At 64.8% G+C, this 56,882-nt stretch carries 54 protein-coding genes and 1 riboswitch (2 of these 55 only partly in view); of the genes, 34 read left to right on the top strand and 20 right to left on the bottom strand.

Translation table 11 applies throughout. The features are described from left to right. The 4 genes from glp to XH96_RS18835 all read right to left on the bottom strand — a co-directional run. Window positions 1–777: the 5' portion of a gephyrin-like molybdotransferase Glp gene (gene glp, locus XH96_RS18820; protein ID WP_194393754.1), read on the bottom strand. The gene continues 435 nt to the left of window position 1, outside the view; 777 of the gene's 1,212 nt are visible here — the first part of the coding sequence; the start codon lies at window positions 775–777; the stop codon falls past the left edge of the window. Between the two features lie 208 nt (window positions 778–985). Further along, entirely contained in the window at window positions 986–1,192 is a 207-nt protein-coding gene (locus XH96_RS18825) for a hypothetical protein (protein ID WP_194393755.1), read from the bottom strand. A 157-nt stretch (window positions 1,193–1,349) separates the two neighbouring features. Then, entirely contained in the window at window positions 1,350–1,973 is a 624-nt protein-coding gene (locus tag XH96_RS18830) for an HAD-IA family hydrolase (RefSeq protein ID WP_194393756.1), read from the bottom strand. 30 nt (window positions 1,974–2,003) lie between these two features. After that, entirely contained in the window at window positions 2,004–3,137 is a 1,134-nt protein-coding gene (locus XH96_RS18835) for an alpha-hydroxy acid oxidase (protein WP_194393757.1), read from the bottom strand. 308 nt (window positions 3,138–3,445) lie between these two features. On the opposite strand from XH96_RS18835, the gene XH96_RS18840 reads away from it, so the two are divergent. Continuing rightward, entirely contained in the window at window positions 3,446–4,786 is a 1,341-nt protein-coding gene (locus tag XH96_RS18840) for a S41 family peptidase (RefSeq protein WP_194393758.1), read from the top strand. A 106-nt stretch (window positions 4,787–4,892) separates the two neighbouring features. Here XH96_RS18840 and XH96_RS18845 read toward each other — a convergent pair whose 3' ends face one another. From XH96_RS18845 to XH96_RS18870, 6 genes are all read right to left on the bottom strand, one after another. Beyond that, complete coding sequence (locus tag XH96_RS18845; RefSeq protein WP_194393759.1) at window positions 4,893–7,625, bottom strand: EAL domain-containing protein; 2,733 nt, start codon at window positions 7,623–7,625, stop codon at window positions 4,893–4,895. A 176-nt stretch (window positions 7,626–7,801) separates the two neighbouring features. After that, a complete protein-coding gene (gene moaC / locus XH96_RS18850; RefSeq protein ID WP_194393760.1) occupies window positions 7,802–8,335 on the bottom strand; it encodes a cyclic pyranopterin monophosphate synthase MoaC in 534 nt (177 codons plus the stop codon). A gap of 1 nt (window position 8,336) precedes the next feature. Further along, a complete protein-coding gene (trpC, locus tag XH96_RS18855; RefSeq protein WP_194393761.1) occupies window positions 8,337–9,146 on the bottom strand; it encodes an indole-3-glycerol phosphate synthase TrpC in 810 nt (269 codons plus the stop codon). A 7-nt stretch (window positions 9,147–9,153) separates the two neighbouring features. Further along, a complete protein-coding gene (gene trpD / locus XH96_RS18860; protein WP_194393762.1) occupies window positions 9,154–10,167 on the bottom strand; it encodes an anthranilate phosphoribosyltransferase in 1,014 nt (337 codons plus the stop codon). A 14-nt stretch (window positions 10,168–10,181) separates the two neighbouring features. Next, window positions 10,182–12,080 (bottom strand): SurA N-terminal domain-containing protein, encoded by a 1,899-nt coding sequence (locus XH96_RS18865; protein WP_194393763.1) that lies wholly within the window; start codon window positions 12,078–12,080, stop codon window positions 10,182–10,184. A 41-nt stretch (window positions 12,081–12,121) separates the two neighbouring features. Continuing rightward, a complete protein-coding gene (locus tag XH96_RS18870) occupies window positions 12,122–12,340 on the bottom strand; it encodes a hypothetical protein (RefSeq protein WP_194393764.1) in 219 nt (72 codons plus the stop codon). Window positions 12,341–12,356: 16 nt separating this feature from the next. Between XH96_RS18870 and tpiA the strand changes: the two genes are divergently transcribed. The 3 genes from tpiA (at window position 12,357) to XH96_RS18885 (ending at window position 15,447) form a co-directional block, all read left to right on the top strand. Further along, complete coding sequence (tpiA, locus tag XH96_RS18875; RefSeq protein WP_194393765.1) at window positions 12,357–13,115, top strand: triose-phosphate isomerase; 759 nt, start codon at window positions 12,357–12,359, stop codon at window positions 13,113–13,115. Window positions 13,116–13,265: 150 nt separating this feature from the next. Beyond that, window positions 13,266–13,649, top strand: a complete 384-nt coding sequence (gene secG / locus XH96_RS18880; protein WP_028177609.1) for a preprotein translocase subunit SecG — start codon at window positions 13,266–13,268, stop codon at window positions 13,647–13,649. A gap of 166 nt (window positions 13,650–13,815) precedes the next feature. After that, complete coding sequence (locus XH96_RS18885) at window positions 13,816–15,447, top strand: CTP synthase (RefSeq protein ID WP_194393766.1); 1,632 nt, start codon at window positions 13,816–13,818, stop codon at window positions 15,445–15,447. Window positions 15,448–15,451: 4 nt separating this feature from the next. On the opposite strand, the gene XH96_RS18890 is transcribed toward XH96_RS18885, so the two are convergent. The 3 genes from XH96_RS18890 to XH96_RS18900 form a co-directional block, all read right to left on the bottom strand. Next, complete coding sequence (locus XH96_RS18890) at window positions 15,452–16,114, bottom strand: class I SAM-dependent methyltransferase (RefSeq protein WP_194393767.1); 663 nt, start codon at window positions 16,112–16,114, stop codon at window positions 15,452–15,454. A 109-nt stretch (window positions 16,115–16,223) separates the two neighbouring features. Further along, window positions 16,224–17,600: a HAMP domain-containing sensor histidine kinase gene (locus tag XH96_RS18895; RefSeq protein WP_194393768.1), complete on the bottom strand. Its 1,377-nt coding sequence runs from the start codon at window positions 17,598–17,600 to the stop codon at window positions 16,224–16,226. Continuing rightward, on the bottom strand, window positions 17,597–18,271 hold the full coding sequence (locus tag XH96_RS18900; protein WP_028177605.1) for a response regulator transcription factor: 675 nt from the start codon (window positions 18,269–18,271) through the stop codon (window positions 17,597–17,599). The genes XH96_RS18895 and XH96_RS18900 overlap by 4 nt, the downstream gene beginning before the upstream one ends. 195 nt (window positions 18,272–18,466) lie before the next feature. Here XH96_RS18900 and XH96_RS18905 point away from each other — a divergent pair, with 195 nt between their 5' ends. From XH96_RS18905 to glsA, 4 genes are all read left to right on the top strand, one after another. Beyond that, window positions 18,467–18,793, top strand: a complete 327-nt coding sequence (locus tag XH96_RS18905) for an NIPSNAP family protein (RefSeq protein WP_194393769.1) — start codon at window positions 18,467–18,469, stop codon at window positions 18,791–18,793. A gap of 117 nt (window positions 18,794–18,910) precedes the next feature. Then, window positions 18,911–19,759, top strand: a complete 849-nt coding sequence (gene kdsA, locus XH96_RS18910) for a 3-deoxy-8-phosphooctulonate synthase (protein ID WP_194393770.1) — start codon at window positions 18,911–18,913, stop codon at window positions 19,757–19,759. Continuing rightward, complete coding sequence (locus XH96_RS18915) at window positions 19,759–20,964, top strand: MFS transporter (RefSeq protein WP_194393771.1); 1,206 nt, start codon at window positions 19,759–19,761, stop codon at window positions 20,962–20,964. Before kdsA ends, XH96_RS18915 begins: the two co-directional genes overlap by 1 nt. A gap of 108 nt (window positions 20,965–21,072) precedes the next feature. After that, entirely contained in the window at window positions 21,073–22,947 is a 1,875-nt protein-coding gene (glsA, locus tag XH96_RS18920; protein WP_194393772.1) for a glutaminase A, read from the top strand. Here glsA and XH96_RS18925 read toward each other — a convergent pair. Beyond that, window positions 22,944–23,738 carry an extracellular solute-binding protein gene (locus tag XH96_RS18925; protein ID WP_194393773.1) on the bottom strand — a complete coding sequence of 265 codons (795 nt, stop codon included), beginning with the start codon at window positions 23,736–23,738 and terminating at the stop codon, window positions 22,944–22,946. The genes glsA and XH96_RS18925 overlap by 4 nt on opposite strands. Before the next feature lie 15 nt (window positions 23,739–23,753). Continuing rightward, window positions 23,754–24,242: a preQ(1) synthase gene (queF, locus tag XH96_RS18930; protein WP_194393774.1), complete on the bottom strand. Its 489-nt coding sequence runs from the start codon at window positions 24,240–24,242 to the stop codon at window positions 23,754–23,756. A 126-nt stretch (window positions 24,243–24,368) separates the two neighbouring features. On the opposite strand from queF, the gene eno reads away from it, so the two are divergent. Both eno and XH96_RS18940 read left to right on the top strand, forming a co-directional pair. Beyond that, complete coding sequence (gene eno, locus XH96_RS18935; protein WP_194393775.1) at window positions 24,369–25,652, top strand: phosphopyruvate hydratase; 1,284 nt, start codon at window positions 24,369–24,371, stop codon at window positions 25,650–25,652. Between the two features lie 37 nt (window positions 25,653–25,689). Continuing rightward, window positions 25,690–26,823 (top strand): zinc-binding dehydrogenase, encoded by a 1,134-nt coding sequence (locus tag XH96_RS18940; protein ID WP_194393776.1) that lies wholly within the window; start codon window positions 25,690–25,692, stop codon window positions 26,821–26,823. A gap of 76 nt (window positions 26,824–26,899) precedes the next feature. Here XH96_RS18940 and XH96_RS18945 read toward each other — a convergent pair whose 3' ends face one another. Next, entirely contained in the window at window positions 26,900–27,637 is a 738-nt protein-coding gene (locus tag XH96_RS18945; protein ID WP_194393777.1) for an SDR family oxidoreductase, read from the bottom strand. Between the two features lie 98 nt (window positions 27,638–27,735). Here XH96_RS18945 and XH96_RS18950 point away from each other — a divergent pair, with 98 nt between their 5' ends. The 15 genes from XH96_RS18950 (at window position 27,736) to XH96_RS19020 (ending at window position 43,158) form a co-directional block, all read left to right on the top strand. Beyond that, window positions 27,736–28,725, top strand: a complete 990-nt coding sequence (locus XH96_RS18950) for an AraC family transcriptional regulator (RefSeq protein WP_194393778.1) — start codon at window positions 27,736–27,738, stop codon at window positions 28,723–28,725. Between the two features lie 120 nt (window positions 28,726–28,845). Beyond that, window positions 28,846–29,844, top strand: coding sequence for an MBL fold metallo-hydrolase (locus tag XH96_RS18955; RefSeq protein WP_194393779.1), 999 nt, complete (start codon window positions 28,846–28,848; stop codon window positions 29,842–29,844). 176 nt (window positions 29,845–30,020) lie between these two features. Then, the gene (locus XH96_RS18960) at window positions 30,021–30,572 is read left to right on the top strand and encodes an NADPH-dependent FMN reductase (protein WP_194393780.1); all 552 of its coding nucleotides are present in this window, start codon (window positions 30,021–30,023) and stop codon (window positions 30,570–30,572) included. A gap of 164 nt (window positions 30,573–30,736) precedes the next feature. Continuing rightward, entirely contained in the window at window positions 30,737–31,054 is a 318-nt protein-coding gene (locus XH96_RS18965) for a septum formation initiator family protein (protein ID WP_028177591.1), read from the top strand. 208 nt (window positions 31,055–31,262) lie between these two features. Then, window positions 31,263–32,222, top strand: a complete 960-nt coding sequence (locus XH96_RS18970) for a GAF domain-containing protein (RefSeq protein WP_194393781.1) — start codon at window positions 31,263–31,265, stop codon at window positions 32,220–32,222. 267 nt (window positions 32,223–32,489) lie between these two features. Then, on the top strand, window positions 32,490–34,007 hold the full coding sequence (gene adh, locus XH96_RS18975) for an aldehyde dehydrogenase (protein WP_194393782.1): 1,518 nt from the start codon (window positions 32,490–32,492) through the stop codon (window positions 34,005–34,007). Window positions 34,008–34,312: 305 nt separating this feature from the next. Then, complete coding sequence (gene pdhA, locus XH96_RS18980) at window positions 34,313–35,335, top strand: pyruvate dehydrogenase (acetyl-transferring) E1 component subunit alpha (RefSeq protein ID WP_061881821.1); 1,023 nt, start codon at window positions 34,313–34,315, stop codon at window positions 35,333–35,335. A gap of 29 nt (window positions 35,336–35,364) precedes the next feature. Continuing rightward, on the top strand, window positions 35,365–36,756 hold the full coding sequence (locus XH96_RS18985) for a pyruvate dehydrogenase complex E1 component subunit beta (RefSeq protein ID WP_194393783.1): 1,392 nt from the start codon (window positions 35,365–35,367) through the stop codon (window positions 36,754–36,756). Between the two features lie 3 nt (window positions 36,757–36,759). Continuing rightward, window positions 36,760–37,062: a DUF5076 domain-containing protein gene (locus XH96_RS18990; protein WP_035702462.1), complete on the top strand. Its 303-nt coding sequence runs from the start codon at window positions 36,760–36,762 to the stop codon at window positions 37,060–37,062. A gap of 2 nt (window positions 37,063–37,064) precedes the next feature. Further along, window positions 37,065–37,517, top strand: coding sequence for a nucleoside deaminase (locus XH96_RS18995; RefSeq protein ID WP_194393784.1), 453 nt, complete (start codon window positions 37,065–37,067; stop codon window positions 37,515–37,517). Between the two features lie 64 nt (window positions 37,518–37,581). Then, window positions 37,582–38,919, top strand: coding sequence for a pyruvate dehydrogenase complex dihydrolipoamide acetyltransferase (locus XH96_RS19000; protein WP_194393785.1), 1,338 nt, complete (start codon window positions 37,582–37,584; stop codon window positions 38,917–38,919). Between the two features lie 22 nt (window positions 38,920–38,941). Further along, entirely contained in the window at window positions 38,942–39,175 is a 234-nt protein-coding gene (locus XH96_RS19005; protein WP_194393786.1) for a hypothetical protein, read from the top strand. Window positions 39,176–39,192: 17 nt separating this feature from the next. Beyond that, the gene (lpdA, locus tag XH96_RS19010; RefSeq protein ID WP_194393787.1) at window positions 39,193–40,614 is read left to right on the top strand and encodes a dihydrolipoyl dehydrogenase; all 1,422 of its coding nucleotides are present in this window, start codon (window positions 39,193–39,195) and stop codon (window positions 40,612–40,614) included. 144 nt (window positions 40,615–40,758) lie between these two features. Then, window positions 40,759–42,000, top strand: a complete 1,242-nt coding sequence (locus tag XH96_RS19015; protein WP_194393788.1) for a threonine synthase — start codon at window positions 40,759–40,761, stop codon at window positions 41,998–42,000. A 186-nt stretch (window positions 42,001–42,186) separates the two neighbouring features. Beyond that, window positions 42,187–43,158 (top strand): tripartite tricarboxylate transporter substrate binding protein BugD, encoded by a 972-nt coding sequence (locus XH96_RS19020; protein WP_194393789.1) that lies wholly within the window; start codon window positions 42,187–42,189, stop codon window positions 43,156–43,158. Between the two features lie 114 nt (window positions 43,159–43,272). Here the strand turns inward: XH96_RS19020 and XH96_RS19025 are convergent, their stop codons facing one another. The 3 genes from XH96_RS19025 to XH96_RS19035 all read right to left on the bottom strand — a co-directional run bounded on the left by XH96_RS19025 (window position 43,273) and on the right by XH96_RS19035 (window position 46,426). Then, entirely contained in the window at window positions 43,273–43,674 is a 402-nt protein-coding gene (locus XH96_RS19025) for a response regulator transcription factor (RefSeq protein WP_194393790.1), read from the bottom strand. Window positions 43,675–43,769: 95 nt separating this feature from the next. Next, on the bottom strand, window positions 43,770–44,444 hold the full coding sequence (locus tag XH96_RS19030; protein ID WP_246790123.1) for a response regulator transcription factor: 675 nt from the start codon (window positions 44,442–44,444) through the stop codon (window positions 43,770–43,772). Next, window positions 44,441–46,426 carry a PAS domain S-box protein gene (locus XH96_RS19035; RefSeq protein ID WP_194393791.1) on the bottom strand — a complete coding sequence of 662 codons (1,986 nt, stop codon included), beginning with the start codon at window positions 46,424–46,426 and terminating at the stop codon, window positions 44,441–44,443. Before XH96_RS19035 ends, XH96_RS19030 begins: the two co-directional genes overlap by 4 nt. 433 nt (window positions 46,427–46,859) lie before the next feature. Between XH96_RS19035 and XH96_RS19040 the strand changes: the two genes are divergently transcribed. From XH96_RS19040 to XH96_RS19050, 3 genes are all read left to right on the top strand, one after another. After that, window positions 46,860–47,156: a hypothetical protein gene (locus XH96_RS19040; protein ID WP_246790124.1), complete on the top strand. Its 297-nt coding sequence runs from the start codon at window positions 46,860–46,862 to the stop codon at window positions 47,154–47,156. Between the two features lie 442 nt (window positions 47,157–47,598). Further along, window positions 47,599–47,787: a hypothetical protein gene (locus tag XH96_RS19045; protein ID WP_194394435.1), complete on the top strand. Its 189-nt coding sequence runs from the start codon at window positions 47,599–47,601 to the stop codon at window positions 47,785–47,787. Further along, window positions 47,784–48,146 carry a hypothetical protein gene (locus tag XH96_RS19050; protein WP_194393792.1) on the top strand — a complete coding sequence of 121 codons (363 nt, stop codon included), beginning with the start codon at window positions 47,784–47,786 and terminating at the stop codon, window positions 48,144–48,146. The genes XH96_RS19045 and XH96_RS19050 overlap by 4 nt, the downstream gene beginning before the upstream one ends. A gap of 75 nt (window positions 48,147–48,221) precedes the next feature. Here the strand turns inward: XH96_RS19050 and XH96_RS19055 are convergent, their stop codons facing one another. Further along, a complete protein-coding gene (locus XH96_RS19055; RefSeq protein WP_194393793.1) occupies window positions 48,222–50,411 on the bottom strand; it encodes a transglycosylase SLT domain-containing protein in 2,190 nt (729 codons plus the stop codon). Between the two features lie 317 nt (window positions 50,412–50,728). Between XH96_RS19055 and XH96_RS19060 the strand changes: the two genes are divergently transcribed. The 6 genes from XH96_RS19060 to XH96_RS19085 all read left to right on the top strand — a co-directional run. Then, window positions 50,729–52,465, top strand: coding sequence for an adenylate/guanylate cyclase domain-containing protein (locus tag XH96_RS19060; RefSeq protein WP_194393794.1), 1,737 nt, complete (start codon window positions 50,729–50,731; stop codon window positions 52,463–52,465). Window positions 52,466–52,567: 102 nt separating this feature from the next. Then, window positions 52,568–52,744, top strand: a complete 177-nt coding sequence (locus tag XH96_RS19065; protein ID WP_162832022.1) for a hypothetical protein — start codon at window positions 52,568–52,570, stop codon at window positions 52,742–52,744. A gap of 154 nt (window positions 52,745–52,898) precedes the next feature. Beyond that, entirely contained in the window at window positions 52,899–53,111 is a 213-nt protein-coding gene (locus tag XH96_RS19070; RefSeq protein WP_194393795.1) for a hypothetical protein, read from the top strand. A 268-nt stretch (window positions 53,112–53,379) separates the two neighbouring features. Continuing rightward, complete coding sequence (locus XH96_RS19075) at window positions 53,380–53,637, top strand: hypothetical protein (protein WP_061881804.1); 258 nt, start codon at window positions 53,380–53,382, stop codon at window positions 53,635–53,637. 94 nt (window positions 53,638–53,731) lie between these two features. Next, window positions 53,732–53,945: riboswitch (cobalamin riboswitch) on the top strand. Window positions 53,946–54,059: 114 nt separating this feature from the next. Next, window positions 54,060–56,288 carry a TonB-dependent receptor gene (locus XH96_RS19080; RefSeq protein WP_194393796.1) on the top strand — a complete coding sequence of 743 codons (2,229 nt, stop codon included), beginning with the start codon at window positions 54,060–54,062 and terminating at the stop codon, window positions 56,286–56,288. 61 nt (window positions 56,289–56,349) lie between these two features. Beyond that, window positions 56,350–56,882, top strand: the 5' portion of a protein-coding gene (locus XH96_RS19085) for a hypothetical protein (protein WP_194393797.1). Its footprint extends 49 nt past the window's final position; 533 of the gene's 582 nt are visible here — the first part of the coding sequence; its start codon is at window positions 56,350–56,352; its stop codon lies off the right edge, out of view.

Raw genomic sequence — 56,882 nt, forward strand, 5'->3', positions numbered from 1 at the left:
CTGGACCAGGTCGTGGTCGCCGACCGAGGCACCACCGGTCGTGATCAGGATGTCGGCGCCGCTCTCCCGGGCGCGACGGATGCCGGCGGAAGTGGCCTCCAGCGTATCGGCGGCGACGCCGAGGTCGATGGTCTCGGCGCCCTCGCTGCGGGCGAGCGCCTGCAGGGCATAGCCATTGGAATAGACGATCTGGCCGTGTCCGGGCGTGGTGCCGGGCATCACCAACTCGTCGCCGGTGGCGAGGATCGCGACCCTCGGACGGCGGCAGACGGCAAGCTGCGGGTGATTCATTCCGGCAGCCAGCGCGAGATCGCGCTCGGTGAGACGGCTTCCCTTGCGGAGCAGCACGTCTCCCTCGCGGAAGTCGACGCCGGCGGGGCGGATGTGCCGACCGGGAATCGCGGCTTCCTTGATCGTGATCTGCCTGCCGTCGGCAACCGTGTCCTCCTGGATCACGACCGCGTCGGCGCCATCGGGAACGACGCCGCCGGTGAAGATCCGCGCGGCTTCGCCAGGGCCGACCCTTCCCGCGAACGGACGACCGGCCGCGACCTCACCGACGACCGTCAGCCGGGAATCGATCGTTGGCGCGTCAGCCGCGCGCACGGCATAGCCGTCCATGGCCGACATGGCCTGCGGCGGTTGCGTGCGCCGCGCCGCGACGTCGCGCGCAAGGACGCGATGGTAGGCCTCATCGAGGGAGACCATCTCTTCAGCCAGCGGCTCTGCATCCGCCAGCACCGCGGCAAGCGCGTCAGAAACCGGCATCAGGGCCACGGGCGGAAACTCCTGCAAATCGTTGGCGAGAGTTCTAGCCGACTGCAGGCGCGAGGCAAAGCAGCACGCGGGATGATTTATCCGGCGTGATTTCCGTCGCGGAGGAGGGAGCTCAAGTCCGCCGCGGCATGATGCGGAAGGCGAGACAGGCCGGAACGAGGATAGCCATGGCGAGGACGAGAATGACGAGCGCTGCGGCCAACATCGGTCAACGTCCTGTCGGATCGCTCGGACCGATGTCCAGTGTGACGTCGGGAGCTTGGGGACCTTGATCCTTGTCGGGTAGCGGATCAGCCAGAGATTTCAGGTCGGCCGCTTTGCTGATCAGCTTGGCGGAAAGGTCAGAATCCGAGGTGGTTCTTGCGAATTCGAGCAGGAGAGATGCCTGCTTGGTGAGATAGGTTTTGCCCAGCACGTCGATCCGTCCGATGTAGAAATCCCAACGGAGTCATGAGTCCGAAGGGAGGTATTCCGTTCCCGGAACTCCGTACAAAAATGCACAGAGCGGCTCCGGTTCCTCCTCCCTGCAAATTTGGCCCAGAGCGTGACCTGTCGCGGCGACTGCCTGGCATTCAGATGCCAAGCGCCCTCAACGCGTTCCCGACGTCGCCCGGCGACGTGACATGCACGGCGTTCAGACCGCGCGCCCGCGCGCCCTCGATGTTCTCGGCGAGGTCATCGAAGAATACGATGCGCTCCGCCGGCACGCCGATCGCGGCGACGACGTGGTCGAACGCCTCCGCGTCCGGTTTGCGCAGGCCGATGCTGGACGACAGATACAGCTCGCGGAAATGGCCGAGCACGCCGGCATATTCCTTCGAGAAATAGTCCACATGCGGCCGATTGGTGTTGGAGAAGGCATAGAGCGGCATCTGCTTCGCCGCGCGCGGCAACAGCTCGGCGATGTCGGGCATCTCGCCTGCGAAGATCGCGTTCCAGCCTTCCAGGAACTGCGCGTCCGAGATGCCGATTCCGAGCGACGCGCGCAGCGAGGCGAAATAGTCCTCGTCGCTGATCTTGCCCATCTCGTGCAGCCGGTAGGCCTCGTCACGCACATAGCGCGCGACGATGGCCTCGGGCTCGCAGCCGGCATGTCCCGCCCAGCAGGTGATCGCCTTGGAGAAGTCGATGTCGAGCACCACGCGCCCGAGATCGAACAGAAGCGCATCCGCGCTGCCGGGAGAGAGCGATGTCATTGCGTCCTTTTTCACTTCAGTATCGGCAAGTCAGTAGCGATAGGGCTCGTGGTCGAACAGCGGGAATGCGCTGAACACGCTGGGCGCGCTGGTGGCGGTCGCCGGATGCAGGCAGGATTTATCGACCTCGGCGAATGAGGTGGCGCCCAGGAGGCCAAGGCAGCGCAGCACCTCGTCCTCGAGCAGCTCCAGCATCCGGGCGACACCGGCTTCGCCCGCCGCCGCCAGCGCCCAGCATTGCAGCCGCCCGATGCCGACGAGGTCCGCGCCCGCCGCGATCGCCTTGACGATGTCGGTGCCGCGGCCGAAGCCGCCGTCGACCATGATCTTGGCGCGGCCCTTCACGGCATCGACAATCTCGGGCAGCACATGCATGGCGCCGCGGCCGTGGTCGAGCTGGCGGCCGCCATGGTTGGAGACGTAGATCCACTCGACTCCGTGATCGAGCGCGATCAGCGCGTCCTCTGCCGTGGCAATGCCCTTGAGGATCAGCGGTATTTTGAACTTGTCCTTGATCATCTTCACGGTCCGCCATTCCAGGCCCTTCTGGAAATCGCCGCCGGTGGCGCGCAGACGACTCTCGCGAACGTAGCGCTTGGCGATGTCGCGTTCACGACGGCTGTAATGGGCGGTGTCGACGGTCAGGCAGAAGGCGGCATAGGCGTTCTTCTCGGCCCGGCTGACGACATCGGCGACGAAGGCATCGTCGCCGCGGACATAAAGCTGATAGAGGCGCAGCGCGTCGGGTGCGGCTTCGGCGGTCTTCTCCAGTCCTGGCTCGGACACCGAGCTCAGCATGTGCGCCGCACCGAAAGTGCCGGCGGCGCGTGCCACGCTTGCCGCGCCATCCGGATCGAAGATCTCAAGGGCGCCGACCGGGGCGAGCACCACCGGCAGGCGCATCCTGCGGCCGAATTGATCAATCCCTCCGTCGACCTTGCGGACATCGCGCAGCACGCGCGGGCGGAAGGCGATCTCGTCCAGCGCCATGCGGTTGCGGCGCATCGTGGTCTCGGTCTCGGCCGCGCCGACGATGTAGTCCCAGGCGTTCTGGTTCAGGTTGGCGCGCGCTTTCCGGATGAACTCGTGCAGGTTCTGGAACGGCTCGTTGCTGGCGCCGAGTTCGACGTTCCTTTCAGTCCGGATGCGGGGCGCTTCGTTCATTGTTGTCCTCCCGAGAAATTGAAGTCTTATCGTCATCGCCTATCGCGTCCGGCCCTCCAAAACCATCCTAAAATCGCATAGCTGCGAGGCGGGGGCGGACCGACCGGTTTCCGCTTCGCGCGAAGCAGTTTCGGAACGTTGCCAAAAGTTTAGGCCAAGGCGAAGGGATTTCTTCGTATACCCGCCAGCGTGGCATCCCGGCCTTGAAGAAACCGGAATGGTATTGTGAGAAGTGGGCTGGATCGCCATTTGCTGTGCATGGCGCTCCCAACCCGAAGAGAACCGCCAAGCAAAAGGCTACGTGATCCATGCGGAAAACCCTGCTGTTCCCCCTCGGCGCGCTCACCGGAGCGTGTCTGACTCTTCTGGTAGCCGGCCCGCACAGCGGAGTATGGGCGGCGCGTGCAGCAGCGACCGCGGACGATGCCTATTCCCAGCTCAATTTGTTCGGCGCGGTGTTCGAGCGGGTCAAGGCCAGCTATGTCGAGAAGCCCGACAACGCCAAGCTGATCGAGGGCGCGATCACCGGCATGGTGACCTCGCTCGATCCGCACTCGCGCTACATGAACGCCAAGGCCTGGACCGAGATGCAGGAAACCACGTCCGGCGAGTTCGGGGGGCTCGGCATCGAGGTCACCATGGAGGATGGCCTCGTCAAGGTGGTCTCGCCGATCGACGACACGCCGGCCTCGAAGGCCGGCATCATGTCCGGCGATCTCATCAGCAAGATCGACGGCGAGGCGGTGCAGGGCATGACGCTCGAGCAGGCCGTCAACAAGATGAAGGGCCCGGTCGACACCAAGACCAAGCTCACCATCGTGCGCAAGGGCGCGGACGCCCCGCTCGACGTTTCGATCACGCGCGAAATCATCCATGTGCGCCCGGTGCGCTTCCACGTCGAGAACGGCGACATCGGCTATATCCGCGTCACCTCTTTCAACGAGCAGACCACCGACGGACTGAAGAAGGCGATCGCGTCGATCTCCCGGCAGGTCCCGGCGGAGAAGCTCGCAGGCTACGTGATGGATCTGCGCAACAATCCGGGCGGACTGCTCGATCAGGCCGTGTCGGTGTCGAGCGCCTTCCTGCAGCGGGGCGAGGTCGTCTCGACCCGCGGCCGCAATCCGGAAGAGACTCAGCGTTTCACCGCGCATGGTGGCGATCTCACCAAGGGCAAGCCGCTCGTGGTCCTGATCAACGGCGGATCGGCCTCGGCCTCGGAGATCGTGGCCGGCGCGCTGCACGACCACAAGCGCGCGACACTGATCGGCACGCGCTCGTTCGGCAAGGGCTCGGTGCAGACCATCATTCCGCTCGGCTCCGGCAACGGCGCGCTGGCGCTGACCACGGCGCGCTACTACACGCCATCGGGCCGCTCGATCCAGGCCCAGGGCATCGCGCCGGACATCGAGATCCTGCAGGACGTGCCGCCCGAGTTGAAGGGCCGGATGGACACCATGGCGGAATCCCAGATGCGCGGCCATCTGTCGGCTGCCGACGGCACCGAGCAGACCGGATCGCAGTCCTATGTCCCGCCGGAAGAGAAGGACGACAAGGCCCTGCATGCGGCTTACGACTTCCTCCACGGCGTGACCGCGAATGATGCTGTCGCTTCGAAACCCGCATCGAAGGCTGCGGTTCCGAACTAGATCTGACGACCTCCAGATACGGACCGCCCGGGAGTGGATGACCACTTCCGGGCAGTTCTTTTTGGGGGCATCCTCGGAGTCATCCCGTCCATCCGCGGCGGAAGATCTAACCGGCCTCGCGGCGGCGGCCCTCGCTGCCTTCGCGCCGGGCAAGCCGGCTGCGATGCAGCGCGAACAGCTCCAGCATCTTGTCAGCAGGCTTGGCGGCGCTGAACAGATAGCCCTGCATCTCGGAGCAGCCGAGCGTCCGAAGCAGGCGCCGCTGCTCCTCGGTCTCGACGCCTTCGGCTGTGGTGGTCATGCGGCGGGAGGTCGCCAGGTTGACGACGGCCTGGACGATGCTGGCGGAGCCGTCGGGGCGGGCGATGTCGTCGACGAAGCAGCGGTCGATCTTGATCTTGTCGAAGGGGAAACGGTGCAGATAGCTCAGGGATGAGTAGCCGGTGCCGAAATCGTCGAGCGCGATGCGTACGCCGATGGCACGGAGCTGGTGCAGGATCGCGAGCGCGGCGTCGTCGTCGCGGATCAGGACTGCTTCGGTGATCTCGAGCTCGAGCCGGCTCGCCGGCAGGTTCGACGCAGCGAGCGCCGCCATGATCTTCAGCGCCAGCGTGCCGCTCTTGAACTGCACCGGCGAGACGTTGACGGCGAGGCGGATGTCGTCGGGCCAGGTGGCCGCATCCCGGCAGGCGGTCGCCAGCACCCATTCGCCGATCTCGTTGATCAGGCCGGTGTCCTCGGCGATCGGGATGAATTCGGCCGGCGAGACCATGCCGCGCTCGGGATGACGCCAGCGCACCAATGCCTCGCAGCCGGTGATGCGGTCATCCTTCAGGCTGAGGCAGGGCTGGTAATGAACCTCGAGCCCGCCTTCGACCCCCCCTTGGGCGATGGCGTGGCGCAGGTCGCTCTCGAGCTGGCGGCGCTCGCGGACCCTGGCGTCCATGTCCGGCTCGAAGAAGCGGTAGGTGCGGCGTCCGGCGGACTTCGCCGCGTACATCGCCATGTCCGCATTCTTGAGGATCTGGTCCAGCACCGTTCCGTGTTCCGGCGCAAGCGCAATGCCGATGCTGGCGTCGGTGGTGAGATGATGGCCCATGCAGTCGAACGGCGTGCGGATGGCTTCGAAGACCCGCGCGACGAGTTCGTCGACCTGGTCCGGCGACATCACCGCGCTCTGCACGATCGCGAATTCGTCGCCACCGAGTCGCGCCACGAAGTCCGCCGGGCCTGTACAGCGCTGGAGGCTCGCGGCTACCGATTTCAACAGCTCGTCGCCGACGAGATGGCCGAGCGCGTCGTTGACGCCCTTGAACTCGTCGATGTCGATGTAATGCACCGCGATCTGCTCGCCGTCGCGGACCGCGGCCAGCGTTTCGCGCAGATGCTCGTGGAACATGGTGCGGTTGGGCAGGTCCGTCAGCGCGTCGTAATGGGCGAGGTGGGTGATGCGCTCCTCGATGCGACGGCGCTCCGTGATGTCCTCATGGGTCGCGACCCAGCCGCCATCCGCGAGCGGTTCGTTGAGGATGTGGATCGAGCGGCCGTCGGAAGTATCGACCACCATGGAATTGCGGACATGGATGTCCTTCAGCACGAGCGCGACATAAGCGTCGACGTCGCCGGTGAACGAGCCGGTTGCCCTGCGATGGGCGATGATGTCGTGGAAGCTGGAACCGGGCTTCACGATCTCGGCCGACAATCCGTACATCTCGATATAGCGCTGGTTGCAGACCACGAGCCGCTGCTCGGCGTCGAACAGCAGGAGGCCCTGCGTCATGTTGTTGACGGCGCGGTCGAGCCGCTGCTTCTCCAGAGTCAGCCGTTCGCGCGAAAGGCGGTGCTGCTCCAGCAGCTTGCGCACAATCGCAATCAGCACGCCTGCGATGGCGAGCGCGGAAGAGGCGGCGACCGAGATCAGGATGCCGATCTGCTCGCGCCAGTCAGCCAGGGCCGCCGCCCGCGTCGTGCTGGCCATCATCAGGATCGGGAAGTGCGGCAGGGCACGCGCCGAGATCAGCCGGTCCTCGCCGTCGACGGGGCTCGTGAAACGGCCGGCGAAGTGATCGAGGCCGAAAATCCTCTGATGGGCGAACGGACCGGTCTTGAAATTACGTCCCGTCAGTTCGCTGGAATGGGGATAACGGGCGAGCAGCGTGCCGTCGCGATGCAGCATCGAGATCGTCGCGCCTGCGCCGAGCACGACCGAGGCGAAGAATTTTTCAAAGTTGGCTGGTTCGATCCCGCGTCCGACGACACCGAGGAACTCGCCGCTTGGCCCGACGATCTTGCGGGCCACCAGGATGGTCCATGCGCCCGAGACGCGGCTATGCAGCGGCTCGATCAGGACATCAGGCGAAAAGGGATCGTATTTGAACGTGCGGAAGTAGGCGCGATCGGCCACGTTCACCTTGGGAGCCGGCCATGTCGTCGACGAATTGATCAGATTGCCTTCGGCATCGGTGACGTTGACGCCGCCGATGTCGGGCAGCGCCTCGATCTTCGACCGCAGCATCCGGTGGACGTCCTTGCCCGAAAGGCGCTTGCGATAGTCTTCCCCGGTCGTGATTCCGCTCGAGCGGACGTGGTCGACGAAATCCTTCTGGATGACCGCGAAATCCTGCAACTGCTGATCGAAATGATGAGTGAGCAGCAGCACGGTGTTTTCCAGCTCGCGGCCGGAGTTGCGCAGCGCCCGCTCGCGGAAATTCTGCGCCATCAGGACAGAGCCGATGGCGATGGCCGCGATCAGCAGCGTGCCGCCCACCACCAGCCAGCGGATCGGTCCGCCGCGCACGAAGGCTTGGTCAAAGAGGCGACTGCCGAATTTCGTCATCATGCTGGATCATTGCCGGGCACACGTCAGGATCAATTCTTGGCCCTGGAAACATCCGTTGGTTTACGGGAACGGTGTGGAGGCAAAGTTAGGAAGCGCGGTTAACGCAACATGAAAGGCCGCGCTCAAAAGCAATCGATGTGCGTCGCGCGAGAGGCGGTTCGCCGCAGCAAGCGGTTTCAGGCGCGGTAGTGGCCGGACTTGCCGCCGAGCTTCTCGACCAGGTGGATGTCTTCGATGCGCACGCCGCGCTCGACCGCCTTGATCATGTCGTAGATGGTGAGGCAGGCGACCGAGACGGCCGTGAGGGCCTCCATCTCGACGCCGGTCGGGCCCGTCACCTTGACGCTGGCCCGAACGAGGCAGCCCGGCAATGTCACGTCGGGCTCGATGTCGACCGTCACTTTCGACAGCGCGAGCGGATGGCAGAGCGGGATCAGCTCCGACGTGCGCTTGGCGGCCAAGATGCCGGCGATGCGCGCGGTGCCGAGCACGTCGCCTTTCTTGGCGTTGCCGGATACGATCAGGTCGAGCGTCGCCCTGGTCATGATGACGCGGCCTTCCGCGACAGCAAGTCGCTCGGTCGCGGGCTTGTCCGAGACGTCGACCATCCGCGCCTCGCCGGAGGCGCCGATATGGGTGAGGGCAGGGCCGGCCTTGGATTTGGCCGGATTCGTCCTGGCCGGATTCGTCTTCGCTGGCTTGCGCGCCATATCAGCGTGTGCCCGTCGTGTTGCGCGCGAGCAGCGCGCGCGTCGCCGCAGTGACGTCGGCCTGCCGCATCAGGCTTTCACCGACCAGGAATGTCGATATGCCGGCGCGCTCGAGCCGGGCGAGATCATCTGGCGTGAAGATGCCGCTTTCGCCGACCATCAGCCGGTCCCGAGGGATCAGCGGCGCCAGCGCCTCGCTGGTCGCAAGCGTCGTCTCGAAGGTGCGGAGGTTGCGGTTGTTGACGCCGATCATCGGCGACCGCAGCTTCAGCGCCCGCTCGAGCTCGGCGCGGTCATGGATCTCGATCAGGACGTCCATGCCATAGGCGACGGCGGCGTCTTCGATATCCCTCGCGGCGGCATCATCGAGCGCGGCCATGATGATCAGAATGCAGTCGGCACCGTGCGCGCGCGCCTCGACGACCTGATAGGTGTCGAACATGAAATCCTTGCGCAGCACCGGCAGCGACGTTGCCGCGCGCGCCGCCACCAGGAAGTCGAGATGGCCCTGGAACGAGGGCGTATCCGTCAGCACCGACAGACAGGCCGCGCCGCCCGCCTCATAGGCTCTTGCGAGTGCCGGCGGGTCGAAATCGGCGCGGATGAGACCCTTGGAGGGCGAGGCCTTCTTGATCTCGGCGATCAGCGCGTAGTCGCCGTTGGCAACCTTGCTCTTGATCGCGCGGAGGAAACCACGCGGCGCGGATGCGGCCCTGGCTTGGGCCTCCACGGCGGAGAGCGGACGTGTCCGCTTCGCTGCCGCGATCTCCTCGCGCTTATAGGTCTCGATCTTGGTCAGGATGTCGGGCATGCGCGGTTCAGCTGTTGGAGACTGCGACCAGGTGCTTCAGCTTCGCGTTGGCCGCGCCGCTGTCGATTGAGCGGGCGCCGATCGCGACGCCCTCCTTGAGGTCCTTGGCGCGGCCGGCCACGACCAGCGCGGCCGCGGCATTGATCAGCGCGACGTCGCGATAGGGGCTCGGCTTGCCGTCGAGCACGCTTTGCAGCGCGATCGCATTGGCATCGGCGTCACCGCCCCTGAGCGCACCGGCCTCGCAGCGCGACAGTCCGGCCTCCTCGGGCGTCACCTCGAAATTCCGGATCTCGCCATTGTGGAGTGCGGAGACGAAGGTCGGGCCGGTGAGGGTGATCTCGTCGAGGCCGTCGGAGCCATGCACGACCCAGGCGGATTCCGAGCCGAGGTTCTTCAGCACCTGCGCCAGCGGCTGCACCCATTGCCTGGAGAACACGCCGACCATCTGCCGCTTCACGCCGGCCGGATTGGACAGAGGGCCGAGCAGGTTGAAGATCGTGCGCGTGGCAAGCTCGACCCGGGTCGGGCCGACGTTCTTCATCGCGGGGTGGTGGGCGGGAGCGAACATGAAGCCGATGCCGCATTCGCGCACGCAGCGTCCGACCTGCCCCGGCTTCAGGTCGATCTTCACCCCGAGCGAGGCCAGCACGTCTGCGGCGCCCGAGCGCGACGACAGCGCGCGGTTGCCGTGCTTGGCGACCGGCACGCCGGCGCCCGAGACGATGAAGGAGGCGCAGGTCGAGACGTTGACCGAGCCGGAGCCGTCGCCGCCGGTGCCGACGATGTCGACGGCATCGGGCGGCGCCGTCACGGTCAGCATCTTGGAGCGCATGGCGGAGACGGCGCCCGTGATCTCGTCCACGGTCTCACCGCGCACGCGGAGCGCCATCAACAGGCCGCCCATCTGCGACGGCGTGGCCTCGCCCGACATCATGGCGTCGAAGGCGGAAGCGGCTTCGTCACGCGACAGGCTGGCGCCGGTCGCCACTTTTCCAATGATCGATTTCAGGTCGTCCATCGCGTGCTTTCAACTCACTGGTTCGCGCCGGTCACCTGCGCGAAGGCGGCCTGATTGATGGTGGTTCCGATGTCGGTCTCGAGCTTGTTGACGTAGGAGGCGACCTGCTCCTCGGTCAGGGCCCGGTCGAGGCTCTCCTTCAGCTTCTTGACCGCGTCGGAGGCAACATCGACCGCGGGATCGACGATGTCGGTGACGCGGAAGACGATGACCTCGCTGCCGCCGCTCACGGCCGTCTGTCCGACGCCGTCCTTGGCGGTGCGGAACGCAGCCGACACGACGGTGGCGGGCACGCCGGCGGGCGAGTCGTCGCGCTTGAAGCCGGTCGCGGTCTCGACCTTGGCGCCAACAGCGGCGGCCTCGTCAGCGAGCTTGCCGCCTGCTTCGAGCTTCTGCACCATTTCCGTCGCCTTGGCCTTCAGCCTGGCCGCGATCTGGTCCTGGCGCCAGCGCGCCTCGACCTGGTCGCGGACCTCGTCGAGATTGCGGTCGCGCGAGGGCGTGATGGCGAGCACGTCATACCAGACATAGCCGCCCTTGAACGAGATTGCGTCGTTGTCGACACCGACGTCGGTGTTGAAGGCTTGCGACACCACGTCGAGACCCTGCGGGATGCTGGCGACCGGCTGGCCGTTCGGGGCGCGGCCGGAACGGTCGACGGCGTCGATGGTCACGGCGGTGAGGCCGAGCTTCTGCGCCGCGTCGATCACGCTGGAGCCGCCGCCACGCTCGTCTTCCATCTTGTCGCGGAGATCTGCGACCTTGACGCGGGCCCGTTCGGTGGCGATCTCGCGTTTGATTTCGCCGGCAACGCTGGCGTAGTCCGCCTCCTTGCCCGGCTCGATCTTGTCGACCTTGACGATCGCAACGCCAAGTCCGCTCTGGATCGGCTGGCTGATTTCGCCGGCAGGAAGCGAGAAGGCGGCATCGCCGACCGCGGGAGTGAGCGAAGACTTGGTCACGAGCCCGAGGTCGATGTCGGAGGCGCTCAGCCCTCGCTCCTTGCCGAGGTCTTCGAACGAGAGCCCGCCGACGAGACGTTCGCGTGCGGCTTGCGCTTCGGCGACGCTCGGAAACACGATCTGCTGGATTTGTCGCTTCTCCGGGGTGCCAAGCTGGTCCTTGCGCTGCTCGAACACCTTCTTGGCGTCGTCGTCGGAGACCTCGGTCCATTTGCCGATGTCTTCCGGCGAGATCACGACGAAGGCGATCTTGCGGTATTCGGGCGCGCGGAACTGGACCTTGTGATCCTCGAAATAGGTGGCGAGGGCTTCGGGCGAGGGCGCGTCGATGGTGCCCGCCTGCGCGGCGTCGAGCTTGACGAATTCAATGGCGCGCTGCTCGTTCTGGAAGCGCGTCAGCACGTCGATCATGGCCTTCGACGGCTCAAGGCCGGCGCCGATCGTGCCGGTGATCTGGCGGCGCAGCGACACCTTGCGTTGCTCGGTGACGTAGCGCTGCTCGGTATAGCCGAAATTGCGGATCACGGCCTGGAAGCGGTTCGCATCGAAATTGCCGCCGACGCCTTTGAAGTTGGGATCGTTCATGATGACCTGGCGGATCTGGTCGTCGGTCTGGCCGAGCCCGAGCCGGCGCGCCTCTTCGTCGAGGGCGGCTTCCGCGATGGTCTGCTGCAGCACCTGGCGATCGAGGCCGAAGGCGCGGGCCTGGTCGGGCGTCAACGGCCGGCCGAACTGGCGGCTGATCTGCTGCAGGCGGTCGGTGTAGATCTGGCGGAACTCGTTGAGCGAAATCTCCGTGCTGCCGACCTTGGCCACCGTGGACTGCCCGAAGCCTTTGAAGATGTCGGCGATGCCCCAAACGCCGAAACTGATGATCAACACGCCCATCACGATGGCCATGATGGTCTTGCCGAGCCAGTTTGATGAGGCCTTGCGCATTCCTCGAAGCATTTGGTCCAACTTGTTTGGTCAGGAGGGGAACGGAGCGCGTCTTAATGCAGATTCCGCAAAAGCGCGTCACCAAATTGATAGTTCATCATAAAGTGGCGGCTTTCCCCCCGCAACCTCGCCTCACGCGGCTGCTCGAGACTGCGGTTAAAGGCCCCAAAGCGTTTTTCAGCGAAGTCGACCCGGTCCGCTTCAAGAAAACGCGTCAAAACAAGAATCTGGAACTGCCGCGACAGCTCTGCTAGCGCATCGACAAACCTCATTTCGCTGGACCCTGACATGACCGACGCCATCCGACCGCTGATTACCGGCAACTGGAAAATGAACGGGCTGAAAGCCCAGGCTGCCGAATTCGACGCCATGCTCAACGGTGCGGCAGACGTAGCTGGCAAGGCCGACCTGATGGTTTGCCCGCCGGCGACCCTGGTCGCCGCCTTCGCCGACAAGGCGCGCGGCAAAAAGGTCGCGGTGGGGGCCCAAGACTGCCATCCCAAGGCCTCCGGCGCCCATACCGGTGATGTCGCCGCCGAAATGCTGGTGGATGCCGGCGCAACCGCCATCATCGTCGGCCATTCCGAGCGCCGCGCCGATCACGGCGAGGGCGACGCTCTGGTCCGCCAGAAGGCCGAAGCCGCCTGGCGCGCTGGGGCGACGGCGATCGTCTGTATCGGCGAGACGCAAGGCCAGCGCGATGCCGGCCAAACCCTGGACATCCTGCGTGGCCAGCTCGACGGCTCACTGCCAGACGGTTCCACCGCAGCCAATCTGGTTGTGGCCTACGAACCGGTCTGGGCGATCGGCACCGGGCTGACGCCGACAGCCAAGGATGTCGAGCAGATTCATGGCTTTATCCGGGAATTCCTGATCTCCCGGTTCAAAGCCGAAGGTGCCGGAATGCGCATCCTCTACGGCGGATCGGTCAAGCCCTCGAATGCGGCCGAACTGATGGCGGTGAAAAACGTCAACGGCGCGCTGGTCGGCGGCGCCAGCCTGAAAGCAGCCGACTTCCTTGCGATCGCCAAAGGCTGTCCTAACTAAGCGCTGCCCGGCTCGTTCAAACCGTTGGGTTCGGATCCGATCGGGGGTGGCAATACCCCTCCCGATCGTGTAACACCGCGCAACTTCAGGAAAACCGCGAAGCGCGATCGGCCGCCGTCAGGCGCCGTCCGCTTGTGACGGAAGGATATTATGCAGACCGTTGTCATCGTCATCCACCTCATGATCGTCGCCGTCATGATCGGCACCGTCCTGCTCCAGAAGTCGGAAGGCGGCGGGCTCGGCATGGGCGGAGGCGCCGGCTTCATGTCGAGCCGCGGCACTGCGAACCTTTTGACGCGGACCACCGCGATCCTGGCCGTCGGCTTCTTTCTCACCAGTCTGTTCCTGTCCTGGTACGCCGGCTACGACCGCAAGCCGTCATCGATCATTGGCGCGCCTGCGTCGCAGACCCAGCCGGCCGGCGGATCGCCGATCGCGCCGCCGACCTCGGGCGGCATCCTGGATTCGCTGAAGAAGGCCGACGAGCAGCAGAACCAGGCGCCGTCTGGTCCGCAGGTGCCGCGTTCGCAATAAAGCAGGGGGGCCATGCAGGCCGGCTGCTACCGTCCTGCATCAAAAATCCCCATCAAGGCACTGTCACCACTGTTAGTTCTGGCTCACCCACAGCCCGCAAAATCTTTTGGGGCGGAATACGAATCGCTTTGGCGAATCGAATTTAGGGGATTAGAGGTTAAGTCCCATGGCGCGGTACATATTCATCACCGGCGGCGTGGTTTCTTCGCTCGGCAAGGGTTTGGCTTCAGCGGCACTCGGTGCCCTGCTGCAGGCCCGGGGCTACAAGGTCCGCCTCCGCAAGCTCGACCCCTATCTCAACCTCGATCCCGGAACGATGTCGCCGTACCAGCACGGCGAAGTATTCGTGACCGACGACGGCGCGGAGACCGATCTCGATCTCGGTCACTACGAGCGCTTCACCGGGCGGCCGGCGACCAAGGCCGACAACATCACGACGGGGCGCATCTACCAGGACATCATCTCCAAGGAGCGCCGCGGCGACTATCTCGGCGCGACCATCCAGGTGGTTCCGCACGTCACCAACGCCATCAAGGAATTCGTCCTCGACGGCAATGACGATTACGACTTCGTGCTGGTCGAGATCGGCGGCACCGTCGGCGACATCGAGGGCCTGCCGTTCTTCGAGGCGATCCGCCAGCTCAAGAACGAGCTGCCGCGCGATCATGCCGTCTACATCCACCTCACGCTGCTGCCCTATATCCCGAGCGCCGGTGAGCTCAAGACCAAGCCGACGCAGCACTCGGTGAAGGAGCTGCGCTCGATCGGCATCCAGCCGGACATCCTGCTCTGCCGCACCGACCGCGAGATCCCGAAGGAGGAGCGGCGCAAGCTCGGGCTGTTCTGCAACGTGCGCGAAAGCGCCGTGATCGAGGCGCGCGACGTCGACAACATCTACGCCGTGCCTGAGGCCTATCACAATGCGGGTCTCGACGACGAAGTGCTCGCGGCCTTCGGCATCGCCTCGCGCATTCCGCCGGAGCTGCGCAGCTGGCAGGAGATCAACGAGCGCATCCGCAACCCCGAAGGCAACGTCACCATCGCCATCGTCGGCAAGTATACCGGCATGAAGGATGCGTATAAGTCGCTGATCGAGGCGCTCTCGCATGGCGGCATTGCCAACAAGGTGAAGGTCAATCTCGACTGGATCGAGAGCGAGATCTTCGAGAAGGAGGATCCGGCGCCGTTCCTCGAGCACGTCAACGGCATCCTTGTGCCCGGCGGTTTCGGCCAGCGTGGCGCGGAAGGAAAGATCAGGGCGGCGCAGTTCGCACGCGAGCGCGACGTTCCGTATTTCGGCATCTGCTTCGGCATGCAGATGGCGGTGATCGAGGCCGCGCGAAACCTCGTCGGCATCGAGGACGCCAACTCCACCGAGTTCGGTCCCACCAAGGAGCCGCTGGTTGGCCTGATGACGGAATGGCTGCGCGGCAACGAGCTCGAGAAGCGCTCGCAGGCCGGCGACCTCGGCGGCACGATGCGGCTGGGCGCCTATCCCGCCGCGCTCAATCGCGGCAGCCGGGTTTCGCAGGTCTATGGCGGCGCGACCGAGATCTCCGAGCGTCACCGCCATCGCTACGAGGTCAACACCGCCTACAAGGATCGCCTCGAGCAGCACGGCCTGAAATTCTCGGGGCTTTCGCCCGACGGCGTGCTGCCTGAAATCGTCGAGTACGAGGATCATCCCTGGTTCATCGGTGTCCAGTTCCACCCCGAGCTGAAGTCGCGGCCGTTCGAGCCGCATCCGCTGTTCGCGTCGTTCATTCAGGCGGCGATGGTGCAGAGCCGGCTGGTCTGACCGCTCAGCGCGCGGCGGAGTGGTCGCGCGCGTGATGCATCGGCGCCAAGGCGACCCGCGCTGACGGTTCAGGCGCAAGCGATCCCGTGATCAGCTTCATCTGTGGTCGCCGCGTCAGCCTGTAGACGGCGGCAGGTGGCACGTTCAGCAAGGCGCGATCCACGAGCTTTGCGCGCAGGCCCAGCCGGTCGAGCAGGGGCCGCGGCACCGGGCAGCTCATGCCATAGGTGAACTGGTAGAAGGCGCCGCCCGGGCGGAGATAGCTGAACGCGCCGCTGAGGATCGAGATGACCTTGCGCCTCGACATGTTGAGCAGCGGCAGCCCGCTCACGACTGCGCCGACGGGGGCGCCATCGTAGAGGCGCTCGCTCGCAAGCCGTGCCGCGTCCATCCACAGCACGCGCGCCCCGGGAAAGCGCACTTGCAGGAGCTTCATGAAGTCGGAGCCGTATTCGATCAGCGTGAGATCCTGCGGCCGGACGCCGCGTTTGAGCAGCTTGTAGGTGAATGCGCCGGTGCCGGGCCCGAGCTCGAGAATCGGCCCAGTCGATGCGCTGATCTCGCGCGTGATGAGATCGGCGAGCGCCGCGCCCGACGGCGCGACTGCGCCGACACGACGCGGGGACGACATCCAGGACAGGAAGAAGGAAAGGAAATCGTTGGGCATGCGCACTCCGGCATTGGTTTGCACCTCCTGAGATCAGAGGTGCGACGGATGCAATGTTGCGGAGGTGCATTGCGACTGCATTGCGCTTCAGCGGCGAATGCGGATTGAATCAACTCTGTCGGACCGGCGGCAGCGTCATCCGAAAACAGGCTCCGCCCTCCGGCCCGTCCGCTACGGAGACCTGGCCGCCATGCAGCTGCACGATCTCGCGCACCATGTTGAGGCCGAGGCCGGCGCCGCGATCGAGCGGCATCAGCCGATAGAACGGCTCGAAGATCTGTTCGCGCTGATCGGCAGGAATTCCGCGGCCTTCATCGGTGACCTCGATAGTCGCGGGCGTGCTGACGCGAATCCCGATCGTGCCGCGGCGGGGGCCGTGCTGGATCGCGTTCTGCACGAGATTGGTCAGTGCGCGCTCCAGGGCTGCCGCATCGCCGGTCGTCTCGACCGGTGTCGCCGGCGCATCAAGCGCCAGCTCGTAGCCGGCGGCAATTGCCAGCGGCGCGAGGTCGGCGGCGACGCTTTGCGCAACGGCGGCGAGATTGACGCTGGTGAAGGGATGGCAGCAATGGTCGAGCCGCTGGATATCGAGCAGCTGGTCGGCGAGCGTCGCCAGCCGTGCGGAATCTTCCAGCAGGCGGGTCTTGTCCGGTCCTGGGGCAAGCGATTCCAGCCGCGTGTTCAGAATGGCGATCGGTGTGCGAAGCTCGTGCGCCGCATCCGCGACAAACCGCCTGTGGCGGGTATAGCCCTGGTCGAGCCGCGCCAGCGCGTCGTTGATCGCGGTCACGAGCGGCAGCGCCTCCAGCGGGATCCGCTCCACCGGGAGCCGCGCGCCGCGCTGATGAATATCGATGCGCCGGGCCTCGTCCGCTGCGGAATCGAGCCCCCTGAACGTGCTCCGCAGGATCATCGGCGTTGCGATGAACGTCGCCGTTCCCATCAGCAGCAGGCCGGGCAGGGCAATGCCGAGGAACGCGAGTGAGGTCGTGAACAGCGCCTTGGCGCCGGTGAGACGTCCTTGCGTTGCGGTGACGACCTGCACATTGCCGGCGTCGGTGTCGACCCGCTTCAGCCGCGCCGCCGGCTTGCGCGGATCGTCCTCGAGCAGCTGCCAGCCGAGCCGCGCCTGGCTGATCTGGTCGAGACCACCGCCGATCGCGGCGAATTCGGCCGGCACGGAGCCTTCGCTGAGCGAACGCCCCAGCCGGTCGCGCACCAGGAACCAGAGGTCTGGCGTCTCACTGCGCAACTGGTTCAGCTCGGCCGTCGGCCGCAAGGCCAATCCGCCTTGCGCGTCGCGCGTGAGCGCGCGCTGGACGACATCGATGACGCGGTCCTCGTCCCTCTCGGCCAGCACGAAGCCGGAGGCACAAAGCCCGGCGAGGACGATTGCAATCAGCGCGACCAGGATCGCGGCCTGAAGCGAGAGCAGGCGCCAGCTCAGCCGCGAGCGCAAGCAATAGGGGTCGTCGTGTTTGCTCATGGCAACTTCTTGAGCAGATAGCCAACGCCGCGAATGCCGTGGATCTCGATACCCGCATCCGCCTCCGCGAGCTTTCGCCGGAGCCTCGAGACATGCGTGTCGAGCGCGTTCGACTGGATCTCGTCGTCGAAATTGTAGACCGCCTCTTCCAGCGCCGAGCGCAGCACGGTTCGTCCCATGCGACGAACCAGGGCTTCCAGCACCAGGAGCTCGCGGCGCGGCAGCTCGAACGGCTGGCCGTCGATGCTGGCCTCGCGATGGCCGACATCGAAGGCGAGGCGGCCCGCGCGGATGATTTCGGGGGAGAGGCCGGCGGGCCGCCGCAGCACGGCGCGCAGCCGCGCCAGCAGCTCCTCGACTGCAAACGGTTTTGCCAGATAGTCGTCGGCGCCGCTGTCGAGCCCGGCGATGCGGTCGGCGAGCTCCCCGCGCGCGGTCAGGACGATGATCGGCACGCCGTCGGCGCGCGCACGGAGCTTTGGGATCAGGGCAAGGCCATCGCCGTCGGGAAGCTGGCGGTCGAGCAGGACCGCGGCATGGACGTCGGCCGAAATGGCCTCCTCCGCCTCGGCGAGCGTCGGGGCATGGTCCACCACCATGTCGTAGCGCTTCAGCGCCGAGGCCAGCGCACCGGCCATCTCCGCTTCATCCTCGACGAGCAAAATCCGCATTTAACAGGCACCTAAACCGCAACTGAGCCTTTCTAGCGGCCCGATCATTGCGGCAGCATTGCGGGAGCCCGGGGCGGCGCAGTGCCGGTAGCTGTCCAGCCATGCGCGGGACGCTACGGGGGCGGCCGGGCGAGGCTCAAGACACTGTCGTGACCAGCCGGTATAACCGCCGGACCTGTTTGGGGAGGAGCATGAATGATCTACGAGATGCGCGTCTATCGCTGCGTGCCCGGCCGGCTGCCGGCGCTCTTGAGGCGGTTCGAGACCGTCACGCTGAACCTGTGGGAGAAGCATGGCATCCGTCAGGCCGGGTTCTTCACGACGCTGATCGGTGAATCCAACCAGGAGCTGACCTATTTCCTCGCCTGGGAGTCGCTCGCCGAGCGTGAGAAGAAGTGGGGTGCGTTCATGACCGACCCGGACTGGCTCGAGGCGCGGGCGAAGTCGGAGGCTGACGGCCAGATCGTCGGCAACATCGTCAGCCAAATCCTGGCGCCCACCGCCTTCTCGGCGGTGAAGTAGCCCTCCCTGCCGCAACGGGGAACCCTGGCGCAACCCTGATATTCGAACGGCCCGGGCGGAAGAGGGTTGATCCGACCCTCATCACGGCTATGGTCGCGCCGAAATGAGGGATTTGTCTTGAGCTCTTCGAATTCAGCGGCGCCGGTCGTCACCATTGGCACGGTCAAGTTCGGCAATGATCTGCCGATCTCGATCATTGCCGGGCCGTGCCAGCTCGAGAGCCGCCAGCATGCGCTGGAGGTCGCCTCCGCGCTGAAGGAGATCGCCGCGCGGCTGAACATCGGCCTCGTCTACAAGACCTCCTTCGACAAGGCCAACCGCACCAGCGCGTCGGCGGCGCGCGGGCTTGGCCTCGCCCAGTCGCTGCCGATCTTCGCCGAGATCCGATCATCGCTCGGCCTGCCGGTGCTGACCGACGTGCACGAGGCCACGCAATGCGCCGAGGTGGCGCAGGCCGTGGACATCCTGCAGATCCCTGCGTTCCTATGCCGGCAGACCGATCTCCTTCTGGCTGCGGCCGCAACCGGCAAGGTCGTCAACGTCAAGAAGGGCCAGTTCCTGGCGCCCTGGGACATGGCCAATGTGGTGAGCAAGATCACCGGCGCTGACAATCCCAACGTGCTCGTCACCGAGCGCGGCGTGTCCTTCGGCTACAACACGCTGGTCTCCGATATGCGCGCGCTGCCGATCCTGGCGCGTACCACCGGCGCGCCCGTGATCTTCGACGCCACCCATTCGGTGCAGCAGCCGGGCGGGAAGGGGACCTCGTCGGGCGGCGAGCGCGAATTCGTGCCGGTGCTCGCACGCGCGGCCGTTGCGGTCGGCGTTGCCGGCGTGTTCATCGAGACTCATCCTGATCCCGACCGCGCGCCCTCGGACGGACCCAACATGGTGCCCCTGCGCGAGTTCGAGGCGCTGATCGCCAGGCTGATGGCATTCGACGTTCTCGCAAAGAATCCGCGCTGATGCAGGAAGGCGAGGCGCGGCCGCACGATCACGGCTTGCCGACAGCGCTCTACGTCATATCAGGCGCCAGCTTCGCCGCAGCCCTGTCGGCGCGCGCGCTCGATCCGGTGCTGCCGCACGTCGCCGAGGATTTTGGCGTCAGCATCGCCACTGCCGCGGGCTTTGCCGCGGTGTTCGCTTTTACCTTCTCGATCATCCAGCCGATCATCGGCGCCGCCGCCGATCTGTTCGGCAAGACGCGGCTGATGATCGGCTGCCTCGCGCTGCTCGGCCTTGCCAACATCCTCGGCGCGCTCTCGTCCTCGTTCTCGGTTCTGTTCGCGACCCGCATCCTGGCCGGCATCGGCTCCGGCGGCGTTTTTCCGGTGGCGCTGAGCCTCACCAGCGATCTCGTCGGGCCCGACAAACGCCAGGTCGCGATCAGCCGCACGCTCGCCGGCGCCATGACCGGAAATCTGCTCGGCGCCTCGGCTTCCGGCCTGATCGGCGATTTCCTCGGCTGGCGTGGCGTGCTGGCGGTGCTCGGCGCGCTCGTGATCGTCGCCTCGATCGCCGTTGCGGCCGGCTTCCGTGGCGCCAAGGTCAAGCATCCGCCGAAGACGAGCCTGTCGGCGCTGAAGGCCGGCTATCGCACCATCTTCACCAATCCGAACGCCTATGTCTGCTACTCGGCGGTGTTCATCGAAGGCTGCTGCGTGCTCGGGCTGTTTCCCTACATCGCCTCGTTCCTGTTCGAGCTCGGCCAGACCTCGCTGTCGATCGCGGGCATCGTCATCGCCGGCTTTGCGGTCGGCGGCCTGTTCTACACGCTGACGGTGTCGCGGCTGCTGCCTTGGCTGGGCGTGAAGGGCATGATGATCGCAGGCATGACGCTGGTGGCCTCGCAGCTCGTCGCCGTGGCTTTCGGTCCGCGCTGGGAGGTTCAGGCGCTGAACCTCGTCGTGATGGGCTGGGGATTCTACATTGCCCATGGTTGTCTCCAGGTGTTTGCCAGCGAGCTCTCGGTCGAGGCGCGCGCCACCGCGCTGTCGCTGCATTCGTTCTTCTTCTTCATGGGGCAGACCGTGGGGCCGCTCGCCTATGGCTTCGGGCTTCAGCACGCCGGCAAGATGCCGACGCTGTTCGCGAGCGCAGGGATCATGGTGGTGCTGGGCCTCGTCTGCGCCCGACTGCTCAAGCAGCGCGCGCCGGCGGATGCGCGCTGACGTCCAGGGGGCGCCCTGGAGTGGGCTGTCGCCCCACCATGACACCGTTAGTCGCGTATGCATGGCACACGAATTGCTTTTAATCTGGGCAAATCGAGGTGTGAGACCGTGGATGCGCAGCCCGACCGTTTGCCCAGCCCAGCAGGCACGCCTGGATCGACCGGGTATCCCACCAGGCCTCCGCTCCGCCGCTTCCTATCCGATTGCCATGAGGAGTTCAGGCTCGATCATTCCGGCGTGCTTGCCGACTACATCCCCGAGCTGAAGCGCGCCAACCCCGATCATTTCGGCATCGCGCTCGTTACCATCGACGGCCATGTCTACGAGGTTGGCGACAGCGCAGTGCCGTTCACGATCCAGTCGGTGTCGAAGGCGTTCGTCTTTGCGCTGGCGTTGGAGATGGTCGGCGAAGAGCGTGTCGCGGCCACCATCGGGGTCGAACCGAGCGGCGAGGCGTTCAATTCGATCCGGCTCACCAACGACAACCGTCCCTTCAACCCAATGGTCAATGCCGGCGCGATCGCCTGCTCGGGCCTGATCTACGAGGTGGACGGGAAGGGCGCCTTCGAGCGCGTCCGCGCCAAGCTCAGCGAGTTCGCGGGCCGCCAGCTCGGCGTCGATGATGCCGTTCATGCCTCAGAGACGGCGACTGGCAATCGCAACCGCGCCATTGCCTGGCTGCTTCGGAATTACGCGGTGCTGCCGGATGACGTCGATGCCGTGCTCGACGTCTATTTCCGCCAGTGCGCCATCCTCGTCACGGCCCGCGATCTGGCTGTGATGGCGGCAACGCTTGCGAACCGCGGCATCAATCCAGTGACGGGCGTACAGGTGATCACGCCGCACATCGTTGCGCGCACGCTGTCGGTGATGACGAGCTCGGGCATGTACGACTATGCCGGCGAGTGGACCTATCGCGTCGGTATCCCCGCCAAGAGCGGCGTCGGCGGCGGTATCGTCGCGGCGCTGCCCTCGCAGATGGGTCTCGGCACCTTCTCGCCGCTGCTCGACGACCATTTCAACAGCGTGCGCGGCCTGAAGGTCTGCGAGGCGCTGTCGGCGCGGTTCGACCTGCACATGCTCAACCGCAATGCCGACGTGCGCACCAGCATCATGGCGGATTACGACATCTACGGGATCTCCTCGCGCCGCAGCCGCCAGCCGCACGAGCAGCAGATCCTCGACGAGCGCCACAGCAACGTCCGTGTGCTCGAACTTGTCGGCGCGATGAATTTCGGCACCATCGACTATGTGACGCGAAAGCTCAGCAGCGAGCCGCCGGACGCGCCGCTTCTGATCATCGATTTCCGCCGCGTCCCCGACATCACCGCGGCCGGCGCGGAGCTGCTCGGCGAGACACTGACTGCACTCGGCAATGCCGGAGTGACCACCATTCTGTCCGGCTTCGAGGGCACCTCCTCGGTGTGGAGCGCGATCGCCGCACGCACCGCCGAGCCGCGCCGGCTGCGCCGCTTCGCGCTGCTCGACGATGCCATCGAATGGGCCGAGGACCAGGTGATCTACCGCTTCGGCGGTTTCACCGATCTCAAAGAGAGCGCGCAACTGGGCGAACAGGCGTTGCTCGCCGAACTCGACGCCGACGAGATCGCCGCGATCGTCAAGCTGTCGACCACGCGGCATTACGCGGCCGGCAAGCGCATCGTCACGGCAGGCGAGCCCGCCAATTCGCTGTTCTTTCTCCAGAGCGGCATGGTCAGCGTGAAGCTGCCGAGCGGCGTGCGGCTCGCCTCGCTTGGCCCCGGCATGGAATTCGGCGAGATGGCGATCCTGGAGCAAAGCCGGAGCGCAGACGTCTTCGCCGACACGCCCGTCACCTGCCTCGAACTGCCGCTGGACAGCTTTGCCGATTACCGCCGGCTGCACCCGGAGACGTCGCTGAAGATCATGCGCAATCTCGCCGCGATCCTGGCGCGGCGGCTCGTCGCGGCTAACGCCAAGGTCGATTTGCTCAGCGCGTATTAATTGGCTCCGGTCGGGATCGGCTCCATTCCGCTCGCGATGATCGCCTCGCGTGCGGCGGGGGAAGCGAGGAAGTTTATCAAGGCGCGGCCAGCCTCCGGCTCCTTGGCGCCCGTCGCGATCCCAGCCGAGAAGATCGTGATCTTCTGCAATTCGTCCGGCAGTGGTCCGACGATGTCGATGCCCTTGACGGGCTTCAATTCGCTGATCTGCTGAAATCCGAGCTCGGCCTCGCCGTGCGCGACGATCTCGCCGACCGGCGTTGCCGGAATCTTGCGCGCCTTGTCCTTCATGACGTCGGCAATGCCGAGCTTGTCGAACATCTCGGTCGAGACGTAGACGCCGCTGGCGCTGTCGGAATAGGCGATCGTCTTTGCCGCCAGCAGCGCGCGCTTGATGGCATCGGCAGAGCTGATGTCCGGCTTCGGCGCACCCGATTTCACGGCGATTCCGATCGGCGACCTCGTGAGATCGACCTGGCTACCGGCGACGACCTTGCCTTTGCTCGCGAGGTCGTTGAGGGCATAGCCCACCATGATCAGGACATCGGCCGGCTCGCCGCGCTCGAGCCGCACCGGGATCGCGTTTGCGGTCGTCCCCATCGACGGCCCATATTCCGTGAGCACCTTGTTGCCAGTGGCCTTCTCGAATTCCGGCACGAGCGACTTGTAGGCGCCCGTCAGTCCGCCCGAAATCATCACCCGCACCTCAGCGGCATCCGAAGCGCCGGTCAGCAAGAGGACGCCGAGGATGCCTAGCGCAAAATTGCGGAACGTTGTCGAGATTGGTTTCATCGTCTTGTTCTCCAACTAGCCCCGCCCGCGATACGGCGCGACGCCTTGCTCGGGCACCCACAGGCCCTTCGGTACGCGGCCGGTCTGCCAGAACACGTCGATCGGGATGCCGCCGCGCGGATACCAGTAGCCTCCGATGCGCAGCCATTTCGGCTTGATCTCGCTGGCGATACGCTTGCCGATCATCACGGTGCAGTCCTCGTGGAAGGCGCCGTGGTTGCGGAAGCTGGCGATGTAGAGCTTGAGGGACTTCGACTCCAGCAGCCACGCACCCGGTGCGTAGTCGATCATCAGATGCGCGAAGTCAGGCTGGCCCGTCACCGGGCAGAGGGAGGTGAATTCCGGCACGGTGAAGCGCACCAGATAGTCGGTCCCTTCTTGCGGATTGGGCACGCGGTCGAGTCGAGCCTTCTCCGGCATATCCGGCCATTCCACGGCACGGCCAAGCTGCAAAGAACCTGAGTTCTCAGGTGAGTTGTTCGATTTGCTGGGCTTTTTCGACATCAGGCCGCCTCCGGGGTGGACCTCTTAGCCAATCATCGGGCGGCCGTCACCCGGCCTTTTCCACTTCGATGCATTGCGGTAGAAGCACCGCCAACTGCCCCCTTCGTTCCCGGAAAAGAGGCCCTCATGACCGCCATCATCGACATCATCGGACGCGAAATCCTCGATAGCCGGGGCAATCCCACCGTCGAGGTCGATGTCGTGCTGGAGGACGGCGCACTCGGCCGCGCCGCGGTGCCGTCGGGCGCCTCCACCGGCGCCCATGAGGCCGTGGAACTGCGCGACGGCGACAAGGCCCGCTATCTCGGCAAGGGCGTGACCAAGGCGGTTGGCGCTGTCAACGGCGAGATCTTCGAGGCCCTGAGCGGCCTCGATGTCGAGCAGCAGGCCCAGATCGACCAGATCATGATCGACCTCGATGGCACGCCGAATAAGAGCCGGCTGGGCGCCAATGCCATCCTCGGCGTCTCGCTCGCCTGCGCCAAGGCCGCCGCGAACTCGCTGGACATGCCGCTCTACCGTTACGTCGGCGGCACCTCGGCGCGCCTGTTGCCGGTGCCGATGATGAACATCATCAACGGCGGCGTGCATGCCGACAACCCGATCGACTTCCAGGAGTTCATGATCCTCCCCGTCGGCGCGTCGAGCTTTGCCGAGGGCCTGCGCTACGGCGCTGAGGTGTTCCACACGCTGAAGTCGGAGCTCAAGAAAGCCGGCCACAACACCAATGTCGGCGACGAGGGCGGCTTCGCGCCGAACCTGCCGTCGGCGGATGCCGCGCTCGACTTCGTCATGAACGCGATCGGCAAGGCCGGCTTCAAGGCGGGCACCGACATCGTGCTCGGCCTCGACTGCGCCTCGACCGAGTTCTTCAAGGACGGCAAATACGTCTACGAAGGCGAGGGCAAGACCCGCTCGATCTCCGAGCAGGCGAAGTATCTTGCAGACCTTGTCTCGCGCTATCCGATCGTGACCATCGAGGACGGCATGTCGGAAGACGACATGGACGGCTGGAAGGAGCTCACCGATCTCATCGGCAAGAAGTGCCAGCTGGTCGGCGACGATCTCTTCGTCACCAACGTCAAGCGCCTCGCCGAAGGCATCAAGGCGGGCCGCGCCAACTCGATCCTGATCAAGGTCAACCAGATCGGCACGCTGACCGAGACGCTCGCCGCCGTCGAAATGGCGCACAAGGCCGGCTACACCTCGGTGATGTCGCACCGCTCGGGCGAGACCGAGGATTCCACCATCGCCGACCTCGCGGTCGCCACCAATTGCGGCCAGATCAAGACCGGCTCCCTTGCACGCTCCGATCGCACCGCCAAATACAACCAGCTCCTGCGCATCGAGCAGCAGCTCGGCAAGCAGGCGCTCTACGGCGGCAGGGCGGCACTGAAGGCGCTGGCATAAGCCGGCGCCGCGCAAAGACGGACAGGGGAGGATCGACATGAGCGACGGCAAGACCGGACTGCAACTGCGTTCGCTGTTGAAGAAGAGCGGCGAGCTGGAATTGTCGCTCGTCAATGTCCCGACGCCCGAGCCGGCCGACGACGAGGTCGCGGTTCGCGTCGAAGCCTCGCCGATCAACCCCTCCGACCTCGGGCTCCTGATCGGGCCGGCCGACATGTCGGCCGCCAAGGCTTCCGGCACCAAGGAGATGCCGGTCATCACGGCGACGATACCGGAAGCTGCGATGCGGATGATGACGGCCAGGTTCGATCAGTCGCTGCCGGTCGGCAACGAGGGGGCCGGCACGGTGATCGGAACCGGATCGTCGGACGCGGCGAAGGCGCTGATGGGCAAGACGGTGTCGATGATCGGTGGCGCGATGTACAGCCAGTACCGCGTGCTCAAGGTCCGCGACGTCATGGAGCTGCCGGCGGGCACCACGGCCGCCGACGGCGCGTCCTGGTTCGTCAATCCGCTGACAGCGCTCGGCATGACCGAAACGATGCGGCGGGAGAACCACAAGGCGCTGGTGCACACGGCCGCCGCCTCCAATCTCGGCCAGATGCTCAACAAGATCTGCATCAAGGACGGCATCGGCCTCGTCAACATCGTCCGCAGCAAGGAGCAGGCCGACATCCTGCACAAGATCGGCGCCAAATACGTCGTCGATTCCAGCGCGCCTGATTTCATGGACGACCTCACCAACGCGCTGGTCGAAACCGGCGCCACCATCGCCTTCGACGCGATCGGCGGCGGCAAGCTGGCGAGCCAGATTCTGACCGCCATGGAAATCGCGGCCAACAGGACCGCGAAGGAGTACAGCCGCTACGGCTCCAACGTGTACAAGCAGGTCTATATCTATGGCAGCCTCGACACGCGTCCGACCGAGCTGAACCGCTCGTTCGGCCTGAGCTGGGGCGTCGGCGGCTGGCTGCTGACGCCGTTCCTCCAGAAGATCGGCCCGGCCGAGATCGGCCGCCTGCGCCAGCGCGTGGCGTCCGAGCTGAAGACCACCTTCGCCAGTCATTACACCAAGGTGGTGTCGCTTCCCGAGGTGCTCGATCCCGCCAACATCGCGGTGTACGCCAAACGTGCCACCGGCGAAAAATTCCTCATCAACCCGAATAAATAATCGAGACCTGCAACGGCGCGTGACCCTCCGGGGGCAGGGACCGTCGCGCCGGTCTATCCCGGCTTGATCGACATGTTCATGCCTGAGCAGTCGGGCGAACGACGATCTCGCCGACATCCACGCTATCCGGTTGCGCTATCGCGAACGCGATGGCTTCTGCGATCGCGCCCGCCGGAATGGCCAGCGCCTTCATGCTCGCCAGCCCCTCCGCCCGTAGCGCGGAATCCGTCATGGAGGATGGAAGCTCGGTGTCGACATAACCGGGGGAGATGGTCGTCACCCGAAGCGAGGGGCCGGCCTCCTGACGAAGCCCTTCGGAAATCGCCCTGACGGCGTTCTTCGATCCCGCGTAGACGGCCATTGTCGGAACGATCTTGATGCCGGCAGTCGACAGGGTGTTGACGAAGTGGCCAAAGCCCTGACGACGGAAGACGGGAAGGGCCGCAGCGATCCCGTAGAGCACGCCTTTCACGTTCACGTCGATCATATCGTCCCAATCGTCGACCCTCAGATCGTCCAGACGGGAAATCGGTGCAATCCCGGCATTGTTGATCATGACGTCCAGCTTTCCGCATCGGTCTGTTGCGAGACCGACGAGCCTGGCGACATCCTCGCGCTGCCTGACGTCGGTGACGAGATACAACGCCTTTCCGCCCTTCGAGGTGATGCTCGCGGTCAGCATCTCCAGCCTCTCGGAACGGCGTGCGGCGAGGACCACGATGGCGCCACGTTCTGCGAGATGCCGGGCAGTGGCTTCGCCAATTCCGCTGCTGGCGCCGGTGATGGCGATGACCTTGCCTGCGATGCCTGTCATAGGTGTTCCATCCAATTCGTTGCGCGATGAAATTCGCATCGGCAGCGAGGATGATCTATGTTTGAAATGCTCGAAAATCGTCGAGATCGGATCAAGCCTTGGACAAACTTTCGGACGAGCGCTTCGACAAGCACTTGGGTAGACAGTTGGGCAAGACCTTGGACCCTCTGTCCCAGGCCTTCTCACTCTTGGACGTTCGCGCCGCGCGTTGCACGAGGTTCGAGGCGGGCGGGCATTGGTCGTATCGGTTCCCGGCAAAACCCGCCCTGAAGTTCGGCGCGGTCATCCGAGGCGATTGCTGGATCGATTTCGGCGACGAAGCCCATCATCGGCTTGCCACCGGCGACTGTTTTCTTCTGGCCAATGCACCAGCCTACATTCTGGCCAACGACGAACGCCTCGCGCCCGAAGACGGAATAACGGCGTTCGATTGGGCGCAGTCGGATGTAGCGCGTGGCGCGGGGAGCGATACCGTTCTGCTTGCCGGCAGTTTTGGTTTCGAGGCATCGGACGCCGAGTTGCTGCTCGATGCGCTGCCTCGCTTTCTGCTCATACCATCGCGCAGTCCGTCGGCAGCCGTCATTCATTCCACGCTCCACATTCTCGACCTTGAAATCAGGGGGACGGGAATCGGAGCGGCCGTACTCACCGACAGGCTGGCCGACGTCCTGCTCGTCCAGGTGCTCCGCGCGGCGCTGGATCAGGATGCCGGCGAGGGACTTGGATGGATCAACGCGCTGGTTGATGCCAGGATCGGCAAGGCAATCAGGCTGATGCACGAAGACGCTGCTCACCCCTGGACCCTGGAGGCACTGGCCGACGCGATCGCAATGTCGCGATCCGCATTTTCGAAGCGGTTCAAGTCCCTGGTGGGGCTGGCGCCGCTCGACTACCTCCTTCGGTGGCGAATGCGGCTTGCGCGCGATCAGCTGCGACGTGGTGCGACCGTCTCGGCAACCGCCGCGCAGCTGGGATACTCGTCGGAGAGCGCCTTCGGGCATGCCTTCAAACGAATCTACGGCCATGCACCGAAGCGATACTGGCGTGGACAGGCCACCGGCGAAAAAATTCCCCACCGCCCCAAATAAATAATCGTGACGTGCGACGGCACGTCACCGAAAGAAGGTATTGCCTTCTGAGCGGCGCGGGGGATTATTCCGCCGCCATTTCAAGCGGAAGAACCGCAAGGCGCTCAGAAGGGACATTCCATGACCGATCTCAATCGCCGTCACCTGCTCGCAGGCGCCGCCGCCATGGGCGCGGCGGCCGTCACCGGGCTCGGGCCCATCGCCGCGAATGCCTCAGCCCCGCCAGCCGGGACGCAGGCGCCGGGCTTCTATCGCTACAAGGTCGGCAGCTTCGAGTGCACCTCGATCAACGATGGCGCGCGCACCTTCCCGATGCCGGACAAGTTCGTCGTCAACATTCCGAAGGAGGAGGCGCTGGCGGCCGGGGAGGCGGCCTACATGCCGAAGGGCATGGTCACCGTGCCGTTCAATCCGCAGCTCATCAACACCGGCTCCAAGCTGGTCCTGATCGACACCGGCAACGGCATTGCCAATTTCGAGGCGAGCAAGGGCGCGGTCGGCCGCACGCTGCAAAACCTTCAAGCCGCCGGCGTCGATGCCAAGAACGTCGACGTCGTGCTGTTGTCGCATCTGCACCCCGACCATACCAACGGCATCCGTTTGGCCGACGGCGCGCTGGCCTTCCCGAATGCGGAGATCATGGTGCCGGGCAAGGATTGGGAGTTCTGGACCAGCGAGGACAACGCCGCCAAGGCCGAGGCCAATCCGATGATGAAGAACTACTTCGCCAACGTGAAGAAGACCTTCGCCGGCCTCGAATCCAAGGTGACGAAGTACGAGTGGGGCAAGGAGGTCGCGCCCGGCATCACCTCCATCGCGACACCCGGCCACACGCCCGGGCACACCTCCTTCGCAGTCGCCTCGGGCGACGCCAAGGTGCTGATCCAGTCCGACGTCACCAACATTCCGGAGTTCTTCCTGCGCAATCCGGACTGGCACGTGGTGTTCGACAACGACGCCGCGATGGCGCAGGCGACGCGCCACAAGTTCTACGACATGGCGGCAGCGGAAAAGGCGACCGTGATCGGCTTTCACTTCGCCTTTCCCTCGGTCGGCCGTGTCGAGAAGGACGGCGCCAAATATCGCCTGATCCCGTCGGCGTGGAATCCGACGATCTGATCTGCACGCGACGTTTGCGCGAACGATCGGGGCGCCGCTTGGCGGCCCGATTTGTTTGGGCTGCATTCGCGAAACGCAGCGTTTCCAAACCGGACCAATTCATGCACTTGCATCCATTGCTCCGGATGGCTTAAGTGCCCTCCGGGCACTCCCGCTCAAGCCCTCGAGGACATTTCATGGCCTACAACATCGTCACGATTGCCGGCAGCCTGCGCAAGGACAGCTTCTCGCGCAAGATCGCCAATGCGCTCGCCAAGCTGGCGCCTGGCTCACTCAAGCTCGAGGTCGTCACGCCGGCAGGCATTTCGTTCTTCAACCAGGACCTCGAGGGCGCGCCGCCCGCGGACTGGCTCGCCTTCCGCGAAAAGCTCCAGAAGTCGAACGGCGTCCTGTTCGTCACGCCCGAATACAACCGTTCGATCCCGGGTGTTCTGAAGAATGCCATCGACGTCGCCTCGCGGCCCTACGGCAAGAGCTCGTTTCTCGGCAAGCCGGTCGGCATCATCTCCAACTCGCCGGGGCTGCTCGGCGGCGTCAGCGCGGCCAAGCATCTGCAGAACATTCTGCCGGGCATTTCCGGTCCGGTTCTCCAGCAGCCGGAAATCTACCTCAGTGGCGTCGGCGACGCCTTCGACGCGGACGGCAATTTGACCAAGGACTCCCTCAAGACGGTGCTGCAGCAATTCATCGACGCCTTCGCCGCGCATGTGGCGAAACATCAGGGCTGAGGTCTCGCTCTCTCCGTCATGGCCGGGCTTGTCCCGGCCATCCACGTCTTTGCCGACCTCACCGAAGAATGTGGATGCCCGGGACAAGCCCGGGCATGACGATGGCGTATGTATTGAGGAAGGCAATTAGCACTCCCTTAACCAACCTGTCCCATCCTGCCAGGATGGTCTCCCGCGCGCGCCTGAAATCGATCCTGACCGGTCTTGCCCTCTATGCGATGGCAGCGGCCATCGTCGGTTATTTCGGCGTCAACGCCTATACCGGCAAATACGGCCTCAACGCACGCCAGGAGCTCGACCAGGAGATCATCGCGCTGACCAGCGAGCTGGCGCAGCTCAAGCGTGAGCGCGCCAGGAGCGAACAGCGGGTGTCGCTGCTGCGGTCCGAGAAGATCGACCCCGACATGCTGGACGAGCGAGCGCGCTTCCAGCTCGACTATGTCAATCCGCGCGACCTCGTTCGGATGATCCCGGCGAAGTAGCGCATCCGCAGCTTTTTGAAAGCGACACCGAAAGCCGCTGCCGAAACCGAATTGCGTGTCGCAATTCCGGCGAAAGTCGTAGGCCTGGAACCAGACAGCCGCCTTGACGGCCGCGCCGCAACGGGCGCATGGCTTCAGGCGCCTTTGTTGACGCAGATCAACCGGGCAGCACCGGCAGTTTCTAGACTGCCGTCCGGAGGAAACAGTGATGAATGGGTCAATGCCCCGGCATCACGCGGCCCGTGTCGAGGCCGCCATCGCGTCAGGCCAGGCGGCTCGGTCCGCGCTCGTGGCCTCGTGGCGTCGTTCCTCCAGATTGCATCATCTCGATCCCGGCGGCCGCACCGCACCGATGCGGCTGACCGAAGCCGAGCTGCAGCGGGCGCGCGAACGTGTCGCGCCGCTTCTGGCTGCGGCGCAGGGCGCGATGGACCGCCTGTATCAGGCCGTCGGCGCCGCGGGCTGCTGCGTGCTGCTCGCCGACGGCGATGGCGTGCCGGTCGATCGCCGCGGCACGGTGGCGGACGACGCGACGTTTCAGTCCTGGGGCCTGTGGACGGGTGCGCTCTGGAGCGAGGAGCACGAGGGCACCAACGGCATCGGCACCTGCCTCGTCGAGCAGCGTCCGCTGACGATCGATCGCGACCAGCATTTCTTTGCCCGCAATACGCTTCTGAGCTGCACCGCCGTTCCGATCTACGATCATGAGGCGGCGCTCGCGGGCGTGCTCGACGTCTCCTCCTGCCGCGCCGACCGCACCGACGCCTTCGCCAGCCTGATCGCACTCGCGACGGGCGAGGCCGCCAAGCGGATCGAGGCCGACCTGTTTCGAAAGGCTTTTGCCGATGCCCGCATCGTGCTGACGCAAGCTGCGGACGGAAGTTGCAGCGGCTTCGTTGCGGTCGATGCGGACGATCTCGTGATCGGCGCGACCCGCTCTGCCCGGGTGGCGCTTGGAATCGCGCCCGGCCGGGCCTTGCAGCCGGTGCCTGCCGCCGACCTTCTCGGCGGCGATACCGCACGCGATCACCTTGCCGGCGGCCAGCGCGCGGTGTTGCAGCGCGCGCTGCTCCGCGCCGGCGGCAATGTCTCGGCAGCCGCCAAGGCCCTCGGCGTCAGCCGCGCCACGTTGCACAGGAAGCTGAAGCGGTTCGAGCTGAACCACTGAGCTCAGCCGTCATTGCGAGCGCAGCGAAGCAATCCAGAATCTTTCCGCGGAGGGACTCTGGATTGCTTCGCTGCGCTCGCAATGACGGTGGGGTGGGCATGAGCGCTCCATCTCGCGCGTGCCTCGTCCACGACTGTCGCAGAACTGCGACAGGTCCGCCCCACCATCGCTCCCGCCCGGGCTGACAGAAAACGCCCCCCGCATCATCGTCGGCGCAAGTCGTGAACACACGACGACAAGCGCAAGCACAAACATCGGGAGTGATCAATGAACAAGGTGGAATTCCTCAGCGTCACCAAAGTTCCCTTTGCCGAACGCTACGACAATTTCATCGGCGGCAAGTTCGTGGCGCCGATCTCCGGCAAATATTTCGACAATGCCTCGCCGGTGACCGGCCAGGTCGTCTGCAAGATCGCGCGATCCGACGCGCAGGACGTCGAGGCGGCGCTCGACGCGGCGCACGCCGCCAAGGCCGCCTGGGGCCGCACCAGCGTCGCCGAACGCGCCGCGGTCCTCAACAAGATCGCCGACCGCATGGAAGACAATCTCGAGCGCCTTGCGATTGCCGAGACCTGGGACAACGGCAAGCCGATCCGCGAGACCCGGGCCGCCGACCTGCCGCTCGCGATCGATCATTTCCGCTATTTCGCCGGCGTCGTCCGCGCCCAGGAAGGCTCGATCGGCGAGATCGACCACGACACCATCGCCTATCATTTCCACGAGCCGCTCGGCGTGGTCGGCCAGATCATCCCCTGGAACTTCCCGCTGCTGATGGCCTGCTGGAAGCTCGCGCCGGCGCTTGCCGCCGGCAATTGCGTCGTGCTCAAGCCCGCCGAGCAGACCCCGGCCTCGATCATGGTCTGGGCCGAGATCATCGCGGATATCCTGCCGCCCGGTGTCCTCAATATCGTCAACGGCTTTGGCCTGGAGGCCGGCAAGCCGCTGGCGTCCAGCCCGCGCATCGCCAAGATCGCCTTCACCGGCGAGACGTCGACGGGCCGGCTGATCATGCAGTACGCCAGCCAGAACCTCATTCCGGTCACGCTTGAGCTCGGCGGCAAGTCGCCGAACATCTTCTTCAAGGACGTCATCGCCGAAGACGACGACTTCTTCGACAAGGCGATCGAAGGTTTCGTCATGTTCGCGCTGAACCAGGGCGAGGTCTGCACCTGTCCGAGCCGGGCGCTGGTCCACGCGGATATCTATGACCGCTTCATGGAGCGGGCGCTGAAGCGCGTCGCCGCGATCAAGCAGGGCGATCCGCGCGATCCCACGACCATGATCGGCGCGCAGGCATCCAGCGAGCAGCTGTCCAAGATCCTCTCCTACATCGACATCGGCAGGGAGGAGGGCGCCAAGGTGCTGGCCGGCGGCGGCCGTGCCGAGCTCGCGGGCGATCTCGCCGGCGGCTTCTACGTCCAGCCGACCGTGTTCGAGGGCCACAACAGGATGCGAATCTTCCAGGAGGAGATTTTCGGCCCCGTCGTCTCGGTCACGACCTTCAAGACCGACGAGGAGGCGCTCGCGATCGCCAACGACACGCTCTACGGGTTGGGTGCCGGCGTCTGGAGTCGCGACGCCAACCGCTGCTACCGCTTCGGCCGGGAGATCCAGGCCGGCCGGGTCTGGACCAACTGCTACCATGCCTATCCCGCGCATGCGGCCTTCGGCGGCTACAAGCAGTCGGGCGTCGGGCGCGAGACCCACAAGATGATGCTCGATCACTATCAGCAGACCAAGAACCTCCTGGTCAGCTATAGCCCGAAGAAGCTCGGCTTCTTCTGATGAGGATGTCGCGCTCACAAGGTCGTCATGCCCGGGCTTGTCCCGGGCATCCACGTCCCGGCCGCAGCTAAGAACGTGGATGGCCGGGACAAGCCCGGCCATGACGTTGCGGGGGCTGCAGCGCCCTGTTCGTGGCGAGCTCTCCTGCACATAGATTTGTTGCCCGATCGGCGCCAAAGATTTTGCAATATTTCGATCACGTTGCAGTGCGGCATAATGAAAGGCGTGTCATGCCGCCGCGGTGCTTTCGCACGCGGTTGACTTGGGTTAGAGAGGGCGAAAGTTTTCTCTGACCCGGAATTCCCATGGCCGCCCCCAAGAAAGCCGCCGCAAGCCCTCCACAGGATAAGACCGACGGCGGTTCGCCTCCGGAATTCACCAGGGAGCAGGAGCTCAAGGCGCTCCGCGACATGCTGCTGATCCGCAGGTTCGAGGAAAAGGCAGGCCAGCTCTACGGCATGGGCGCGATCGGCGGCTTCTGCCACCTCTATATCGGCCAGGAGGCCGTGGTGGTCGGCATGCAGATGGCGCTGAAGCAGGGCGACCAGGTCATTACCGGCTATCGCGATCACGGCCACATGCTTGCCACCGGCATGGATGCCAACGGCGTCATGGCCGAGCTCACGGGCCGCCGCGGCGGCTACTCCAAGGGCAAGGGCGGCTCCATGCACATGTTCAGCAAGGAGAAGCACTTCTATGGCGGCCACGGTATCGTCGGCGCCCAGGTCTCGCTCGGCACCGGTCTCGCCTTTGCCAATCACTATCGCAGCAACGACAATGTCAGCGTCACCTATTTCGGCGACGGCGCGGCCAATCAGGGCCAGGTCTATGAGAGCTTCAACATGGCGGAGCTCTGGAAGCTGCCGGTGATCTACGTCATCGAGAACAACCGCTACGCCATGGGCACGTCGGTCTCGCGCGCCTCGGCGCAGCAGGATTTTTCCAGGCGCGGCGTCTCCTTCAACATCCCCGGCAAGCAGGTCGACGGCATGGACGTCCGTGCCGTGAAGGCGGCGGGCGAGGAGGCGGCGGCCTGGTGCCGCGCCGGCAAGGGGCCTTTCATCCTGGAGATGCAGACCTATCGCTATCGCGGGCACTCGATGTCCGACCCTGCAAAATATCGCACGCGCGAGGAGGTCGAGAAGGTCCGCCACGACCAGGATCCGATCGAGCAGGTGCGCAACCGCCTCCTGGCGGCGAAGGTCAGCGAGCAGGATCTGAAGGCGATCGATGCCGAAGTGCGCGACATCGTCAACGCCGCTGCCGATTTCGCCCAGCACGATCCCGAGCCGGATGCCGCCGAGCTCTGGACCGACGTTTACCGCTGAACGCGCGCAAGCTTTCTTTTGGAGCCAATATGCCAATTCAAGTGCTGATGCCCGCGCTGTCGCCCACGATGGAGAAGGGCAACCTCGCCAAATGGCTGAAGAAAGAGGGCGAGACGATCAAGTCCGGCGACGTCATCGCCGAGATCGAGACCGACAAGGCGACCATGGAGGTCGAGGCGACCGACGAGGGCACGCTCGGCAAGATCCTGATCCCCGAGGGCACCGCCGACGTTGCGGTGAACACGCCGATCGCCACCATTCTCGCCGATGGCGAGAGCGCAGCTGATCTCGGCAAGGCGTCCGCGCCGGCCAGGCAGGAGAAGGCTGCCGAGTCGGCGCCCCCGGCCGCCGCCAAGGCCGAGGCGCCGCAGCCGAAGGCCGCGCCTTCTGCCCCGCAGGTCGTTGCCGAGCCGGATCCGGAAGTGCCCGCCGGTACCGAGATGGTGACGCAGACCATCCGCGAAGCGCTGCGCGATGCCATGGCCGAAGAGATGCGCCGCGACGCCGACGTCTTCGTGATGGGTGAAGAGGTCGCCGAATATCAGGGCGCCTACAAGGTGACCCAGGGCCTGCTCCAGGAGTTCGGTGCCAAGCGCGTCATCGACACCCCGATCACCGAGCACGGGTTTGCCGGCGTCGGTGTCGGTGCCGCGATGACCGGCCTGAAGCCGATCGTCGAGTTCATGACCTTCAACTTCGCCATGCAGGCGATCGACCAGATCATCAACTCCGCGGCCAAGACGCTGTACATGTCCGGCGGCCAGATGGGCTGCTCGATCGTGTTCCGCGGCCCCAATGGTGCGGCCGCGCGCGTTGCCGCCCAGCACAGCCAGGATTACTCGTCCTGGTACTCGCACATTCCGGGCCTGAAGGTGGTCGCGCCGTATTCGGCCGCCGACGCCAAGGGCCTGCTCAAGGCCGCGATTCGCGATCCCAATCCGGTGATCTTCCTCGAGAACGAGGTGCTCTACGGTCACACCGGCGAAGTGCCCAAGCTGGATGATTTCATCATCCCGATCGGCAAGGCGCGCATCGTGCGCTCCGGCAGCCACGTCACCATCATCTCCTGGTCGAACGGCATGACCTATGCGCTCAAGGCCGCCGACGAGCTCGCCAAGGACGGCATCGAGGCCGAGGTGATCGACCTGCGCACGCTGCGCCCGATGGACACCGAAACCATCGTCAACTCCGTCAAGAAGACCGGCCGTGCGGTCACGGTGGAAGAGGGCTGGGCCCAGAGCGGCGTCGGCGCCGAGATCGCCGCGCGCATCATGGAAAACGCTTTCGACTATCTGGATGCGCCGGTTGCGCGCGTCTCCGGCAAGGACGTCCCGATGCCCTATGCCGCGAACCTGGAGAAGCTCGCGCTGCCTTCGGCGGCGGAAGTCGTCGAGGCCGCCAAAGCCGTCTGCTACAGGTAGATCATGGCGGGCCCCAAGGAGCAGCCACTTCCGCCCGACGTCATGAGCCGCGACGACGCGGTCGAGATCCTGCGCGTATTCGTGCTGGACGGCGGGCTGTCGATGGCGTTCCAGCGCGCCTTCGAGGAGCCCGACATGTGGGGCCTCCTGCTCGTCGATCTCGCCCGCCACGCCGCGCGCGCCTATGCGCGCGAAAGCGAATACACCGAGGAGGACGCGTTGAACCGGATCCTCGACATGTTCCAGGCCGAGATCGAGCGTCCCACCGACACCGGCACCACGACGCCGCGCGGGAAGGGGCACTGACCATGGCGATCGAATCCTACCACTTCGATTTCATGCTCGAGGCGATCCGCGAGGCTGAAGCCTCGATCGCGCAGGGCGGCTTGCCGATTGGCGCGGTGCTGACGCGTGATAATAAGATCATCGCCCGCGGCCACAACAACCGCGTGCAGGAGAACAATCCGATCCTGCACGGCGAGATGAGCTGCCTGCGCGAAGCCGGCGCGATCTCGTTCCACGACACGGTCATGTACACGACGCTGTCGCCATGCTCGATGTGCGCGGGCGCGCTCGGGCTGTTCAAGGTCAAGCTGGTCGTGATCGGGGAATCCGTCACCTTCGAGGGCTCCAAGGACATCCTCGACAAGTTCGGGATTCCCTGGATCGACCTTGCCGACGACCGCTCCATCACGATGATGAAGAATTGGCGTTCCATCCCTGCCAATGAGCGCCTGTGGCAGGGCGACATCGGCAACTAAAACCTGGTCCGTTCGTCTTCGCTGTCGAAAGACGACGTTTTGCAAAGTTCTTCTTGAGGTCAGCATGCCCATCAACATCCTGATGCCCGCTCTCTCGCCGACGATGGAGAAGGGCAACCTCGCCAAGTGGCTGAAGAAGGAAGGCGACAAGGTCAAATCCGGCGACGTCATCGCCGAGATCGAGACCGACAAGGCGACCATGGAGGTCGAGGCGATCGACGAGGGCACGATCGCCAAGATCCTGGTGCCCGAGGGTACGCAGGATGTCCCGGTCAACGACGTGATCGCCGTGCTCGCCGGCGAAGGCGAGGACGTGAAGGCTGCGGGCAGCGCCAAGCCCAGCGCCTCGGCCGCGCCACCGAAAGCTGCTGAAGCACCTGCTACTGCGCCTGCTGCGCCCAAGGCTGCGCCGGCGCCCGCCGCCGCACCTGCGCCGCAGGCCGCAGCACCGGCCGCGCAGAGCAACGGCCATGGCGGCCGCGTGTTCTCGTCTCCGCTGGCGCGGCGCCTGGCCAAGGACGCCGGCATCGATGTCTCGATGATTGCAGGTACCGGCCCGCATGGCCGCGTGGTGGCCCGCGACGTCGAGCAGGCCAAATCGGGCAAGGGCCTCAAGGCCCCTGCTGCTGCTCCGTCGTCCGCGCCTTCGATCGCGCCGACGATGTCGGACAAGCAGATCCTGTCGCTGTTCGAGCCCGGCTCCTACGACATCGTCCCGCATGACGGCATGCGCCGCACCATTGCACAGCGCCTGACCGCGTCGATCCAGAACGTCCCGCACTTCTATCTCACCATCGACTGCGACATCGGCAAGCTGCTCGCCGCGCGCGAGGAGATCAATGCGGCGGCTCCGAAGGACAAGGAGAAGAAGCCGCTCTACAAGATCTCGGTCAACGACTTCGTCATCAAGGCGATGGCGGTGGCGCTGCAGAGGATCCCGAACTGCAACGTCAGCTGGACCGAAAGCGGCATGGTCAAGCATCACCATTCCGACGTCGGCGTTGCCGTCGCGATGCCGGGCGGGCTGATCACGCCGATCATCCGCAAGGCCGAGACCAAGACGCTCTCGACCATCTCCAACGAGATGAAGGATTTTGCCGCGCGCGCCCGCTCGCGCAAGCTCAAGCCCGAAGAGTACCAGGGCGGTACCACGGCCGTCTCCAACCTCGGCATGTACGGCATCAGCCACTTCACCGCCGTGATCAACCCGCCGCATGCGACGATCCTTGCGGTCGGCACCAGCGAGGAGCGCCCCGTCGTGCGCGGCGGCAAGATCGAGATCGCGCACATGATGAGCGTGACCTTGTCCTGCGATCACCGCGCCATCGACGGCGCGCTCGGCGCCGAGCTGATCGGCGCCTTCAAGCAGCTGATCGAAAACCCCGTGATGATGATGGTCTGACGCGGCGGCAGAGGGGGCAACCTTGCATGTCCGGACCCGCTGGCCATGGATATCGCTGCTGCTCGGAGCCGTCGTCGCGCTCAACCCGATCGGGCTCGATTTTCTTCGTTCTGCGTTCTTTGCCGGCGAGCAGCTGGCGCGGAACATCGCCCAGCCGATCGTGCTCACCGCACTGGCCGTGATGGTCGTGGTGGTGGCGCTCGAATGGCTGGTGAGGTCTCTTTTGGTCAAGCGCCGCGCCCGCGGCGCCTCTTGAGTTGAACGGGAGCCGCTATGGCCGACACATCCTTCGACGTCATCATCATCGGCTCCGGTCCCGGCGGCTACGTCACCGCGATCCGGGCCGCGCAGCTCGGATTCAAGACGGCAATCGTCGAAAAATCCTATCTCGGCGGCATCTGCCTGAACTGGGGCTGCATCCCGACCAAGGCGCTCTTACGCTCGGCCGAGATCTACCACTACATGCAGCACGCCAAGGATTACGGCCTGTCGGCCGAGAAGGTCTCGTTCGATCCGCAGGCCGTGGTGCAGCGCTCGCGCGGCGTCGCGAAGCAATTGAATACTGGCGTCGGCTTCCTGATGAAGAAGAACAAGGTCAGCGTGATCTGGGGCGCGGCCTCGATCGACGCGCCCGGCAAGGTCACCGTGAAGAAGTCCGATGTCGAGCCCCCCAAGGGGGCGTTGGGCGAGGGCACCTACCAGGCCAAGCACATCATCGTCGCGACCGGTGCGCGGCCGCGCGTGCTGCCCGGGCTCGAACCCGACAAGAAGCTGGTCTGGACCTATTTCGAGGCGATGGTGCCGGAGCGGATGCCGAAGTCGCTGCTGGTGGTCGGCTCCGGGGCGATCGGCATCGAGTTCGCCTCCTTTTTCCACACCATGGGCTCCGACGTCACCGTGGTCGAGGTGCTGCCGCAGATCCTGCCTGTCGAGGATGCCGAGATCGCCGGCCTGGCGCGCAAGCGTTTGGAGAAGCAGGGCATCAAGATCATGACCTCGACCAAGGTGGCCAAGCTGGAGAAGAAAGCCGACAGCGTCGTCGCCACCATCGACGACGGCAAGGGCAAGCCTGTCGCGACCGAGTTCGAGCGCGTGATCTCGGCGGTCGGCGTCGTCGGCAACATCGAAAATCTCGGCCTGGAAAAGGTCGGCGTGAAGACCGACCGCGGCATCATCGTCGTCGACGGCCACGGCAAGACCAACATCCCCGGCATCTATGCCATCGGCGACGTTGCCGGCCCTCCGATGCTCGCGCACAAGGCCGAGCATGAAGGCGTGATCTGCGTCGAGGCGATCAAGGGCCTCAATCCGCATCCTATGGACAAGAACCTGATCCCGGGCTGCACCTATTGCCAGCCGCAGGTGGCGTCCGTGGGCCTCACCGAAGCCAAGGCGAAAGAGAGCGGCCGCGAGATCCGCGTCGGCCGCTTCCCCTTCGTCGGCAACGGCAAAGCGATCGCGCTCGGCGAGGACCAGGGCCTGGTCAAGGTGATCTTCGACAAGAAGACCGGCCAGCTCCTCGGCGCCCACATGGTCGGCGCGGAGGTCACCGAGCTGATCCAGGGCTACGTCGTCGCCATGAACCTGGAGACCACGGAAGAAGAGCTCATGCACACGGTCTTCCCGCATCCGACGCTGTCGGAGATGATGAAGGAAGCCGTGCTGGATGCGTATGGAAGGGTGTTGAATATTTGACGGACGAGCGCGTCGCCCGCCACCGTCGTTGCGAGCGCAGCGAAGCAATCCAGACTGTCTCTGCGGAACGACTCTGGATTGCTTCGCTGCGCTCGCAATGACGAGCAGAGAGAACCGATTGCAGAATAAGAAGGAAATCAACCCATGCACGACAACGACAACCTCGCCATCGAACGCCCCACTTTCGTCACCCATCTCGAATGCGCGATGGAGGGCGATCATTACGCCGCCGACCAGGTCCACAACCTCTCCAAGGCCGGCAAGCCGCTTCTTGTCCGCTACGACCTCGCCGGCGTGAAGAAGGCGCTGACGAAGGATGTGCTGGCCCAGCGCCCCGGCGACATGTGGCGCTACCGCGAGCTGCTGCCGGTGCGCAAATGCGAGGACATCGTCTCGCTCGGCGAGGTCACCACGCCGCTGATCCGGCTCCCTAAGCTCGGCAAGAAGCTTGGCGGCGGCGAGATCATCGTCAAGGACGAGGGGCGGCTGCCGACCGGCTCGTTCAAGGCACGCGGGCTCGTGATGGCGGTGTCGATGGGCAAGGCGCTCGGTATCAAGCACATGGCGATGCCGACCAACGGCAATGCCGGCGCGGCGCTGGCAGCTTACGCCACGTCCTGCGGCATCAAGACCACGATCTTCTGTCCTGCCGACACGCCCGAGGTGAATGTCAGCGAGATCGAGCTGCAGGGCGCGACTGTCTACCGCGTCAACGGCTATATCGATGACTGCGGCAAGATCGTGGGCGAGGGAAAGGCGAAGGTCGGCTGGTTCGACACCTCGACGCTGAAGGAGCCGTACCGCATCGAAGGCAAGAAGACGATGGGCCTCGAACTCGCCGAGCAGCTCGGCTGGGACGTGCCCGATGTGATCTTCTATCCCACTGGCGGCGGCACCGGCCTGATCGGCATGTGGAAGGCGTTCGACGAGCTCGAGAAGATCGGCTTCATCGGAAGCAAGCGCCCGCGCATGGTTGCGGTGCAGGCCTCGGGCTGCGCGCCGATGGTGCGCGCTTACGAAGCCGGGACCGAGCACGCCACGCGCTGGGAGGACGCCCACACCATTGCCTCGGGCATCCGTGTGCCGCAGGCGATCGGCGATTTCCTGATCCTGCGCGCGGTGCGGGAGAGCAAGGGTTTTGCGATCGCCGTCGACGACGACAAGATCTCGTCGGCGCTGAACGAGGTTGCGCGCGAGGAGGGGCTGCTGTTGTGCCCCGAGGGCGCCGCCACCTACGCCGCCTACAAGCAGAGCCTCGCCGACGGCCGCGTCAGCAAGGCCGACCGCGTGATGCTGTTCAACTGCGCGACCGGCCTGAAGTACCCGCTGCCGCCGGTCACCCGCACGCTCGACCGCCACAAGCCGATTGACTACGCGCAGTTCTAAAGCATGATCCGGAAAAGTGCGCAGCGGTTTTCCGAAAAGATCATGCTAAGCAACAATCTAAAGCGCGATGACGTTTCATCCTGATCGCATCGCGCTTTAGCGCGGCACTACGCTACGAATGATCCCTCTTCCCGTACGCGGGCGGAGGGCCAAAAAAACAACAACGACATCGCTGGGGAGAAGACAATGAAGAAGGCCGCTTGGGCTGCGCTGATTGCTGTTCTCGCTGTGACCGGCGCCGCGCGCGCCGACGACTATCCCTCGCGTCCCATCACCGTCATCGTGCCTTTCGCCGCCGGCGGACCGTCGGATGCGATGGCGCGAGTCCTCGCTGACCGGATGCGGCTGACGTTGGGGCAGCCCGTGGTGATCGAGAACGTCACCGGCGCGGGCGGCTCGATCGGCGTCGCTCGCGCCGTGCAATCGCCGCCGGACGGATACACCGTCTCGTTCGGCCACCTCGGCACCCACGTCGCCAACGGTGCCGTCTACAAGCTCAAATACGATCTCGTCGCCGACCTCGAGCCGGTGGTGCTGTTGCCGAGCAATCCGATGATCGTCGTCAGCAAGAACGCGGTACCGGCGACCTCGCTGAAGGAGCTCTTGGACTGGCTGAAGTCGCGGCCGTCGCCGCCGACCGCAGGCACCGCCGGCGCGGGCTCCGGCAGCCATATCGCCGGCGTCTATCTCGAGAACGTCTCCGGCATCAAGCTGCAATACGTGCCGTATCGCGGCACCGCGCCCGCGCTGAACGATCTCATCGCCGGCCAGATCGACCTCATCGTCGACCAGACCTCCAATTCCATCAACCAGGTCCGCGCCGGCACCATCCGCGCCTATGCCATCACCGACGACAAGCGCCTGCGCTCGGCGCCCGACATTCCGACCGCGGAGGAGGCGGGCCTGAAGGGCTTCAACATGACGCTCTGGTCGGGCATGTGGGTTCCGAAGGGCACGCCGAAGGAGATCGTGACCAGGCTCAATGCGGCCGCCGTGGAAGCGCTGAACGATCCCGGAGTGAGGAAGCAGCTCGAAAGCCAGGGCCTGGAGATGCCCCCTAAGGATCAGCTCACGCCCGAAGCCCTCGGCACCCGCCAGAAGGCCGAGATCGCAAAATGGTGGCCGATGATCAAGGCGGCGAATATCAAGGTGGATTGAAGCGGGCAACCCATGCCTCGCGGTATGTCGTGACGTTCTGCGAGCGCGGGCGATCTCGCGGGAAGCCGTCGCGAGAAGCGGGATTGATCCTGATCAGCGTCACCGTCGCGTCCGCTAGCCGCCGGGCGCTGAGTGCGAGGTTTCGTGACCTGCCGCCAGCGCACGGTCCAGGCACTGCATCAGATCCGAGGCGGCGAACGGCTTGCCGAGAAAACAGATTGCCCCGGCTTTGAGGGCACGCACCCGTACGCTCTCGTCCGGGAAGGCTGTGATGAAGATGAACGGCGCCGCCGAACCATGCGCGCGCATCTGCGTCAACAGATCGATTCCGGTCATCAGCGGCATCTGGACGTCGGCGATCACACACGAGGTGCCATTCGAATCGGACGACCTCAAAAACTCCTCGGCTGAGGCGAATGTGTGGACGACGTACCCGCGCGATTCCAGGAGATTGTTGATAGCGACCCGCACGTAAGGGTCGTCGTCAAGCACCGAAATGACCGAAGCCGCTGACAAGACGTCCGCTCCTCACCCGGCATCACGCTCGCCGTCGCCACGGCTACACATAATCCGATAAGGTGGACCCGCCGGTTGCGATTGGAAACTCATACTTAGGTTTGTGCGTCGGGCTTGTTGGACCCTATCCCGAGCGCCTCGCTCATTCTCACCAGATCGGCCAGGGACTTCGCGCCCATTTTCCGCATGATCTGGCCGCGGTAGATCTTGACGGTGATTTCCGCCAATCCGAGCTGGGCGGCCACCTGCTTGTTCATCAGCCCGGCCGTCACCAGTGACAATACGTCTCGCTCCCGCGAGGACAGTGACTCGAAGCGGGATCTCACGGTCGAGACCGTCCTGTTGAAGTCGCGGCGCTTGCGGTCTCTCTCGATCGCGGCCTGGACTGCATCCAGGATGTCCTGGTCGCGGACCGGCTTGGTCAAGAAGTCGATGGCACCGCTCTTCATGGCCCGAACCGTCATGGGAATATCACCGTATCCGGTAATGAAGATGATAGGCGTGTGGATATTCGCCTTGGCAAGATCGGATTGAAGGTCAAGGCCGCTGGCGCCGGGAAGGCGGATGTCGAGCACGAGGCAACTGGGGACTTCCGGCGGCTTGGCGTGGAGGAGTTGTGGTGCCGAGCCGAATGCTTCGACCTTGAGGCCGACCGACTCGAATAAATTGGTGAGCGCACGGCGCATGGACGCGTCGTCGTCGACGACAAAGACAATTGGCTGATCGCCGTCGTCCTCCTGCGGTGGTGGAGGTTCCCCGAGCTGGGTCACGAAGTTTCCTCTCGATGGAGGGGCAAGGTGATCTGAAAGGTCGCGCCGTGCTCCCGGTTGGGTGCGGCGAAAAGCCGTCCACCATGCGCCTCGATGATGGATCGACAGATCGACAGCCCCATGCCCATGCCGGTGGACTTCGTGGTAAAGAACGGCGTGAACAGGCGGTCTATGGCCTGTTCACTGATGCCGACGCCGCAGTCGGAAACGCTCACCAGCACCGCGCCATCGCCGCTCGCCGCTGAACGGATCGCCAGCTCGCGCGGGCGATCGTGGACGTCTTCCATGGCCTCGATCCCGTTCATGATCAGGTTGATCAGGACCTGCTGCAATTGGATTCGATCGCCGAATATTTTCGGCAGTGCCGACGACAGCTCCATTCGCACCGACACGGCATGGCTGGCCATCTCACGCTGAACGAGCGCCACCGACTCCCGTACGACGACATTGGCGTCGAGCGGAGCCATGTCGATGTCGGAGCGCTTGGCGAGCGCCCGAACGCGACGGATCACGTCGCTGGCACGCGTGCCATCCTCGATGATCCACTCGACGGAGCGGCCGGCCGCTTGGAGGTCGGGCGGACTGCGCTGCAGCCAGGCGAGGCAGGCGTCGGCGTTTGCGATTACAGCGGCGAGCGGCTGATTGATTTCGTGGGCGATGGAAGCGGTGAGCTCACCCAGGGTCGTGACACGCGTCACATGGGCGAGCTCGGCCTGGGCCTTGCGCAGTGCATCTTCGGCCTGATTGGCCCGGATGGCCGCGGTGACATCAGTGCAGACGCCGCGATAGCCCAGAAAAGCGCCTTCGGTGTCGAAGAACGGCTTGCCGCTGGTCCGGACGTAGATCGGCTGCCCGCTGCGATCCTTGCTGCGATACACCAGGTCGCGGAAGGGGACGTGGGCGTCGAGCGCCGCCCGGTGTTGTTGCCATTTCTCCGGTTCGAGATCGGCGTCAGGAGCGATATCCCAACGCGTGAGTCCGATCATGCCGGCGGGAGCGGTCATGGTATCGGAGTGTTCCGATATCTGGGTGACGCGATGGTCTGGCCCTGTTTCCCAGAACCAGTCGGAAGCGGTTTCGGCATAGTCGCGGAAGCGCTGCTCGCTCGCGCGCAGTCTGCGCTCTGCCTCTTTGGTCGCCGTGATATCGGTCACCGATCCCACGAACTCCACGCACCCGTTCGAATCCCTCATCGCGCGGGCCACCGCCCGGACGTACTTGATGGAGCCGTCGGGCATCACGAGCCGGTATTCGTGGTCGTAATCCTTTCCCTCTCGCGCGGCCCGAGCCGTTGTCTGTTGCACCGCGAGCCGGTCGTCCGGATGGATACGCTGGAGCATGAACGGGATCTTCGGCTTGGTTCCCTCGTCGCACTGGAAGATGCGGTAGGTCTCCTTGGACCAGGTGATCTCGCGGGTTGCGGCCTTCCATCCGAAACTGCCAGTGTGGCTCAATTCCTGCGCCTGGGCGAGATAGGCCTCGCTCTGTCGCAGCGCATTCTCGGCTTCCTTGCGCTCGGTGATGTTCTCGCAGGCGATCAGGACGATTGGTCCGCCATCGGCCCGCAGCATGGTCTTGGCATTCTCGCGCACCCATAGCACCGAGCCGTCCTTGCGTATCTTCCGGATCTCCCAGGTGTGGGACTGGTCGACGGTCTCAAGGCACAGCGTGACACACGCGCGGACGAGGTCGCGATCCTCCTCGAAGAAGACATCCAGCACCGATCGGCCGATCAGCTCCGCGGCGGCATAGCCCAGTTGCGCGGCGCCGAACGTGTTCACGTTGATCACGGTTCCGGCTGGATCGACCATGAAGTACATGACCGGAGTGTGCTCGAAGACTTGCTGCCACTGCTTGACCGTCTCGAGCAGGTCGTCACCATCGTGCTCGCTGCGCGGCTTGGCAGTTGCGGTTGGCCTTACGCAGCCGGCGAGGAATTGCGCGGCTGACTTCCCGAATGTCGCTGCTCGGCCAGGCTTCATCGCAGACGCTCCCGGCGTTCTCTGCGTAAATACAAGTAGAGCACGTTGCGGTGGGACGAGCAATTCCCGCCAAGGTCGGATGGGCAGTTATCACGTTCGCCTGTGACTTGACCGCTGCCACCCTGTCCAAGGCGACGCATCACGTACGCCATGCCGGCAAGATTTTCACGGTGACCGTGCGGCCGGAGCATCGTGCGCCGTCTCGTTGCACATGAGCCGGCGGGGAGCCCCGGGCGAGTACGGACAAACCTAGGTATAGCTCCTCCATTCCTAGTCATATCGGTCATTTACCTCCGTACAATTGAGCGTCTCGTGCCCTGGGGACTAGCCTCATGACCAATCGGGAGTGTCGTAGCCAATCGCAGCGAGTGCACGAGAACCGGTCTGAAGCTTGCGGCGGAGACGCCTCACCGGCAGGCAAAGTCCAAGGACGATGCCGCTGCAATTTGCGACGATCCACGATCCGCATGAGGTCGAAGGAAACGAACTGGCAAAGCGCGAGCAAGGGAGGAAGACGACAATGTGCGTGACATCGGTGCTTCCTGAGCGTGGCCGATCCGAGTCCGAATGTTGCTCTTCAGTCAATGGCTGTGCGGTGTGCGGCGGCAGGTTTGGTCTGATCCGCTACTATTCCTGGCGCACCGCGCTCTGCTCCAAAAAGTGTGTCGATCGCTTCCGCACGCGCCGCGAGCGCGATCACCGGTGGTTGTTCCGGGTTCAGGCCGCGTGAGGCCGAATTAGAGAGCTGATATCGTCCGAGGGGCTGATCCGGGAGCACGTACGTTGAACCGTTCATGCAAGCTGCTGTGCTCGATGGTTCTTCTCGGCTCCACTGCGACGGTCCGGGCACAGGAGGCGGGACATGATGCCGTACATCGCCGGCACCCACCCCAGGACCAGGCGCTGCACGAGAAATTCTATTCGACATGGCACATGCCGGATAATCCGAGCGTCAGTTGTTGCAACAGTGCTGACTGCTATCCGACCGATATCAAATACATCGACGACCAGATCTATGCCCGGCGCCGGGAGGACGGGAGATACATTCTGATTCCACCGCAAAAGGTGGAGCGAAACCGGGACAATCCGGACGGCCGAAACCATCTTTGCGCTCCGCCGCCCGCACTGTCGCCGCTGGATAGCGTTTACTGCTTCGCGTTGGGAGGTGCCACATGAGATTCGCGTTCGTGCTGGTGAACGACCGGACCCCGTTCCGGGACGCCTGGTGCATGCAGTGCTGCGAGCCGATCAGCGGCAGCTATCTCCGCGAGATCGCGACCCGCCTGCCTTACTGTGATCATCAGTGCTACGCGCTGTTCTGCGAGACGCTTGCGAAAGATCGCATGAGGGCGGCTTCATGAAATTCATGGTGGTCAATCACGAGCCCCCCTTGTGCGCGGACACGTGCAGCACCTGCTCGCGATCGATCCGGTCCGGCTATGTCCGGCATGTGCGGACGCAGCGACTCTACTGTGACTACGATTGCTACCGGCGCGGCGAATTCGTGACGCTGCTGATGCAATGGTCGGTGCCAGGGCGCAACGAGCCGGCCTCCGGGAACGTCGAGGTCGCCGCTCGCAACGCGGTCGAGATGTTTACGGTCCTGGGTGCCGTCTTCTGCTGGAGCTGCACGATCCAGGCCTGGACCTTCGCAAGAACCTTGACCGGCGCATATTTGGACGGTCGCGATCCGATCACGATGGAAGGAGGTGACACCTAGCTACGCGACGGCGCTCGCGTGGAAGCCGCAGCGACGCAACCTGGCAGGCGCCGTGTCCAGCCCCGGCGACGTCGCCTAGGGAGCGGGCGCTGCGGCCGCCACGGGTGCCGCTGCGCCAGCCTCCTGCGTGACAACGCGCTGGTCGCTCTTGCCGGCGACCATGCCGCTGCCCTCGAACCTCGTGCGGTAGACCAGCACGTTTTCCATCACGCGCTGGACGTAGTTGCGGGTCTCCGACAGCGGGATACGCTCGACCCAGTCGACCGGATCGATATTGGGATCCCTGGGATCGCCGCGCGTCTGCACCCATTCGCGCACCCGGCCACGGCCGGCATTGTAGCCGGCGAAGGTCATGATCTGGTTGCCTCGGTATTCCGAAAAGAGCGCACTGAGCTCGGCCGCGCCCATTTGCGTGTTGTAGACGGGATCGGAGACCATCTTGCTCCAGTCATAGGTCAGGCCGAAGCGCTTGGCGGTATCGCGGCCCGCTTCCGGCGTCACCTGCATCAGCCCGACCGCGTTGGCATGGGACTTGTCGCGCTGGTCGAACGAGCTTTCGGTGCGTGCCACCGAATAGATCACGCTGGTCTCGATCGCGGGTGCGACCTGCTTGTGCTCGGGGATGCCGATGGTGGGGAAGGCGTAGTGGTCGAGCGCGAGCCCGCGCGCCAGCGCCGTCTTGCCGACCTCCAGCATCACGCGCGCATCGTTGCGCCGGCGGGCAACCTCGCCGAGGGCTTCGAGTGCTGCGACGTCGCTGCTCTCCTTGGCGAAGTCCTCGGCGAAATAGAACACCATGTTGCGCTCGCCGACGGCGTAGAGCATGTCGGCCGCGCGCACGCGCTCGTCCTCGGGGGGCGTGTCGGCCGAGGCCGGCACAGGCGAGGGCGGACGCAGCTCGATCTGGTCGAGGCCGAGCTTTGCGCGGGCGAGCTGGCCGTAATAGGCGGTCTGATAGCGTGCCGCCGCCCGATAGCTCATGCGCGCATCGGCCATGGCGCCCATGGCTTCGGCGGCGCGGCCGCGCCAGTAATGGGCGCGCGACAGCGCGATCGGATTGGACGAGCCCTCGTCGATGGCGGCAAAGTGCATCATCGCCGTCGTGGGATCGTCGAGAAAGCGCAGCGCGATCCAGCCGCACATGAAGTGATAGTCGACGCGATAGACTTCTTTCTCCGGCACCGCGGCCGTGCGCACCACATCATAGGCGGTCCTGGACTTGCCCTGATCGAGCAGCTTGCGTGCGAGCATGCGGCGCTCGCGCCACCAGGCATCGGTGTCCTGGGCGGGCATCATGCCGGGCGCAGCGGCCAGGATCACCTCGGCCGCGTCGTCGATGCGGTCGTTCTGAAGATGCCACTGGGCGCGGCACAGCACATAGCCGAGATCGCGGCGCGCTTCGGCCGGTACGTCCTCGAGATAGTCCTTGGCCTTGCTCTCCTTGCCGGTGACCGCGGCACAGGCCTTGACGATCGCGAGTTCATCCTCGCCGAGCCGTTTGGCGGCGCGTCTCGCGCCTGCGTAATCCTTGGCGCCGAGCCGCTTGTCCATGCGCGCGCGATGATCGTCCGTGGACAGAAGATCGCGAAATGCCTCGTAGGAATCCTCCTCGCTGCGCTCGGACAATTCGTCGGCGCGCCAGGCTTCGCGCACGAGCCGGGCGGCGCTGTCGATATCGCCTTCAGCGCGCAATACGCGGGCGAGCGCAAACTTGCCCTTCGCGCTGGTCGGCCGGTCCATCGTGAACTTGTGCACGGTGGCGGCGTCGGCCTTCTCCTGCCACAGCCGCGCCTCGGCACGGCGGCGGAGCAGGGCGCTGCTCGGCCAGTCCGGATTGGCGGCGAGGAAGGCGGCATAGCGCTTGAAGTTCGCCGTGCTCTCGGAGTGGCGCAGCATGAACCAGTCGGCGAGCTTCTGTCCGGCGGGATCGGCGATGCGGTCGCGCGCCGCGCTCGCGTCATCCGTCTTGCCCTTGCGCGCAAGATCGATGGCGTCCTTCAGCGCGGCGAGGTCGCCGGTCAGCGGCGGCGGTGCCGGCCTGTCCGCGGGCTCGTCGACCGTCTTCTTCGACTTGCGCCTGGCCTCGGCATGCTTGCCGTGCCGCGTCTTGCCGGCGGAGGCATGGCGGTGCTTGCCGGCTTTCGCCTCATGCGTCTTCTTCGGCGCGGCCGATTTGTGGCTGCTTTTCGCGGCCAGTTCCGTGGGAAGGACGGCCATCGCGGCCACGGCAACGAAACACGCGAGCGAGCGTAGGCACTGGTTCATTCGATGGTCCCCCCTGCGAAACCACTACAAACCAAGGTCCGCGGCGACATGCGGCTTGAGAATCAAATGCCGAGCAATGCCGAGGCATCGTCCCGCGATCGTGAGGCTGTCGCAACAATGCGGCGAAAAGCGGATGCGCCGTGGGAACTTCCGCAAAGGAGAAAACGGCAGGACCGTTAACCTTCGTTAACGCCCGGTCTCGCGCGACGGTTGCATGGTACAGGACGCCAGGAGGGGCAAGATTGCGCGTGTTCCCGCGGCCAGTCCGGTGTATGGAGTTCCCGGGTTCCGTCCTTTTGGCCTTTGTTTCCGCACCTATGCCGATTTTCAACCAGTCGATCCGGCGCAAGATCGTCGGCATCGCCCTCGGATTGATCGTCCTGATGCTGGTCACCTCGATCCTGTCGATGGTGATGTCCAGCCAGGTCGGCGTCCTGCTCGATGAACTGACCAACCGCTACATCCCGGCCTACAGCCATCTGGCGCGTGCCAACATTCGCTCGCTGGAGCGGGCGCTGGCGCTGCGGCGGATGATCATGACCCGGATGGAGGCGCCGTCGGACGAGGAGGCCTACGCGGCGCGGCTTCGCGAATTCGAGCAATCGGACCGCAGGATCGAGGAGGAGGCCGAGGCCGCGCGCAAGTTGATCAACGCGATCATCGAGGACCCCAGAACGTTTTCCGACAATGCCGCGTTGGCGCGAATCGATATCCGCATCGATACCGCCGTTACCGAGTTGCGGCGCGACCTGAGCGAGGACCATGCGAAGCTCCTCAAGCAGGTCGACGCCAAGCAGATGGCCGAGGCGCGCGGCACGCTGGAACACATCGACGTGCTGCGCGACCAGTTCAACCGGAAGATCGATACGATCCGCGGCGATATGCTGGCGCAGGTCTTCTTCTCGACGTCGCAGGTGATCAGCCGCCAGCATCAGACGATCATCGTTTCGGGTGTCGTGACATTGCTCGCGGCGATCGTCGGATTTGCGTTTGCGCTGCTGGTGTCCAGCGGCATCACGCGTCCGGTACGGCTGCTGCTGGCCGGCACCCGCGAGGTCGAGGCGGGCCGGTTCGACAAGCCCATCGCCGTCTCGACGCAGGACGAGATCGGCGAGCTCGCCGCGGCCTTCAACCGCATGATCGAGCAGTTGCGGCACAACGAGCGCATCCGGGAGACTTTTGGCCGCTACATCGACCCCAAGGTGGTGCAGGGGCTGATCGAGCGGCCGGAGGTCGCCATCGATGGCGAGCGCCGGGTCATGACCATCATGTTCTGCGACATGAGCGGCTTCACCTCGATGAGCGAGGGCATGACCCCGCGCGGCCTCGTCAAGGTGATGAACCACTATTTCACCATGATGTCCGGCCCCATCAGGAGCAATCGCGGCGTCATCGACAAATATATCGGCGACGCCATCATGTCCTATTGGGGACCGCCCTTCGTCGAAGAGGACGCGCAGGCCCTGCTCGCCGGCCTCGCCGCCATCGAGATGGCCGACCAGGTGCCCGCGCTGCAGAAGCAGCTGCCCGATCTGCTCGGTATCCGCGCCATGCCCGCGCCGTGCGATCTGCGGATCGGCATCGCCACCGGCGAGGTCCTGACCGGCAGCATCGGCTCCGAGCTGATGATGAGCTTTACCGTGATGGGCGACGCCGTGAATCTCGCCTCGCGGCTGGAGGCCGTCAACAAGGTCTACGGCACCCGCATCCTGGTCTCGCAGGCGACTGCGGACGCGATCGGATCTCGCCTCGAATTGCGCGAGATCGACCGTCTTGCGGTCGTGGGCCAAAGTGCGCCGCAGGCGATCTTCGAGGTGATGGCGCGACTGGGCGCACTCACCGATGCGCAAGTCAGCCTGCGCACGCACTATCTCGAAGGTCTCGCCGCGTATCGTGCCCGGCGCTTCGACGACGCACGTGCTGCCTTCAACGCGGCGCTCGAGGCGGTCCCCGGCGACGGTCCCTCGCGCACGATGCTCAGCCGCATCGCGCAGTTCGCGGCCAATCCGCCGGATGCCGCTTGGGACGGCGCCTGGCGGCTCGAGCAGAAATAGGCTGCCGCGGAATAATTGATGCTACCCCATAACGATGTTCGCAGTGACCTATTTCCCGGATTTAGGTTAGCTGTCCTTGTGGCGTTTGACGGGGACACGCCGATGACAGAACTTCAGGACAGGTTGGAACGGTTCGAGACGCTCACTGCCGAATGCGAACTGATCGCCAAGCTTGCCACCGACAGCACCAAGCGCGAGTTCTATCTGAGGCTCGGGGAACAGTATCGTCAGCTGGCGGTCGATATCCGGCAGGCGATCGCGACCACGGCTGCGGCCTGAGGCCGGCTGAAATCCGTTCTTAACATTTTGCGCGCATTCTCACAGCACGCGGGCATCGCCGATCGGCGGTGGCTCGTGCTGGGAAGGCCGGGGTTCGTTGCAATGCAGCGCACCTCGCGAGTGTCATCGTGCTGTGCCTGACAGGGCAGGTCCCATGCGCCTCGTTGCCGTGATCATATTCGCGCTCATGACGTCGGCCTGCGACCAGGAGCGGGACATCACCGGCTCGACGACGTCGAGCTGTCCGCTACGAAACTACAACTACAATCCACGTGACATGAACCAGTGCGTCAACGCCTGCAGATCGTGCGATCGCGGCACCACGGTCACATGCACGACATCCTGCACCCTCAAGGGGGCTCGCTGAGCGGATTACCTTCTGCCTTGCGAGGCGTCGCAACGCGCGATCCCCGGCTCCCCATCGTCCTCGCCGTCTCGACCTGATAGGGTCGATCGGAGCAGGGGGCATCGGATGAAATTCGCAAGCTTTGAAATCGACAACGGCGGAGGTCTCGTGGGAACGGCGAGCAGCGCGCAGGCTTCCAGCGAACGTGGCGTCGACGGTGCCGAGGCACCGGAACGATTCACATAGGATAGTCATTGGAAGCAGCGGGCAGGACGCGGAGTCCAATGGAATGGGTATGCTCGATCCCGGCCGGTTCCTGGTATCGTGCTCGCATTGCGATGCCTGGCCGATGGCCGCCAACGTGAAACGTTCAAGCTGGTCGGCATCCCCGCATGAGGTCCGTTTCGTCTGCACGCGCTGCCGGCGCGAAGAGACCGCGATCGTCTCGGCCTCCGGCGAACTGACGCCGATCAAGCGCCTTGACGCTCCGCCGCGGGATGTCGCTGTCGCCTGGGCTCAGGCCCAGCGCCCGCGGGGGCGAACGTAGGCGGCGCAGGGCATTGCTCGATTCGTTGTGGAGCCGGCCGATCGCGTCTGCGGCCCAGATGCCAGCGGTCGATTGACTCCCGGCCTGGACGCCCCGTAGATTGGCCGCTGACGGTTCTCCTCATGGAGATCAAAAGGGAACGTGGTGCGAGATGTCCCTAGGCGGGATCTTCTCAATGCCATGGCTGCCCCCGCAACTGTAAGCGGTGAATCTCTCGTCCTATGCCACTGGGAATCTCGGTCCTGGGAAGGCGACGCAGAGGTAACGACCCGCGAGCCAGGAGACCTGCCGTCAGCCGTGGTCACACGCGAAGATGTCGGTCGGGGGAGTACAGACATTAGCTTTGCCGGAGCCGTCGATCGCTCCGCCGTAAAGCCTCGTTCGCTGTGACGTACCACTGACGTCATGCCGAGGTTATCATCGTGTCCCGTATTGTCACTGCCGCCAGGCGCCGCTGCGCCAGCATCGTTGCGGCCGTTTCGCTGTATTCGCTCGATCACTCCATCGTCCACGCCCAGCAGTCCGTCGCCGAGCAGCTGCCGCCGGTCGAAGTGACCAGATCCGACGATCAGAACCGTACGCGTGCCAGGGCGATCGGCGATGGCGAGGCGGGGCGGCGCCGAGCGCCGCCGGACGGGGCGCCGAGTGGGACCGGCTCGTCCGGCTCGGGCAACGAGGCCGCCGCCGGCAATGGCGGGATCGTCGGCGCGGCCACGACCGTCATTACGGCCGCGGACATCGCTCATGCGCCGTCGCAGACGCTGGCCGAGATCATCGCGACGCAGGTGCCGGGCGCCCAGATCACGACGTTCTATGGCGGCCAGATCGGTGCCAAGACCAGTGTCGACCTGCGCGGCTTCGGTGCCTTCGCCACGGCCAACACGCTGGTGCTGGTCAACGGACGGCGGTTGAACGACATCGATATGGCGCAGGTGGACCTCTCCACCATCCCGCTCAATGCCATCGAGCGCATCGAGATCACGCGCGGCAATTCCGGTGCGGTGCTGTATGGTGACAATGCGGTCGGCGGCGTCATCAACATCGTCACCAAGAACGGCGTCGGCGGCCCGCCCGTGACAGCGCGCATCGAGGCCGGTTTCGGCTCGTTCAATACCAGGCTCGGCAACCTCTCGGCCGCGATCAATTCCGGTCCGTGGTCGACCTCGTTCTACGGCAATGCCGTCAGGACGGACGGCTACCGCGACAACAATCGCTATTCCCAGGAGAACGGCGTCGGCAATCTGAACTACACGACGCCGGGCCTGACCGCCTTCCTGACCGTCACCGGTGACAATCAGGAGCTGCGACTGCCGGGCGGCCGCACCGTCGATCCCTCCATCGGCGTCGACGAGCTTGCGACCAGCCGGCGAGGGACCAGCACGCCCTTCAACTACGCCAATCAGCAGGGTTTTGGCGCGACCGCGGGCTTCACGAAAACGCTTGTCACCGGCGTCGATCTCATCGTCGACGGCGGCGTGCGCGACAAGAAGCAGCAGAGCGCATTTTTCTCGAGCCCGGCGCCGGTTCCGGCGTTCTTCACATCGACCTATGTCGATGCTGACCTTACGACATGGTCGATCACGCCGCGGCTCAGCGTGAAGAGCCTGCTCTTCGGAATGCCCTCGCAAGTGCTGACCGGCGTCGACTACTACGATGCGAGCTTTCAGCAGAACCGCGGCGCCGGCCAGGGTCTCGCTCCCTGGCACAATTACGATCTCAGGCAGCGGACGGTTGCGGGCTATGTCCAGCACACGCTCGGCGTCGCGCCGGCGACCGATATCTCCTATGGCGCCCGGGTGCAGAACACCAATCTCTCGGCACGTGACAATTTCGACCCGGCGGCTCCGTTCAACGCCGACATCGGCGCGCTTCCACTCGGGAGCGACGAGACGCAATATGCGCTGCATCTCGGTGCGGAGCATCGCCTCAATGACACCGTCGCGCTGTTCGGCCGGGTTGCGCGTGCCTTCCGCACGCCTGATGTCGACGAGCGGGTGTCGTCGGGCCCTTCGTTCGACCCGTTCTTCAATCCGCTCCCGCAGACGTTTCAGCTCAAGACCCAGACCTCGCAGGACATCGAGGGTGGGCTGCGCATCAGAGGAGGCGGATTGCAGATGCAGAGCAGCCTCTATCTGATGGACCTCGCCAACGAGATCCATTTCAATCCGATCCTGTTCTACAACACCAATCTGGATCCGACCCGCCGCTACGGCTCGGAGACCAGTGTCTCCTATCGCATCAACGATGCCCTGCTGGTGCGTTCCGGCATGGCCTACACACGGGCCATCTTCCGCGAAGGCCTCTGGGCGGGCAACGACGTGCCGCTGGTGTCGCGCTACACCGCGAGTGCGGGCCTCACCTGGAACATCTGGCAGAACTATCTGGTGCTGGACGCCACCGCGCGCTTCTGGAGCGAGCGTCGCATGGACAACGACCAGGCCGGAACCCAGAAGCCGATTCCCGCCAATGGCACGATCGACCTCAAGCTCAGCGGCCAATATGAGCGCTACTTCTGGTCGCTCAGCGTCAACAATGTGCTGAACGCGCTCTACTACGACTACGCCGTCGCAAGCACCTTCACGGACGGTCGCTTCAGCGCCTATCCGCTGCCCGGTCGCACCTATCTGCTCAAGGCCGGCGCCATGTTTTGATTTCAATGGGGCTGTCACAGGCCCCCAAATGGACTAAAACTCGAAGAGAAGGAGATCACTTATGGCTCTCAACATCCTGCCGTCCGATGGCGACGGTCTCCGCCTCCATCCGGTGGCGCCGCGTCTCGCGCCGATGTTCGGCTTCGCGCTGCTGACGGTATCGTGCGCGCTCGCGAGTTTTGCGTTCGCCTGTGCGACGCCGTTCGCGGCCTTCGCCGTGGTCGCGGCTGCAATGCTGGCGCTGCGTCCGGCGCTGCTCGTCGTCACCGGCGCCTGGCTCGTGAACCAGAGCATCGGTTTCGGCGCGTTGCACTATCCCATCGATGGCAGCACCATCGCCTGGGGTTTCGTCATCGGCGCGGCTGCGCTGCTGGCGACCGCAGTGGCGTCGGCCGTTTTCCGCATGCTGCCGCAGGGCCGCACGACGCTGATGCTGGCGCTCACGCTCGTTGCCGCCTATGCGGCCTACGAGCTCGCCCTGCTCGCCGCGACGCCGTTCCTGGGCGGAGAGGCCGCCTTCACCGCAGCCATCGTCACGCGCATCGGGCTGACCAACGTCGCCTGGCTCGCCGGCCTCGTCGCCGTCTGCGAGGT

It is taken from the genome of Bradyrhizobium sp. CCBAU 51765 (assembly GCF_015291725.1).
GTDB lineage: Bacteria > Pseudomonadota > Alphaproteobacteria > Rhizobiales > Xanthobacteraceae > Bradyrhizobium > Bradyrhizobium liaoningense.

Excerpts from the sequence above, each read along its gene's own strand:
- XH96_RS18900 (WP_028177605.1), bottom strand. The coding sequence starts at position 18,271 with ATGCGGATTTTGCTCGTCGAGGATGAAGCGGAGATGGCCGGTGCGCTG.
- XH96_RS18840 (WP_194393758.1), top strand. The coding sequence starts at position 3,446 with ATGCGGAAAACCCTGCTGTTCCCCCTCGGCGCGCTCACCGGAGCGTGT.
- XH96_RS18955 (WP_194393779.1), top strand. The coding sequence starts at position 28,846 with ATGACCGATCTCAATCGCCGTCACCTGCTCGCAGGCGCCGCCGCCATG.
- XH96_RS19070 (WP_194393795.1), top strand. The coding sequence starts at position 52,899 with ATGCGCCTCGTTGCCGTGATCATATTCGCGCTCATGACGTCGGCCTGC.
- XH96_RS18830 (WP_194393756.1), bottom strand. The coding sequence starts at position 1,973 with ATGACATCGCTCTCTCCCGGCAGCGCGGATGCGCTTCTGTTCGATCTC.
- XH96_RS18985 (WP_194393783.1), top strand. The coding sequence starts at position 35,365 with ATGCCAATTCAAGTGCTGATGCCCGCGCTGTCGCCCACGATGGAGAAG.
- XH96_RS19065 (WP_162832022.1), top strand. The coding sequence starts at position 52,568 with ATGACAGAACTTCAGGACAGGTTGGAACGGTTCGAGACGCTCACTGCC.
- queF (WP_194393774.1), bottom strand. The coding sequence starts at position 24,242 with ATGTCGAAAAAGCCCAGCAAATCGAACAACTCACCTGAGAACTCAGGT.
- pdhA (WP_061881821.1), top strand. The coding sequence starts at position 34,313 with ATGGCCGCCCCCAAGAAAGCCGCCGCAAGCCCTCCACAGGATAAGACC.
- XH96_RS19050 (WP_194393792.1), top strand. The coding sequence starts at position 47,784 with ATGAAATTCATGGTGGTCAATCACGAGCCCCCCTTGTGCGCGGACACG.
- XH96_RS19055 (WP_194393793.1), bottom strand. The coding sequence starts at position 50,411 with ATGAACCAGTGCCTACGCTCGCTCGCGTGTTTCGTTGCCGTGGCCGCG.
- XH96_RS18995 (WP_194393784.1), top strand. The coding sequence starts at position 37,065 with ATGGCGATCGAATCCTACCACTTCGATTTCATGCTCGAGGCGATCCGC.
- lpdA (WP_194393787.1), top strand. The coding sequence starts at position 39,193 with ATGGCCGACACATCCTTCGACGTCATCATCATCGGCTCCGGTCCCGGC.
- XH96_RS18890 (WP_194393767.1), bottom strand. The coding sequence starts at position 16,114 with ATGCCCAACGATTTCCTTTCCTTCTTCCTGTCCTGGATGTCGTCCCCG.
- trpC (WP_194393761.1), bottom strand. The coding sequence starts at position 9,146 with ATGCCCGACATCCTGACCAAGATCGAGACCTATAAGCGCGAGGAGATC.
- XH96_RS19075 (WP_061881804.1), top strand. The coding sequence starts at position 53,380 with ATGGGTATGCTCGATCCCGGCCGGTTCCTGGTATCGTGCTCGCATTGC.
- XH96_RS18990 (WP_035702462.1), top strand. The coding sequence starts at position 36,760 with ATGGCGGGCCCCAAGGAGCAGCCACTTCCGCCCGACGTCATGAGCCGC.
- XH96_RS19060 (WP_194393794.1), top strand. The coding sequence starts at position 50,729 with ATGCCGATTTTCAACCAGTCGATCCGGCGCAAGATCGTCGGCATCGCC.
- XH96_RS19045 (WP_194394435.1), top strand. The coding sequence starts at position 47,599 with ATGAGATTCGCGTTCGTGCTGGTGAACGACCGGACCCCGTTCCGGGAC.
- XH96_RS18905 (WP_194393769.1), top strand. The coding sequence starts at position 18,467 with ATGATCTACGAGATGCGCGTCTATCGCTGCGTGCCCGGCCGGCTGCCG.
- XH96_RS19040 (WP_246790124.1), top strand. The coding sequence starts at position 46,860 with ATGCCGCTGCAATTTGCGACGATCCACGATCCGCATGAGGTCGAAGGA.
- XH96_RS18970 (WP_194393781.1), top strand. The coding sequence starts at position 31,263 with ATGAATGGGTCAATGCCCCGGCATCACGCGGCCCGTGTCGAGGCCGCC.
- adh (WP_194393782.1), top strand. The coding sequence starts at position 32,490 with ATGAACAAGGTGGAATTCCTCAGCGTCACCAAAGTTCCCTTTGCCGAA.
- XH96_RS19035 (WP_194393791.1), bottom strand. The coding sequence starts at position 46,426 with ATGAAGCCTGGCCGAGCAGCGACATTCGGGAAGTCAGCCGCGCAATTC.
- XH96_RS18870 (WP_194393764.1), bottom strand. The coding sequence starts at position 12,340 with ATGAGGTTTGTCGATGCGCTAGCAGAGCTGTCGCGGCAGTTCCAGATT.
- XH96_RS18895 (WP_194393768.1), bottom strand. The coding sequence starts at position 17,600 with ATGAGCAAACACGACGACCCCTATTGCTTGCGCTCGCGGCTGAGCTGG.
- XH96_RS18965 (WP_028177591.1), top strand. The coding sequence starts at position 30,737 with ATGGTCTCCCGCGCGCGCCTGAAATCGATCCTGACCGGTCTTGCCCTC.
- moaC (WP_194393760.1), bottom strand. The coding sequence starts at position 8,335 with ATGGCGCGCAAGCCAGCGAAGACGAATCCGGCCAGGACGAATCCGGCC.
- XH96_RS19015 (WP_194393788.1), top strand. The coding sequence starts at position 40,759 with ATGCACGACAACGACAACCTCGCCATCGAACGCCCCACTTTCGTCACC.
- XH96_RS18845 (WP_194393759.1), bottom strand. The coding sequence starts at position 7,625 with ATGATGACGAAATTCGGCAGTCGCCTCTTTGACCAAGCCTTCGTGCGC.
- XH96_RS18925 (WP_194393773.1), bottom strand. The coding sequence starts at position 23,738 with ATGAAACCAATCTCGACAACGTTCCGCAATTTTGCGCTAGGCATCCTC.
- XH96_RS18940 (WP_194393776.1), top strand. The coding sequence starts at position 25,690 with ATGAGCGACGGCAAGACCGGACTGCAACTGCGTTCGCTGTTGAAGAAG.
- XH96_RS18915 (WP_194393771.1), top strand. The coding sequence starts at position 19,759 with ATGCAGGAAGGCGAGGCGCGGCCGCACGATCACGGCTTGCCGACAGCG.
- XH96_RS19000 (WP_194393785.1), top strand. The coding sequence starts at position 37,582 with ATGCCCATCAACATCCTGATGCCCGCTCTCTCGCCGACGATGGAGAAG.
- XH96_RS18835 (WP_194393757.1), bottom strand. The coding sequence starts at position 3,137 with ATGAACGAAGCGCCCCGCATCCGGACTGAAAGGAACGTCGAACTCGGC.
- XH96_RS18865 (WP_194393763.1), bottom strand. The coding sequence starts at position 12,080 with ATGCTTCGAGGAATGCGCAAGGCCTCATCAAACTGGCTCGGCAAGACC.
- XH96_RS18885 (WP_194393766.1), top strand. The coding sequence starts at position 13,816 with ATGGCGCGGTACATATTCATCACCGGCGGCGTGGTTTCTTCGCTCGGC.
- XH96_RS18960 (WP_194393780.1), top strand. The coding sequence starts at position 30,021 with ATGGCCTACAACATCGTCACGATTGCCGGCAGCCTGCGCAAGGACAGC.
- XH96_RS18945 (WP_194393777.1), bottom strand. The coding sequence starts at position 27,637 with ATGACAGGCATCGCAGGCAAGGTCATCGCCATCACCGGCGCCAGCAGC.
- XH96_RS19020 (WP_194393789.1), top strand. The coding sequence starts at position 42,187 with ATGAAGAAGGCCGCTTGGGCTGCGCTGATTGCTGTTCTCGCTGTGACC.
- tpiA (WP_194393765.1), top strand. The coding sequence starts at position 12,357 with ATGACCGACGCCATCCGACCGCTGATTACCGGCAACTGGAAAATGAAC.
- eno (WP_194393775.1), top strand. The coding sequence starts at position 24,369 with ATGACCGCCATCATCGACATCATCGGACGCGAAATCCTCGATAGCCGG.
- trpD (WP_194393762.1), bottom strand. The coding sequence starts at position 10,167 with ATGGACGACCTGAAATCGATCATTGGAAAAGTGGCGACCGGCGCCAGC.
- secG (WP_028177609.1), top strand. The coding sequence starts at position 13,266 with ATGCAGACCGTTGTCATCGTCATCCACCTCATGATCGTCGCCGTCATG.